We start from the raw sequence: 57,671 nt of genomic DNA on the forward strand, positions 1-57,671 counted from the left end.
GCTTCTCTTTCCAAACACCCCTCCTCAGTCTCTATTTCCCTCCACTTTATGAAACAAGCCCTCGAAGAAGCCAGCGCCACCCACACCGACGTACAGGACCACGACCACCACGATATTCAGCAAATACTGCGCGAGCTGGGCATAAAGGCTGATAATGCCGCCTTCAGCACCGGCCTCATCTGGGGCGGGGCGGCCAACGAAAAGAACCGCGCTATCCACTCGCCCGCCGATGGGAAGCTGATTGCCAGCGTGCGCTTCGCTACCGCCGCCGACTACGAGCAGGTGGTGCAGACGGCCCAGGGGGCATTTCAGTCCTGGCGGCTGGTGCCGGCTCCCAGGCGCGGCGACATCGTGCGGCAGATCGGCAACAAGCTGCGCGAGTTCAAAGAGCCGCTGGGCAAGCTAGTGAGCTACGAGATGGGCAAAATTCTGCAGGAAGGACTGGGCGAGGTGCAGGAGATGATTGACATCTGTGACTTCGCCGTGGGTCTTTCGCGCCAGCTCCACGGCTTCACGATGCACTCGGAGCGGCCGGCCCACCGCATGTACGATCAGTACCACCCGCTGGGGGTAGTCGGAATTATCTCGGCCTTCAACTTCCCGGTAGCGGTCTGGAGCTGGAACGCTATGCTGGCCGCCGTTTGCGGCGATGTTTGCATCTGGAAGCCTTCGGAGAAAACTCCCCTCACAGGCGTGGCCGTGCAGCATATTATCCGGGATGTACTGCGCGATAACGAGCTGCCGGAGGGTATTTTCAACCTCATTATCGGCGACGCCGAAATCGGGCAGCTGCTGGCCGCCGACGGGCGGGTGCCGCTGGTGTCGGCCACGGGCAGTACGCGCATGGGCAGGAAGGTAGGCGAAGTGGTAGGGGCGCGCCTGGGCCGGGCCCTGCTGGAGCTGGGGGGCAATAACGCCATCATCCTCACCGAGCACGCCGACCTGGACATTGCTATGCGGGCCGTGGTATTTGGGGCTGTGGGCACGGCCGGGCAGCGCTGCACCACCACGCGCCGCCTGATCATTCACGAATCTTTGTTTGAGGACGTAAAGCAGCGTCTGCTCAGTATTTATCCCAAGCTGCCCATCGGCAACCCGCTAACGGAAGGTACCTTGGTCGGGCCGCTGATTGATGAGGCTGCCGTGCGCGGATTTACGCAGGCGCTGGAAGCGGTAAAGCAGGAGGGAGGCAACTTGCTCTTCGGGGGACAAATGCTGACCGGTGACCAGTATCCGGGGGGTAATTACGTGCAACCAGCGCTGGTAGAGGCCGAAAATCACTACCACACGGTGCAGGAAGAAACCTTCGCGCCTATCCTGTACCTGATCAAGTACAGCGGCGACGTAGACGCGGCCATTGCCCTGCAAAACGGCGTCCGCCAGGGCTTGTCATCGAGCATCTTTACCCTGAATATGCGTGAGGCCGAAGCCTTCCTGGCGCAGGCCGGCTCCGACTGCGGCATTGCCAACGTGAACATCGGCACTTCCGGCGCAGAAATCGGGGGTGCATTCGGCGGCGAAAAGGAAACCGGCGGAGGCCGTGAGTCCGGCTCCGACGCTTGGAAAATCTACATGCGCCGCCAGACGAATACCATTAACTACTCGCGGGAGCTGCCGCTGGCGCAGGGCATTAAGTTTGATATCTAAGACAGGCGGGCACGGTTATTTAATTTCTCCCAGAAAACAGCCTGCTTAACTTCTTCACAAAAAAGACCCGTGTGTAAATCATACGGGTCTTTTTTGTGCTTTTCCAGATAGGTTAATTAGTATTTAAACCCGTGCAACCCCACCCTGTCATTCTTTGTCTTTTCTCCGCTTACCCATCAGAACGAGCAGTTTAGCGAAGAAATTCTGATATTCACGGGCTACTATTTCTGACCTTGCACAACCCAAAGACCGCACATGGAGGCTTTTGCGTATACTGATATCAACGCTCCATTGGTGGAGCGTTGCCGTTTGGGTGACCGCCGCGCCCAAGCCGAAATCTATAAGCGCTACGCGAAGGCTATGTTTAATGCCTCCCTGCGCATTACCGGCGACTTTGCTGAGGCCGAGGACGTCTTGCAGGAGTCATTTCTGAGCGCGTTTCGCGAGCTGCACAGCTACAAAGGCGACTCGTCGTTCGGGAGCTGGCTCAAGCGCATCGTCATCAACAAAAGCATCAATTGCCTGCGCAATCGGCGCTTGCAGCTGGTGCCACTAGCGGAGCAGCACGACTCGGCGGGCGTGGAGCAGGACGACGATACCGACTTCGCGCAGGTAAGCTGGCGGGCCGACCGATTGCGGCGCTGCATCCAGGAACTACCCGATGGCTACCGCGTAGTGCTCTCACTGTACCTGCTCGAAGGCTACGACCACGCCGAAATAGCGAGCATATTGAACATAACCGAATCAACCTCTAAATCGCAGTATAGCCGAGCCCGAAAAAAATTGCTGGAACTAGGGCACCAGCAAGGATTGTAAAGCACCTGATAAATGTTGGATAAACCGGCCGGACTGACGCTCCACCCACTTAAGCGGGTCACGGTCGAAAGGGGAGAAACGTGCGAATAACCACCTGTATGAACGAGAATAAGAAAACCCTGGAAGCTTTCGTAGAGCAGCACCGCGCCGACATCGACGCGTTCGAGCCGCGCCCCGATTTGTGGGACAGCATCGAAGAGGAGCTGACGACGCCTGGCGTGGCGTTCGACGAAACGGAAGAGGAAGTGCCCTTGCGTGTGATAAAACTAGCTCCCGAACCAGTGGTGTCAGCCAAAAAAGGTTCCTGGAATGGCCGCTTTGGTATTGCCGCCGCTATTGCCGTTACGGTGGTAGCCGGTGGGGGGCTTTTTTGGAAAAACTCCGCTCCGCAAGCTACCTCTGCCTGGACGAGCAAGAGTCCTACGCCTTACGTTACCACGGCTCCTACTGAGGAGGAAACCAACGATTCCTTTTATTTCGGAACCAACCCTGTAGCCACGGCCGCGGCCAATGCGCCCACCCAGCGCCTAAGCATGGCCGTGCGGCAGATGGAAGCTTATTTCGCTTCGCAGATTGAGGAGCGGATTGGCGAGCTGCGCCAGCTGGAAGAAGAGACTGCTACTGCCCCCGCCGCCGATTGGCAACGGGAGTTGGTCGCGCTCGACTCAACGTACGCGCAACTCAAAACCGAGCTGTACCGCAACCCCGAGCCAGACATGGTACTCGATGCCATGAATCGTAACCTGCAAATCAGGGTTGATATCTTAAACCAACAGTTGCGTACCCGCGAACGAATTATGGAGTACCACGCTGATCAGCCAGAAGTGGCCAAAAACAGTCGCAAGCGATGAAAACGGTCCTGATGGGTTGTACCTATTGTCTGTTGTCACTGGCCGCGAGTCTGCTGCCGCTGCAGGGAAAAGCCGCGCAACTCCCTTCTATTGAGCCAGTAGCCGTTGTCGTTGACCACTACCACCAGGCGGCGGGCACTAATCAGCCGAGTATGTGGCAGCAAGGTGATACCGCGCCGGGGCAGCCCGGCAGCCAGGGCCAGCAGGAGATGGGCGCTACGCCAGCCGTGGAAAAAAGTCGTAAGCTAAGCCGCACCTTCGCGGTCCGCGCCGACCAGCCCTATTCCCTGCAAACCCGCTACGGGCGTGTCCAGATCAACACCTGGAACCGGGCCGAGATTCGGACGGATGTCGATATCATCACCCGCGCCGACTCGGACGAAAAAGCGCAGGAGCTGATGAATATGATTCAGGTCAGGATGCTGCAAAACGACCCGGCTACGGGCGGAATAGTAGTTGAGTCGAAATTTGGGGCTATGCCCAGGGGCTGTGCCAGCCGACAGCGGCTCTACGAAGTGAACTACACCGTATGGCTGCCCAAAAACACTTCCTTACGGGTGTATAACACCTTTGGCGACATCAGTATCAATAACGATCTGACGGGCTCCACGGAGCTGGCTGTCGAATATGGCAGTCTGCGCACGGGCCGTTTGGATGGGCCGCAGAACCTGTTGCGCGTAGGTAACGGTCAGGGCAATATTGCCTTCGCCGGCAAAGCCAGCATCGATGCCTCGTACTCCAAGCTCCGCTTGGACGTTGGTGAAATCGTAGACTTGCGCAACAACTACTCCGACATCGACATCGGTACTGTGCGCGATCTGACCGTGCACAGCAAGTACGGCGACGTGGCCTTGGGCACCGTTCGGAACCTGCGCGGCTCGTCGGGCTTCTCCAAATTCAGCATCGATCAGCTGAATGATCAGTTGGATATGAAGGTGCAGTACTGTCCCGTTTTTGAAGTTCGCAACACAGGCAAAAACTTCCGCCAGATCAATCTGGATGGTGGCTATAGTACGTTTTTGCTGAACTTCTCGGAAGGTGCCGGCTTTGACTTTGATGTGACTACCCAGCACGGCAAGCTGCTGGTCGACAAAGACTTAGTTCGCGTTCGGTCGGAAGAAAGTAGCCCCACCGCCAGTGATACGCAAGGAAAATTCGGGAGAGCCAGCGCCAAAAATTCGGGCAACGTGAACATCAAAGTGCGCTACGGCAACGTAAGCTTCAACAAATAGAATGCTGTAACGGCCTCATCACTATCGGTCTGGTGGTGCGAAAGGGTAATGGGGAGAGGAGAAAAATCAGCTGGCGCTGGGTTTTCTCCTCTTTATTTTTCGGCAAACCAAGTACTGGGGGGCAAACTGCTGCCGGCTGCCTGGTAGCTATTACCTTTAGTCTATCAGCTTGCTCCTTATGCGCTTTTTGCTTGTTTTTCTGCTGTTGGGCCTATGCGTTCCGGGGGCATTCGCACAAACAAGAACAACCATGGCCGCGTCTGTTTCACCTGCTCCACCCAACATTCCATCGTCGCCGATGCGCACGTATGTGCTGCGTCTGACGCCCGGCCAGGACGTGCGTCAGCAGCTCCTGGCCTCCGTGCAGGCCCACCAGATACAGGCGGCCACTATGGTTACCGGCGTCGGTAGCCTGACAACTGTTCGCTTGCGCCTCGCCAATCAGGCAGAAGCTACCGAGTACAAAGGCCACTTTGAAGTGGTGTCGCTGGTGGGCACTCTCTCCGTGAATGGCAGCCATCTGCATCTGGCCGTTGCTGATTCCACGGGCCGAACTATTGGGGGGCATTTAGTAGATGGCAACTTGGTGTACACCACGATGGAGCTGGTAATAGGGGTGTTGGAAAAGCTTGACTTCCGGCGCGAGCCCGATCCTGTTTCTACGTACCAAGAGTTGGTGGTGTATCCGACTGAGCGTAAGACGAAAAAAACACGGTCAGCCACGACCCCAAGGCCGTAAAAGTAGAGTGCCGTTCGAGTATCTTACTGGCTATGATGTCTTCTTCACCCGTTTTGCCCCCCGATACGCCCCAGGCTGCTGCTTTCCGGCGTACCATTCAGAATCCGGTGAAGCTGCGCTTGTTTATGCTGCGCAGCTTGCCGATGGCTTACCTGGCGGGGCTGCGCGTGCGCGACGTGACGCCGGAGCAGGCTACCGTGACGGTGCGGTATAAGTACCTGACCAAAAACCCCTTTCGCAGCATCTACTTTGCCTGCCTGAGCATGGCCGCCGAAATGGCTAGTGGGGTGCTGGCGCTGATGCACATTAGTAGCGGGCCGCTGGTATCGATGCTGGTGACGAGCCTGGAAGCGGAGTTCACCAAAAAAGGCGTGGGCCTCATCCGCTTCACCAGCCTCGACGGCGCCCGCATTGGTCAGGCCATTGCCGAGAGCCGGACTACTGGTGAGGGCCGAACCGTCGTATGCACCAGCACTGGCTTGGATGAGGCCGGCGACGTGGTAGCTGTGTTTCGGATTACCTGGTCGTTTCGGGCGAAGAAGCAGAATGCTTCTCCTAATTAACAAGATATTATGAACTTCATAATCGTCAAACGCGAACTTCCGCAACAGGAATTCCTACAACATTTAGTTAAGCAATTTCCGGCCATTGACTCAGAGGTTATGGATGAAGATTATAACGGTCTAATTCATCTACAGGTCGGTTGTTTAGCCAGGTATGCAAACAACTGCTTGTCGACGGTACGGCTAGATGAACTTAGGAGAGTATTTGATTTTTTCCACAAAACGCTAAAGAAGGTAGACAGTAATACTGAAAACGCTTTGTATGTGTCCTTTTTGGAGCGTGTGGAAATGGAAGGAGATTCAATAAACGCGAAACAAGCAAGAATGCTTCTCCAGTCGGAATACCTAAGGCTTTGGTACGAGTTACGCAGCTAAATACTGCATGTGTAAGTGTTTTCGACAGGTGAAACGGAAGGTATTTTAGAATGCCGTTACTCTTCTTCCGCCAGGCTCGCTTTCGTAATCACGTCCACCATCCCGTCTTCGCTCACGACGATAGCCATGCACGTATACGGGCTGCTCTCGACGTAGCGGATAGCGGAGTTGTAGCGGGCACCGCGGGTACTGGTGCCCCGGCCCGAAGCCTTCCCGTCGAGAATGACCCCGATAGAATAGCAATAGGATTCGGGGTCCACTAGCACGGCGCCGTCGATGGACGTAACCAGGCGGGTGATGAGCGGCGTGAGTGGCACGGGCTCGATAAGGGTGCATTGCAGCTTGAGGCGGTCGGCTTCGGCCAGCGCTTCCGTCGTAACGACTACCAACGTACCGTGCTTCTGCTTGCTGGCCTCCAGCACTACGTCCCAAAGCCGCTCCACTTTTTCCGGGGCGGTCAGCTCGAAGGTGCGGCGCAGGTCTTTGCGGAACTGGCTGCGGTTGAGGCGGGCGCGGGGCATACTAGGGTTACCGTAGGTGGTGCGCATCAGCACGTTGCCATCGTGCTGAAACTCCCAGGCATAGTGCGTCACGAAGTTGATAATGAACAGATCTTCCCGGCTAGGATCGTAATGCCCCACGGGCCGGCCCAGGGCATACACGTTTTCACCATCGGCGAGCAGACTTACGTCGGCGGTGGTCATTTCCAGCAGCTTGCGCACGGCCCGGTAGTCGGTGAGCGGGGTAGGGCAGGTGAGGGCAAAAACTTCTTCCAGGTTAGGGTGATGACGCTTGGCCAGATACATCTTGCCCACACCTTCTGCCCCTTCGTAGCGCAGCGAAGAAATGGTATTGTAGGTAGCAAATAGCTTGGCCGTGGCTGGGCTGATGCCCAGGGCTTGCGCCGGCGTATCCATGAGGAGCTTGCCGGCGGCGCGCAGCAGCTCGTCGGTTTCGCGGTGGCGCTGGAGCATGCCTGAGCCAGGTTCGGGCTCCGTCAAGGACTTCACGCACTCCTCATGAAAGCGCAGCACGGCCGCCAGCCCCAGCGAGGACGCCAGCAGCCGGCCGTCGGTGTAATAGCGATTGGGCATCAGGGCTGGGTGGGTTTGCAGGATCTTGCGGTTGAGGCGCAGCACCGTCACCACGTAGAAGTCGCCAATCTGAATGGGTATGCCCGCGAAAGACTGGCGCTTTTTTCCCACCGAGTCTACTTTGTCGAGCACTTCCTGCACAGCCAGGCGCAAGCCAATAGCATGCTGCTTCCGGCGCAGCATTTCTTCGCTCATCACCTGCTCGCGGTCAAAAAAAGCCCCCCAGGGCTCCCGCAGCTGAAACTCTTGGCCCCGAGCCAGCACCTGGTCAAAATGAGCGAAATCAAGCCCACAGTCGGCGGGCTCCAGACAAACGGCTGATAATATATCTTCGCTTTGCTGGTCAGGGTTAGCCACCGGAATGCCGAGCAGGAGCACATTAGGCGCTAAATCATCGTCCAGGGTATCGAAAATGCCGTTGGCTATGGCCTGGGCCGCCTGTTGGAAACGGGATTGATATGCCCATATCACCTGTGAGCCCGGCGCGGGCATGACCATAGTGGGCGCTACAGGAGGCGCCGAAACGAGGGGAAGCGGAGAAAGCATAGAGGCGGTGGTAAGAGATTTGGGGCGGAATAAATAACTATAAAACACTGATTAATAACAATATATATAAAAATAAATAGAGGTGCTGGCCGCGTTGTCAGCGAGCAGCTTCTACAGCTGAAAGACAACCGGCAGCACCATCTTCTGCTTCATCGGCTGGCCTTTATAGCGAGCGGGCGTCCACTTGGGAGCTGTTTTGATGAGGCGCAACGCTTCCTCATCAAGGCCGGAACCGAGGCGCTTGATAATCTTGGGCTCAACGAGTGAGCCATCCTTTTCCACAACAAACTCCATCATCACGCGGCCTTGTATCTTGCGCTGACGGGCCAGCGTCGGGTATTTTTGGTTTTCCTGAATCCAGGTAAAAAAGGCTTCCGTGCCACCTACGGGCCGGGCGGGCTCATCCGGTTTTACCAGTGTTGGGCCCGATGAACTGCCAGGTCCGGCCGGTGCGGTGGCGGCCGAAGTACCGGACTCATCGGCCGGAATGGCAAACGCAATAGGTACCGTGACGCGCTGCCGCACTTTTGCCCCCCGGTGTTGCGCCGGGGTCCACTTAGGTCCGCCTTTGATCAGGCGCACAGCTTCCTGATCCAGCGCCGGGTCGAGGGGCGGCGTGACGGCAACATTGGAAATAACGCCCGATTTCTCCACCACAAACGTAACGGGTGCCGTGCCCTGCACGCGGCGCTGCAAGGCAGCCGTGGGATAGCGCTGATTATCCGCCAGATACTGCGCGTACGCCTCAACGCCGCCCACTGGTACGGCTGGCTGGCCCACAGTGTCGTAAATCTCGTCGGCTTCGGGCTTGGGGATTGTTAGCTTTTGTTGGGCCTGAGCACTGGAAAAACCGGCGGCACTGACCAGCAGGAACAAGCTCAGGCGGCAAACGGTACGCAATAGTGGCATAAAGATGAAGGATAAGAGTGGACTAACACGTCGGTGCCACAACAACCACACCAGTGGCTCATGGGGTTCAGATGGCATCCGATGTGGCATAAGCTGACCAATTTGATGATTTGTCACCTGACAAAATACAGGGGCCTCCGGTAAGAAATCAGGCTTAGACGCGGGCATAGGCACCCGTAGAGGACTAGACGGATAAAGCCGGAAAATGCCTTAGGCTTTGGTACTTTTAGGCTCAACTGTCGCCCGCCCGTGCCCCAATCTGCCGCTTTTCGCCCGCTCACCGTCGCGCCCGCCGACATATTTACCGATAACCTAGCTGCTCACGCCACGCAGGAGCAATACCATGGCCGTCGACACCAGGCGGTGGCCTGGGTCAGGGTACTGATATTTGTAGTGGGGGCGCTGGGAGGCTATCTTCTATTCAGCAATGGCCGCAACGTAGCAGGGCTGGCTTTTGTGCTGACCTTATATGTGGTATTTGTGCTGATCATGCGCTGGCACAGCCGCTTGGGCTACCAATACAACCATTACCGCCTGCTGCGGATTATTAGCCAGGAGGAGCTGGCGCGGCTGGGGGGCAAATTGACGCAGTTTGAAGCCGGCGCGCGCTATCTGGATGCCAGCCACGCCTACGCCGCCGACCTCGATGTATTCGGGCCATATTCGTTGTTTCAACTACTAAGCCGGGCTACCTCGCGCCTAGGCCAGGACCGCCTGGCCGATTGGCTGCGGCAAGCCGCAGCTCCAGCCACGGTGCAGGCTCGGCAGGCCGCCGTGGCCGAGCTGGCACCCGACGCGACCTGGCAGCAGGAGTGGCAGGCCCGCGCCCGCCACTTTCCGCGCCAAACCGACGACCCGCGCCGCTTCGCCGCCTGGCTCCAGCAACCCGATTTTTTCGCTGACAAAGCCTGGCTTAAAGCTGCTCTGTTCGTGCTGCCGCCCCTGGCGCTTACCAGCGCGGGGCTGTGGTTGTCGGGTTATTCATTTGGGGTGGTGGTGCCGTTTTTGGTGCTGCTGGGGGGCATTAATCACCACTACCGCGCGGCTCGCGACGAGTACTTTGAGCACAGCGATAGTATGTACGACGTGCTGCGCGCCTACCGCGACCAGCTGGCCTTACTTGAAGAGCGGGAGGTTAAGTCGCCGCCGCTGGTGGCCCTGCGCAACCTGATAGCCCCGCCCGACGGCGTGCCGGCTTCGCGGCTTATCGGGCAACTGGCTGGTATTGTGGCGTATTTTTCCGTAAGACAAAGTACGCTGGCGGCTTTTTTCGCGAATAATCTGCTGTTCTGGGATTTCTTCTGGATGTGGCGGCTGGAAGGCTGGAAACGGCAGCTAGGGGGCAAATTAGGCCCTATGCTTGACGTAGTGGCCGAGGTGGAAGCCCTGGTAAGTCTGGCCGCGTATCAATTTGCCAACCCAATCTACACCGTGCCCGAGCTAAGCAATGAGGCCCTGGAGTTTACGGCCGAAGGCCTGGGTCACCCGCTTATTTTTGCCACCGCGCGCATTACCAACGATTTCAGCACGGTAGGAGCGGGGCATACGGGCGTCGTGACGGGCTCCAATATGTCGGGCAAAACCACGTTTCTGCGCACCGTGGGCCTGAATATGGTGCTGGCGCTGGCTGGCGGCGCGGTCTGTGCGCGGCATTTGCGCGTGAGTCCGGCCCAGGTGTACACGGCCATGCGCACCCAGGATAATCTGGCCGAAAGTACGTCCTCGTTCTACGCCGAGCTCAAGCGCCTGCGCCTGCTGCTGGAGCTGACGGCCCAGGGCACGCCCGTTTTCTACCTGCTCGACGAAATCCTGAAAGGCACCAACTCCCGCGACCGGCACCGCGGGGCCCGCGCCCTCATTCACCAGCTCCATCAGCGTCCCGCCAGCGGCCTCATCAGCACCCACGATCTGGAGCTGGGTGCGCTGGCCGATGAGCTGCCCGGCGCCGTCACCAACTACAGCTTCAACAGCACCATCGAAGGCGACGAAATCCTGTTCGACTACCACCTCACGCCCGGCCTGTGCCGCAGCTTCAATGCTAGCAAGCTCATGCAGCTCATGGGCATCGCTATTGACAATGAAGAATGAGTAGTTGGCAATGAGCAAGTAATCATTCAATACCGTAAGAGCTTTGCATGGCCGACGCCCGACAACCCGTTTCAACTTCGTTTACTCATTGTTAATTGTTAATTGTTAATTGATTTAGCTCGTGTACGTTCGTAATAATCTTCGCTGGCGCGTTGTCTGGAAGTTCTCCTGGCGCAGCGTATTGATTTTCACCCTGCATTCTATTATCGTCTGCGCGGTGTATGGTCCGCTGAACATCAAAGTAGTATCGATTCCGTGGCAGCCAGTGGCTACACTGGGTATTGCGGTGTCCTTTTATATCGGCTTCAAGAATAACGGCTCCTACGACCGCTTCTGGGAGGGAAGACAGCTGTGGGGCGGCATTGTAAACTACAGTCGCCTGTGGGCCGTGCAGGCGCTCGAATTCGTGACCTCGCGCGTAGATGCGCCCGACGTGGAAGCGCCAGAAGCCTCGGCCCAGGAACTAACCGAGCGCCACCGTCACCTGGTGCACCGCCAGATAGCGTGGTGCAACGCGGTGCGCTTACAGCTGCGCCGCCAGATTGTCGACTATTGGGATACGGATGTAGCCCCGTTTCTGAGCGCGGAGGAAAGCGAGAATCTGCGGTATCTGCAAAATCCGGCCGCTCATATTATTCGCCTGCAGGCCGCCGAGCTGCGCGTACTGCGCGAAGAGCGGGGCCTGCTCAACGACTTCCAGCATATGCGCCTCGTGCAAACCCTGGAAGAGCTTTATAACCTGCAGGGCGGCTGCGAGCGCATCAAAAACACGCCTTTCCCGCGGCAGTATGCCTATTATAGCTTCGTGTTCGTGTGGTTGTTTTCTGCTTTGCTGCCGCTGGGTCTCGTTAGTGAGTTCGACAAAATCGGCCCCAATCACGTCTGGCTGATGGTGCCTTTCTCCGTGCTCGTGTCCTGGGTGTTCAATACGATTGAAGAGGTGGGGCATACCAGCGAAAATCCCTTCGAGAATAAAATGAACGACGTGCCCATGACCAGCATCTGCCGCACCATCGAAATCGACTTGCGCGAAATGCTGGGCGAAACCAACATTCCCAAGAAATTGGAGCCCATTAATGACATCTTATATTGATAGTATTGGCGCTGTTTCTCCGAAGGTCAATTGCATTTAAAAAAGCCCCCCAGCACAACGTCGGGGGCTTTTTTATGCGAGCTTAGCCATAGCTGCGTGTCAGTCTAATTCTGTTGCTAATCGTAGCTTGCGGCCATGCCCGATTTTCGTTTGCGTGTTTTTCAAGCGGTGGCGCGCCATCTGAGCTTTACCAAAGCCGCCCAGGAGCTATTTATAACCCAGCCCGCCGTCACCAAGCACATTCGCGAGCTGGAAGCAAGCTACGGGCAGCGCCTGTTTGAGCGGCGCGGCAACCGGGTGAGCCTTACTACCGCTGGTACGCTTCTGCTCACCCACGCCAATGAAGTAGAGGTATTGCACGAACGCCTGCAAAACCAGCTCCAAGCCCTTCACGACGAAGCCGCTGGCCGCCTGCGCCTGGGGGCCAGCACCACGCTGGCTCAGTACGTGCTGCCACCCATCTTGTACGGTTTCCAGGCCCAATATCCCCGCGTAGAACTGACGCTGCTCAACGGCAACTCCGAGCAAATAGCCGAGGCGCTGCTCAGGGGGCAAATTGACCTGGGCTTTGTGGAAGGTCAGGTCAAAAACCGCGACTTGCATTACGAGCTGCTCCTCAATGATGAGCTGGTGGCCGTACGCCGCGCCAGCCCCACCAAAATGCCCCGCAAGCGCTTGCCGCTGGCTATGGCGCTCCGGCATCCGCTGGTGCTGCGGGAGCGCGGCTCCGGCACGCTGGAAGTGCTGGAATATGCCCTCCGGGCCCACAAAATCAAGCTTACCGAACTTACCGTGGCGCTTTATCTGGACAATACGGAAGGCATAAAGTCTTACCTCGAAGCGGCGCCTGAGTGCTTGGGGTTCGTATCGCGGCGGGCATTGGCGAAGGAGGTAGCGGCTGGTTGGCTGGAAATCGTGCCGATACAGGAGTTGCATTTGTCGCGGCGCTTCGAGGTAGTATGGCTACAAGGCCAACCCTTATCCGCCCAGGCCCAACGCTTCCTGACTTATACGCATCGTCATATCAGCTTTTCTGCATAACTAAAAGTTATTATCCATAAGCAATTTTGATTATGGAATAGGGCCAAGAATTGTTCTTATGGAACAGTGCTTTTTAAGCCTGACCCCATGAAAGTTGCCCACCCTTTACCACCCCGCCCCGAAGCTGCATCCGTATTTCTACGTCAGTCATTTAGCCTGTTTGGTTACAGCCTGGCCCCGCAACAAGCGCTTTTCTGGCTGGCTCTTATCCTCTGCCTGACGCCCTGGGTAGCACCACCTTTAGAGCTGGCTCTCGGGCTGCTGGTGGCGTTGCTAAGCGGCAACCCATTTGCGGCGCAAACGCACAAATACACTAGCAAGCTTTTACAATACTCCGTCATAGGGCTGGGCTTCGGAATCTCAGGCCGGGCGCGAAGGACTCCTGTTCACCATCGTATCCATTTTTGGTACGCTGCTACTAGGCTACGGCATGGGCTGCTGGCTGGGCATTGAGCGCAAAACGGCCCACCTGATTTCCTGCGGCACCGCTATTTGCGGAGGCAGCGCTATTGCGGCGGTAGGGCCAGTAGTACAGGCCGAAAAGTCGCAATTTTCAGTGGCCCTGGGTACCGTATTTGTCCTCAACTCGGTGGCTTTGCTGCTGTTTCCGGCCCTGGGTCACGCGCTGCAAATGACCCAAAACCAGTTCGGGCTATGGTGCGCCATCGCCATCCACGATACCAGCTCGGTGGTGGGTGCCGCCAGTCACTACGGCGATCAGGCCCTGCAAGTAGCCACAACCGTTAAGCTCGCCCGTGCCCTCTGGATAGTACCCGTGGCACTCGGCACCGCCTTTTTATTCAAGACGCCGGGTGCCAAAGTTAAGCTGCCGTACTTCATCCTGGGTTTCATTGGGGCAATGTTGCTTACTACCTACGTGCCGGCGTTGAAAGGAGCAGGACAGGTGGCTGCCCAAATAGCTAAAGTGGGTCTCACATTAACACTATTCCTCATCGGCGCTGGCCTGTCGATGGAGGTGATTCGCAAGGTGGGCATCCGGCCTTTTGGACTGGGCGTTCTGCTGTGGGTAGTTATCTCGGCTACTTCCCTGTGGGTTATTCTGCATACAGTGGCCTGAGCGGACTTCATGCTCTGCCCGCTTATTCGAGCTATAGAAAAGCCCTTCAGAGTTATTCTGGGGGGCTTTTCTATAGCTCGCTTCTACTGCGGTTTAATCTTTAGTGAGTTTCTTGCGGCCCGAGCCGCTTTTCTTGCCACCGCCATCCTGCTTATTCACGGTGGACCAAGCCCGACGCTCGGCCTCGTCTTCCGACAAGCCTTGCTTTTCGTAGCTTTCTTCGATGTGTTCGGCCTGACGTTTCTGCTTGTCAGTGTAGGCCGATTTATCTCCTTGTGGCATGATAAAAAAGGTTAGAGGGGAGAAGAAGGGGTGGCAGAGCGGTATACAAGCACTTGGTGTCCGGTGGTTGCCTGCCAGTGCGGGTCATTGTTGGACGTAGGCTTCTTATCTTCGCCTGTTCGTCAGAAAATGCCCCCAGCCATGCGCCACGTAGCCGATATTCCGCACCCGGAAGCCAAAATCACCCTTTTTTCCTGGAATGGAAAGTACCTCATTAAGCTGGAAAAAGGTCCGCTGGAGCAAACCTATAAAGTGAGCGAAATGGACCTGACCGGCGGCGACGCCGAGGTACGCACCCTCCTCGATGAAGAGTTTCTGCAGGCCGCCGTGCGACGCTTCGACCACATGTACCAGGATCTGCACGCCACCTTCGTGCGCCACGACATTTAACCTGGCATCCTATGAAAAAAATAGTTACCATATGGCTCCTGGGGGGCATTTTGGGGCTGCTGGCCCAGCCTGCTCTGGCCCAGCTCTACGACGTGCGAGCCGGCAACGTCAGTTTCGAGCGCAAAGAGCGGGAAGCGCTGAAAGTACAGGTAGATGGCACCGCCCAATGGACGCGCGACTACTGGCAGGCCTGGCTCAAAGACACATATAACATTCGCCTTAAGGGCGACGGTACTTTTGGCGTGGGCAAAAAAGACCTTTTGGTGGCCAAGCAAGCCCAGGTTTCCAGCGTATCGGGCAAGCTGATTGACTTATACTCCAGCGTAATAGCCCCGGCCGACACCGTAGCCGAGCTGGCCGTGTGGGCAACACTGGGGGGCAATTCTTTCCTGATGGCCGACCAAACGCCCTCCGAGTACGCGGCCTTGCGCACGATGGTGCAAAGCTTCGCGGCGGCGGCCCGCATCAAAGCCTACAAAGACCAGATAACCGAAGCCGAGAAGCAAGTGAAGGAGGCCGAAAAAGAGCGGGAGAAGCTGGAAAAAGACATTTTAAGTCTGCAAGCCAACACCACGAGCAACCTTGCGCGCATGGAGGCGCTGCAAAAGCAAAACGTAGAAAACACCCTCAAAGCCCGCCAGGACTCGGTGAAATTAGTAACTAATGCCCAGCAGCTGGAGTTTCGCAAACTCCGCCTTGCGCGCCGGCGTGATCGTCTGACCACACTTGAACGTAAGTAGGTAGCAAATGCGTTTTACCGTTGCTTTTTGCCGCGGACTATTTGCCGCTTTTGCCCTATGGAAAACGAGCCTTCTGCCCTTGCTACGCTACGCCAGCTGAAAGAATGGCTGGATGCGGGCGCTATCACGCCCACCGAATTTGAGGTGTTGAAACGCAAGCTGCTCTTCAGTGATGAAAAGAGCGAACTAGCATCGGCCGCGCCAGCGCCACCCGTAGCCACGCCGGTTCCACCAACTGTTCCTGCTGCCACCGTTCCGCCGCCCCCCACTGTGGTGCCTGCTCCTGAGCCGCTGCCCCCGCCGCCGCCTTCATGGGACTTCAAGCACGACCCGACCGTCACGATTGGGCCGGTAGAAGACCCGTGGCTGCCCCCGATGACGTCGGCCGGGCCCCGAACAGAGTCCACGCCACCCCCGGCAGCTTCGGTTCCGCCCGTATTGCCACCTGTTACACCTGTGGTGCCTGTGCCACCTAAAGAACCCACGCGCGAGCAAAGACCAGCCCCACCCAAACGGCCGGCACCACCAATCGACACTTTCACCCAACCCGTACAAATGGTGAAAGTGGGCACCTCGTCTTACCGCGACGCTGATTCTCTCACGCCCGCCGAGCAGCCGATGGCCGAGAGTCGTCGCCCGCGCCTAGCAGCCCCGCCAGCCTCCACCCGCAGCCCGCTGACTACCGCCCTCATCGTGGGGGGCATTCTGGCCCTGCTCGCGCTGATTGCTTACCTGATGATGGATAATCGGGAGTCGGAACATCTCACCAGCCTTTCCCGCGCTGGTGCCGATACGGTTAGCGTGGTGCCGGAGGTTGGCCCTCAGGCTCAGGCCGAACAGGCGACCGTGCCACCCGTGGTTGATACCGATACGGCGCGCGTGACACCAGCCCTGCCAGCCACTCGCCCGGCCGCCGCAGTTGATTCCGTGCGCCGTACACCTGCTACACCCGCTGTGAGTTCTCCTCCGCCTATTGCGGAGCCGGAGGTAGTTGCTGCCCCAAATGCTACGCCACCCGCATCCGCTCCTGTTGTTGAGGATGATAGTCAAGCTGCTCCCGTAGAGCCGCCACCAGTCGCCACCCCGGCATCAGGTGCTCGAGTCGGGGAGGTGGAAGCGCGGGTCCGCAGTGCGCTGAGTTCCTACTATGAAGATCTGAAAGCGCCGCCTTTCAACGCGGGGCAGCATTTTGCGCCTACCGTGGAGCGGTTCTACACCTTGCAGAATACTACACCAGCCGCCATCAGTGCAGAGCTAGATCGGTCGCACTTCCCGGAGTTTTTGCAAGGTGAAACGCAAGGGGTACCCGGCAGCCTCTCTATCAGCGAGCCGGTTCGGGATGGCTCACGAGTTGTCACCTATCTGGAAAAAAGTCGGGCGTTCCGCAAATCACGACAACAGCATCAGAACACTACGGCGCAAGTGCGCATCCGCTTTGACCGCGACTATAAAATTGTGTATCTGCGCCAGGAGCGACTACTGGAAAACACGTTTTCGGAGTAAATTTGTGCTTGGTTATATAGCACTTGGAGGCCTGCACCCCTGTGCGGCCCTTTTTCGTTTTTGCTCTTCGTGTAATGCTATTTTTTGTGTTAATGCACCGTTGCCGCCAACTCGGCTGTCTTCTATTATTGAGTGTGCTTTCTTCCTGTTTAGGCGTCATTAAGCCGGTTCGGAACTTCACAGCCTATAAGTCCGCTCCCGCGCCCGATTATGCGCAGCAGGCTAGTTGGGCGGCGCTACCCACCCACCGCGACTCCGCTGATGCAGTACCCAAAAACTCAGGCCTGCGCGACCAACAGGCTACCGCACCCGCCGATGTGTTTTTCATCCACCTCACGACGCTTATTCGTCCGCAAGGTTGGAATGGCGCCTCTACAGATCCTGCGCTAAATCTATTCACTGATCAGTTTAGTATTCGTCGCCAAGCCTCTGTTTTTAATGCTGCCGGTCGGATATATGCTCCCCGTTACCGCCAGGCAGCCTTATACAGCTTCTTCGACGCGGATAGTAGTGCCAATGCCCGTGCTGCCCTGGCCTTAGCGTATCAGGACGTAAAAACCGCTTTTCAGTATTACCTAGATCATTACAACCAAGGCCGCCCCATTATTCTGGCTGGCCACAGTCAGGGATCATTTCACGCCCAGCGCCTCCTCCACGACTTCTTCGACCAGGACCCTAAGCGCCGTGGCCAGCTAGTGGCTGCGTATCTGGTAGGCTTCAAAGTAAATCCGAATGCCTACCAAAACCTCCGTCCCTGCGAAGACTCTACTCAAACCAACTGCTTTATAAGCTGGAATACCGGCGAGTGGGGCTACAGCTACGAACCCTACCGCGACGCCCTGGCCATCAACCCGCTCACCTGGACTCGCGACACCGCCGCCGCGCCTGCGTCCTTGAATAGAGGCAGCGTACCCCAATCTTTTAACCGAATTGATAAAGAAGTGGCCGATGCCAAAGTGCACGATGGCGTGCTCTGGGTGCATCCACCGGCAACTTCGGGCTACCCACGCTTCCTCATCCCCGGCCGCCCTGAGCTACGACATTCTTTCCACATCGCCGATTATGGGCTGTACTATATGAATGTGCGCGAGAATGCCGTAGCGAGAGTACGAGCGTGGCAACAAGTCAATCAGTAATCAATCTTCAATGAAAAGGTATCTTACGCTACTAATGGCAGCAATTGGCGCCTTCACCATCTTAAAGCTTTTTTACGATACTTATCGCCTACAAAAAGATACCAGTGGGTACTTGGCTAACTGTGAAAATGTCAAAGTTGGGATGACTTTAGAGGCTGCGAAGAAGGTAATGGGAGACTACAACTACTATGAGCGTGCCAACCGAAGTGAGATATGGACATTTTATAACAACGAAAAAACAAAGCAGTACTTCTTGACTTATCCTGCTCCATTTGCAGCATCAGAAGGAACTTGGATTCACTTTGATCCACAAACTCAATTAGTAACTGGGGTGACTTGTGGAGAAAAATAAAAAGCCCCCCAGCAATCTGCTGGGGGGCTTTTTTATGGTCGAGGCTAAGAAAAATTAGCCACCAATAACTACACGCTTGAAGTCAGTTACCGTCATGCCTTTCTGCTTTTTGTCGAGCAGTTGAGCGATGGTTACTGAGTTATCTTTCACGAATTCCTGGTTCAGCAAGGTGTTATCCTTATAGAACTTATTCAGCTTGCCTTGCGCAATCTTCTCCAGCATAGCCTCGGGCTTGCCTTCGGCGCGCGCCTGCTCTTTGCCAATCTCGATTTCGCGCTCCACGGTAGCAGAGTCAACACCTTCTTTGTCGACGGCTACGGGCTTCATAGCTACGATCTGCATGGCCACGTCGCGGCCAACTTCCGTTACGTCGGCACCGGCTACATTCTTCAGGCCCACGAGTACACCTTTCTTGCTGTCGGAGTGGATGTAAGAAGCTACTTTCTCGGCCGTCAGCGTGGCGTAAGTTACGTCCAGCTTCTCACCGATTTTACCCATCAGGTCAGTGATGTGGTCTTGCAGGGTTAGGCCGTCGGCTTCTTTGGTTGCCAACAGGTCTTCCTTCGTGCCGGCGTTAGTGCGCACGGCCGCGTCCAGAATCTGCTGCGTCAACTCGCGGAAGTTAGCCACTTTAGCTACTGACTCAGTTTCGCAAGCCAAAGCAACCAGCTTACCAGCGGTGCCATCCTCGCTTACTTGTACCAACACTAAGCCTTCGGAAGTAGCATTGTCAGCACGCTTGTCAGCGATTTTCTGACCTTGCTTGCGCAGAATGTCACGAGCGGCTTCGAAATCGCCATCAGCCTCGGTCAGAGCCTTTTTGCAATCCATCATGCCCGCGCCAGTCATAGCGCGCAGCTTGTTCACGTCTTGGGCGGTAATTGCTGCCATTTCTTTAAAAATTAGGAGCTAGCTAAACGCTAGAAATTAGAATGTTATGTGGGGGTGTTCATACAAGAAGCTAGGAGTTAAGAGGAAGAAACAAAATCCGAGAGTTGGTTCAACCCACCGGATTCTATCTTCTATCTCTTAACTCCTAGCTTCTTCTAAACGCTTATTCGTCGGCGGCTTGCTTTTCCTTGATGCCTTCCTCTTCGGACTGCTTCTTGTCAGCTTCTTCCTTATCAACTTTGCGCTCCGACAGGCCTTCTTCGATAGCCTTGCTCACTGCACTTACGATGAGAGAGATAGACTTTGAGGCGTCGTCGTTGGCTGGAATTGGGAAGTCAACCAGCTCGGGGTTAGAGTTGGTATCGCACATGGCGAATACTGGTATCCCAAGCTTCTTAGCCTCTTTTACAGCAATGTGCTCACGCTTCACGTCGATTACGAACAGAGCAGCGGGCAGACGGCTCAGGTCGGCAACGCCACCTAGTACGCGCTCCAGTTTCTCCCGCTCGCGCGACATCATCAAACGCTCGCGCTTAGCCATTGCGGCATAAGCAGTATTCTCTTTTACCATCTTGTCGATGGTAGTCATCTTCTTCAGCGACTTACGAACCGTAGCGAAGTTGGTGAGCATGCCACCCAACCACCGGTCGGTTACAAAAGGCATCTTGAGGCGCTTGGCCTCTTCGGTTACAATCTCCTGAGCCTGCTTCTTGGTAGCAACAAACATTACCTTCCGACCGCTCTTGGCGATGTTGCGGATAGCGTTGGTAGCCTGATCCAGCGACGCGAGGGTTTTGTTCAGGTCAATGATATGGATGCCGTTCTTCTCCATGAAGATGTACGGCGCCATTTTTGGATCCCACTTGCGCGTAAGGTGACCAAAGTGGGCACCGGCGTCGAGCAGGTCTTTATAAGTGGTGGGCTGAGCCATGATAAATTTCCTCTGGTTTTAGCGTTTCGAGAACTGGAACGAGCGGCGGGCCTTACGCTTACCGAACTTCTTGCGCTCCACCATGCGGGGGTCGCGCGTCATGAAGCCTTCTTTCTTAAGAGCCGGCCGTGATTCGGCGTCCTCGCCTACCAGCGCTTTCGAAATGGCTAAGCGAATGGCTTCAGCTTGGGCCGAAATGCCACCACCACGCACATTTACTTTCACGTCGTACTGCCCGAGTTTCTCAAGCGTAGCGAAGGGCTGGTTCACGATGTTTTCCAGGAGTTCATTGCCGAAATAGGCCTTCATTTCCCGGTCATTGATAGTGATATTCCCTTGCCCGGCCTGCATGTAGATGCGGGCCACCGAGGTTTTTCTTCTACCAGAGGTGTTGGAGATTTCCATTAAAGAAAAGTTAGAAAAAAATACGCAAGCCGTCGTGGCTTACAGTTTGTTCAAAGTGGCCTCCACAGGCTGCTGGGCAGCGTGGGGGTGCTCGGCGCCCTCATATACGAACAGGCTGCGGAATTGCTCGCGGCCCAAACGGTTGTGAGGCAACATGCCGCGTACGGCGTGCTCAATCACACGAGTCGATGACTTTTCCATCACCTCACGCATAGTCTTGCGCTTTTGACCACCGGGATAACCCGAGTGCGAGATGTAGATTTTTTCAGTCATTTTCTTGCCCGTCACTCGCAGCTTGTCAGCATTGATAACGATAACCGAGTCGCCGCAATCGGAGTTGGGCGTGAACGAGGGCTTGTGCTTGCCGCGCAGGATGTTGGCAATCTGGCTGGCAACGCGACCCAGCGGGGCCACGCTGGCGTCAACGACAACCCAGCCCTTGTTGGCGTTGGCTTTGTTGACGGATTGCGTCTTGAAGCTCAGATGATCCATTGGGAAGAAGGTAAGCGGTTGGAAATGAGAATAGAACGAACCAAGGTTCGGGAAAAACGGACACAAAGTTACCGCCTTTCGATTGATATGCAAGGGTACCTGTGATATTTGTGCCTGAGTAGCACGTACTTTCAAGCATTGCTGCCATCGGTAAACGACTAATTGGTCTGCAGTAACACGGTCAGTAGTCGCTAAACGGCTAACCTGATTTATTTGCCTCCACGCCGAGTCTGCTTGCTGTAGGAAGCCATCAGGCTACTGGAGCTGACGCAAATTCTCCACCAGCACCCGAAAATCCTTCGGGTAGGGAGCTTCTACGGTCACACCTTCGCCATCAAGGCGAGCAAACGAAAGTTGAGCAGCATGCAAGGCAAAACGCTTGATAAATGGCTGTTCTTCTTCGCCCGTCTTCATGTTAAACTTCTTTTTTAGCGAGGACAAGAAGAACTCTTCACCCCCGTATAAAATGTCGTTTACGATGGGCGCCTGCAGGTACATCAGGTGCAGGCGTATCTGGTGCATCCGGCCCGTGACAGGTACGCATTGCACCAGCGTATGCTTAGCAAATGTCTCGAGGGTGGTGAAGTATGTTTCGGCGGCCTTGCCCTTGTAGGCCAGCCGGGCCTTGCCTTTGGTGGTCGTCTCGATGCTGCGGTCCACCAACTTATTATCGAAGTGATGCACGCCCCAGGCCAAGGCGTGATAGTTCTTTTTTACCTCCCGGTTCTCAAACTGCATGGACAGGTGGCGGTAGGCTTCCGGGTTTTTGGCCAGGGCCAGAGCGCCGGACGTTTCCTTGTCCAGGCGGTGGCAAGCCTGCATATCGGCGTGGTAGGCGCGGGCCATGCGCAGGATGTTGGGCGCGCCGCCCACGCGCTCGTCGAGCGTGGCCAGAAAAGGCGGCTTATTGATGACGATGTAGTCGTCGTCCTCGAACAGAATAAGGTCTTGGAAATCGGGCTGCTTCATAACGGGCCGCAAAGGTACGGGTTAGGAAGTTTGGAAGGGGGAAAGCGGCCGCCGGATGGTGCAGCCGGACTGGATTCAAATGCTCAGCTTTCCTGCTTTTTCCCTTCCCCCACCGGCTGGCGCGGCCGGGCCAGCTTAAACTCCAGGGCCGTGCCCTGCCCCACCTCGCTACGCACCCGGATGGTGGATTTGTGGGCCTCCACGATGTGCTTGCTGATGGCTAGGCCCAGGCCCGAGCCGCCCGAGTCGCGGGAGCGGCTTTTGTCGATGCGGTAGAAACGCTCAAAAATGCGGCTCTGGTGCTGCTTCGCAATGCCCTCGCCATCGTCGCGGACGGATACCCGGACGGCTTTGGCTGTTTCTGTTAGCGTAACGGTTACGTGGCCGGCCTCGCGACCATATTTCACGGCATTGTCAACCAGATTGACTAATACCTGTCGGATGCGGTTGCGGTCGGCGAGCACCAAAATGCCCCCCGCTGGCTCATTGGACAGTGCCAGCTCCAGCGCAACCTGCCGTTGAGCGGCTTTTGACTCTAACTGCTCAAATATTTCGCGCACTAGTTCGGCCAAGTCGAATGCTTGCCGCCGCATGCGAACCACGCCTTTTTCAATCTGCGAGATGGTCACAAGGTCCTGTACCAGTGCGTCGAGCGTATCGAGGCTGGTCGCGGCTTTCTTGAGGAATTTCTGCCGCAGAAAATCGTCATCCATGTCGCCATCCAACACAGTGTGCAGAAAGCCTTGGGCGGCAAAAATGGGCGTCTTTAACTCGTGCGATACGTCGGCTAGGAATTCCCGACGGAGCGTTTGCAAACGCTTTAGTTCGTCTATTTCCTGCTGTTTGCGCTCGGCCATTTGCAGAATCTCCTCGCGCATGCGTTTCAGCGGCTCGGGCCGAAACAGAAATTTGTTTGACAGCTTCCGGAATTCTTTCCGCTTAACGTTTTCCAGGCCAGCGTATATGTTATTGATTTCGCGAAAAATCAACGCCTCAAACGACAGATACACCAGCAGAAAGCAGGCCGCCACGGTGATGCCCGCGGCCAAAAAAGCCTGCTGAAACGGCAGCGTCGGCACCGTCCAGGCAAACGTGACGAGCACCGCTGCCACGAGCAAGGCAATCAGAATGGCAATCGAGCGGGAAGAGAAATCCATGTCATTTAACAGTTATCAATTAACATTTAACAGTTGTTCTTTCGTCTATCTGTTCACCTAGCCTGCTATCTGACTTACGCCAGCCGGGTCAGCCAAAACGCCTGTTAAATGTTAATTGATAACTGTTGAATGACACTTACTCATCGATATTAAACTTATAGCCCACGCCCTTAATGGTTTGGATGTGGTGGTCGCCGACTTTCTCGCGCACTTTGCGCACATGTACATCTACGGTACGGGCCAGTACGAACACATCATTGCCCCAGATATTCTGGAGCAGCTCTTCGCGGCCGAAAACCTTATGAGGCGAAGCTGCCAGAAAAGAAAGCAACTCAAATTCCTTTTTAGGCAATGATATTTTGCGACCATCCTGATACACGGCAAATCCCGTGCGGTCGATGCGCAAACCATTTATTTCAATAGTGTCCAACACTACCTGTGGGTCTTTGTCGCGGCGGACGAAGGCGGCTAGGCGGCCCATCAGGGCGCGGGGCTTGATGGGCTTGGCGATGAAGTCGTCGGCACCGGCCTCGAAGGCGGCTACTTCCGAAAACTCCTCGGCGCGAGCCGTTAGGAAAATGATATAGGTGTCCTTGAACTTCGGCAAGGTGCGTAGCTGCCGACAGGTGTCAATACCGTCGAGTTGAGGCATCATGACGTCGAGCAGGACGATGTCGGGCTCGAACTGGGGGGCAATTTCCAAGGCTTTGCGGCCGTCGGGGGCGGTAGCTACGTCGTAGCCTTCCTTGCGCAGGTTGTACTCCAGCAGTTCCACGATGTCCGGGTCATCATCGACTACCAGGATTTTGTAAGCAGTAGGGGCGGCAGTTGGTTGCACAGGGCGGAGGGTTGAGTCAGGAGATACTGTCGACTACAAAATTACCGTTTGCCGGGGCCAACCTATGTTACCTTTTTGTGAACTACTTCTGCAAGTGGTCTGCTCAAGGATTGGCCCCAGCGCGAGCCACCACATTCAGGCGATGCTTTAGCCCCTGATACTTATACATATCCACTTTCACGGCTCCCACAAACATCTCAGCCTGAATGAGAACCGGAATCTTGTTGCGGTCGTCGGAAAGGTAAACAGAAATGCCATCCTCCCCGCGGAAAAGCTTATTGGGGGGCATTTTGGGCACCAAGCGGATGGCACGGATAATACCGGCCTTGGTCTCTACGGTCTCGCGGCCCCTGTACACCACGTCCATGTTGTACACTTCATTGCTGAAAAAACCCTGTACCCGGATGACCTCGCCCACGCGGCGCTGATCGTAGTTGAGCGTTCGCAGAAAGTAGAAGCCACTGACTAGATCCTGCACATTCTCAGGTATTTTGTAGGTGCCACGCTTCACGGGGTCCTTTTCCTTCTTGCGCGACTCCACGCTGGCCATATTCTTAAAATGATCGAAATCAACGGTTTCGCGCTTGCGGTAGGTGTTCTCCTCAATGTTGCGGTAAAAGCGCTGAGGCAGGATGCTGGTCGTGTCGATGTGGGTGCGCCAGGTGTCGCGAACGCGCAGAAAGAAGTCGAAGGAGCCCAGGGTGCGGCCCGTTACGGTGGCCTGGTAGCAAGGGCGGTCGTTGATGCGCTGCAAAGAGCTGGATACCTCAATGGTAGCTTCCGCCGCGTTTATTAGTCCGTAATGCACTTTGTAGTGCATTTTCTCGCCCTTCACAAAGCTTGTATTCTTAATAGCGCGCGACCCATCAGCTGGCTGCCAGGCAAGCAACGCCAATAAAGGCAGCAGAAGCGGAAATAGCAGAAACCAGCGGCAAGTCATGAAGGGCAAACCAAAAAGTGATTCAATTGACACTAAGTCAAATGAAATGCCAGCAAATATATCCTTAACCCCACAAAAGACCGGCGGGGCAAGACAACGGGAAACATCAGCACTTAAAAACGAGTTGCACGACGGCGCGGATTGCAGCTAACACTTAACGGCTTGGGAACATAGCTTATTGCTAAACAAAAAAGCCCCCCAGATGAGTTCTGGGGGGCTTTTTAAGTTTGCAAAAAGTCAGAAAGCCTAGTCGTCGTCGTCGTCAGTCGATTCGTCGGTAGGAATGGCAGCCAGCGCGGCGGCCGGCTCACCTTTCACCATTGCCCGAATCTTGGCCTCGATTTCGTCGGCCAGCTCAGGGTTGTCGTGCAGAATGGTTTTCACGCCCTCACGGCCCTGGCCCAAACGGTCGCCGTTGTAGCTAAACCAAGAGCCCGACTTCGCGATGATGTTCATATCAACGCCCAGGTCGAGAATCTCGCCGACTTTGGAAATACCCTCGCCGTAGATGATGTCAAACTCCACCACTTTAAAGGGCGGCGCCACTTTGTTTTTGACCACCTTCACCTTGGTGCGGTTGCCGGTCACGTTGTCTTTGTCTTCCTTGATCTGGCCGATACGGCGGATATCCAAGCGCACGGAGGCGTAAAACTTCAGGGCATTACCGCCGGTCGTGGTTTCGGGCGTACCGAACATCACGCCGATTTTCTCGCGGAGCTGGTTGATGAAGATGCAGCAGCAGCCGGTCTTGTTGATGGTGCCGGTGAGCTTGCGCAGAGCCTGGCTCATCAGGCGGGCGTGCAAGCCTACTTTCGAGTCGCCCATGTCGCCCTCCAGCTCGCTTTTGGGCACCAGGGCGGCCACCGAGTCAATCACGATAATGTCGATAGCGCCGCTGGAAATAAGCTGATCGGCGATTTCGAGGGCTTGCTCGCCGTTGTCGGGCTGCGAAATGAGCAGGTTTTCGGTGTTGATGCCCAGCTTCTCGGCGTAGGCGCGGTCGAAGGCGTGCTCGGCGTCGATGAATGCAGCCATGCCGCCTTTCTTCTGGGCTTCGGCAATGCAGTGCAGGGTAAGCGTGGTTTTACCGCTCGACTCCGGACCATAGATCTCTACAACCCGGCCGCGGGGCAAACCACCGATGCCAAGGGCAATGTCCAGCCCGAGCGAGCCGGTGCTGATAGCAGGAATATCAACGACTTTGTTGTCGCTCAACTTCATGACGGTGCCTTTGCCGTAGCTTTTGTCCAGCTTATCCAGCGTGAGCTGGAGGGCTTTCATTTTTTCGGCGTTGGCGTTGACAACTTTGTCAGTGGATGCAGCCATTAGAATGGGGTTGGGGTATAAATGCTTAGGTTTGGTGAAATTAGGCTTTTTAGGCCGTTTTTACAACTGTAAGAGCCGCTTTGTAAGGGGTGCTAACAGCTACTTTGGGTTGGCTTTAGGTAACATGAGGAGGCTATATTTTGTGCCCGCAATGCTAAAAAAATTTGCTGATTCTGGGAAAAATAAATAATGCTAAAATTTTTGTCAAAGGTAGTCATTGATACCCAGATCAAACCGAATTTTTGGCGAGTATCCGGCCTGCTTTTTAGTCTGTTGCTAAACAGTTTTTCGGTTGTTGCCCAGCTCGATAATCACGCTTTTCAGTACTCACTGCCTGTTAAGCCCGAATACGAAGGCCAGCTTCGCGTGGCCGTGCAGGCATTCCTTTTTTCCAAGGATAACGAGTATTTCAACAAAATAGACGAGGGCCGAACCTATTACGGTACCCAGCTGGCGCCGCGCCTCGTGTATTTTCCTAACGCCAACATTCGGCTGGAGGCCGGCATTTTTTTATATAAAGACTACGGCACGTCGCGCCTGCGGCAGGTGCGGCCCGTGTTTACGGCCAAGTACCAAAATGGTCCCCACAGCCTGCTATTCGGTAATATCGAGGGGCACTTGCAGCACGGCTACATTGAGCCGCTGTTTGATTTTGAGCGCGTGATGACTAACCGGTTGGAAGAAGGCATGCAGTACAAGCTGCAAACCGACCGCGTGAAGCTGGATGCGTGGGTTGACTGGCAGCGGCAACAGTACCGGTTCAGCAACTTCCAGGAGCAGGTAGCGGGTGGCCTCACCTCCGAAATCACGGCTTACCAGGATTCGGCGGGCTGGCGGCTGGGCGTGGTGCCGTTGCAATTTCTGGCCATTCATCGTGGGGGGCAAATTGATACGATTGCCACCCCGCTCCAAACCATTTTCAACTTCGCTACCGGCCTGCGAGTGCGGCGCAAACTGCCACTAGGCTTTGTGCAGGCCCTGCATTTTGATGGGTACGTTACGCGCTTCACCGACTACTCATTTACCGAAGTCCTTCCCTATGACAAAGGCAACGGCCTGTACCTGAACGCGGGCGTGAATACGCGCCTCTCCAATATTATGCTCAGCTATTGGTCGGGCAATGGCTTTTTCGCGCCCCAGGGCGGACGGCTGTACCAATCCATTTCCAGCACCGTCAACAATTCCGATTTCACCCAGCGCCGCCGCGAGCTGCTTATTCTGCGCATGTTCAGCGACTTCCATTTGCCCGGCAACGTCATTCTGACGACGCGCTTCGAGCCATTCTATGACTTCAGACGCCGGCAGATAGAGTTTTCCTTCGGCGCTTATCTGAATTTCAACCAGGAGTTTATCCTGACTACCCTGCGTCGGGCCGACTGAAGGCCCCGAGCGAGTAGAGTGCTAAGAACGATCTAGCGCGAAGTATAGAATTTCAGACTTCTTCTCCGATGCGCGCGCAGGCCACAGGCGCGGTCGTGGGGGCAGAAGCCGGAAGCCGCCCGCTATGGCCACCGCGTAGCTGCGCGGATTATTCGCGCGGCATCGAATGATGAGACGGTCAGCGTTGATGATAGGACTAAAGCCCAGCTTCACGGCCGCCATTAGCGCCTCACGAGCGTAGCCCTGCCCTTGGGCTTCGAGGGCCAGATAATAGCCGATTTCGGCCGTTACCGTTTTCGCCCAGGTAGGCTTCAAACTAATGTCGCCCAGGTATTGCCCCCCAGCCGTGTGCCAGATGCCCAGCACGAACATCCGCTTGGTGTGCCAGTCCTGCTCGAATGATTCCAGAATGCGGCCCGCGTCGGCGAGAGTGTGAACCGCAGCTAGCCGGGCTGGGAAAGCTTCCTCCAAGCGGTTCCGGTCCTTTGCAAGCACGGCAAAAAACAGGGCTTCATCGGACGGTACATAGGGCCGCAACATGAGGCGAGGCGTGAGCAGGGGCAGGTCGGCGGCGGACATAAGTCGTCGGAAGCGAGGCAGGCTTACCTACGCGCAAACAAGGCTGATGGATGATAGAGGTAGGGCATTAGTAACTCTGGGGGGCAAATCCCGTTTGTTTTAAACGATCAACAAATAAGTCGGAGGGGCCTTACCCTTCATTAGCTACCTATTACTCAACCTTACTCCTACATGCTATGAAAAGAAGACTGGAAGGCAAAGTAGCCATCGTAACCGGCGGCGGTGCCGGCATTGGCGAAGCTATCTGTAAGCGCTTTGCTCAGGAAGGCGCGGCCGTGGTAGTCGTGGGCCTCGACACGGACCCCGTGCGCGAGGTAGTGGATGATATTCAGGCCCGTGGCGGGCGGGCTATTGGTTTTTTGGGTGATATTTCCCGGCAGGAAGCCGCAGAAGAGTGCGTAAAGCTGGCCCTGCACGACTTTGGCAAGCTGGATATTCTGATTAACAATGCCGGCGTGTTTCCGGCCACCGCCGAGCTGGATAAGTACCCCGTGGAGGCCTTTGAATACATGATCAAACACAACATCTACTCTGTGTTCATGATGAGCCGCGCCGCGCTGCCTCACCTGCAAAAGAGTCGGGGCAATATCGTGTCGGCCGGCTCGGAGGCCGGGCAGATGGGCTCGCCCATGATTACGCCCTATGGTGGCACCAAGGCCTGGGTGATGACCTTCTCGCGCGGTTTGGCCGTGGAGCAGGCCAAGCACGGCGTCCGGGTAAACTGCGTCGGCCCCGGCCCGATCGACACGGCTTGGACGCATAAGGAAACGGGCCCAATGGACTCGAAAATGGAGAAAAATACCGTGAATGGCGTTCCGATGGGGCGGCGCGGCACCCCGGAAGAAGTAGCTAACGTGTATCTGTTTCTGGCTTCCGACGAGGCTAGCTACGTGACGGGTGCCACCTACTTCGTGGATGGCGGCGTAACGCTTTCTAAAAGCCTGTCAGGTGAGGAAGTGCCCGCCCACCTGAAGAAAGAGCCCACCGACGGCCTCCACCTCCAGCACGAAAAGGACGGCCACACCAAAGTAAAGTCGGAATACCAAGCGAAGATGCAGTAAGCTGAGCTACAGTCTTCCCGGATAGTTTACAACAAAAAAAGCCCCCTAGAACAGTCTGGGGGGTTTTTTTGTTGTAGAGAAGATAAAAAAGCAATTGCCTACTTCTTGGGGCCGACCTGAAGGCTGGTACTGGCAGCAGCCGGGTGCTGGTACTGCAAGGGGCTGCCCAGGGCCTGCTGAATACGCATCACATTGACCTGCCGGGCAGCTTCGTTGAAAAACTCCAGCCGGCGAATAAGCATTTCCTTCACCAGCATACGCCCCTCAGGCGTGCGCATGATGGATTTCTTGTCTTCCAACAGGCGGCGCATAATGCCTTCCGTCTCCGACTCGTGGCGCATGTACTGGTCGCGGAACTCAGCCAGACGAGCCAAACCCTCGGTGGTGAGGCGGTACTGCGCGCCACCCTGGTTTAGCACCTCACTGAGCACGTATACTTCCAGCGGCAGGGAGGTGGCCAGCGTAGTAGTGCGCAAATCGAGGCCCGCCTGCAACGCATCCAGAATAATAGCAATGTTGCGCTCGAATTGCTGGTAATAACCGGAAGCTTCCATTATTTCAATTAACGGTTAATATTTATCATTTAACAGCCTTGCTGGCGTTTCATTTAACATTTAAAGGAATCTTGGCTGGTTGATAGCCACCTGTTAAATGTTACTTGTTAAATGACTTAAAGGAGTTCTTTTACAATCTGCTCCACCGAAATGCCTTCGGCTTCCGCTTTGAAATTACGAACCAGGCGGTGCCGTAGAATAGGCAGCGCTACGGCCCGCACGTCCTCGATATCGGGCGAGTATTTGCCGTTGAGCAAGGCGTTGCATTTAGCCCCCACAATGAGGTGCTGCGAGGCCCGCGGCCCGGCGCCCCACTCCAGCAGTTGCGTAGCCCGCGCCGCGCCCCGATCCGTATTCGGGCGGGTTTTGTGCACCAGGCTCACGGCGTATTCTACCACATTGTCGGCCACGGGTACGCGGCGCACCAAATGCTGAAACGCTTGAATGTCATCGCCGTGCAATATTTTGCTCACCGTGGGGCGATGGTCAGACGTCGTGTTTTTCACGATTTGCAGCTCGGCCTCATAGCTGGGATAGCCCAGCTGAATATTGAACATGAAGCGGTCGAGTTGGGCTTCGGGCAGGGGATAGGTGCCTTCCTGCTCAATCGGGTTCTGGGTGGCCAGCACGAAGAAAGGCCGCTCCAGCGGGTAGCGCTGCCCGGCCACCGTTACCGAATATTCCTGCATGCTTTCCAGCAACGCCGCCTGCGTTTTGGGTGGTGTCCGGTTAATCTCATCGGCCAGCACTATGTTGGCAAATACAGGTCCTTTCACAAAATGAAAATCCCGCTGCTGGTTCATGGTTTCCGAGCCCACGATGTCGGAAGGCATCAGGTCAGGAGTGAACTGAATGCGGTTGAACGAGAGGTCTAGTGAGTCGGCAATGGTCTGGATGAGCAGGGTTTTGGCCAGGCCCGGTACACCTACCAGCAAGCAATGACCCTGCGAAAACACGGCCGTAAGCACCAGGCGTACTACCTCATCCTGACCAATAATAATTTTGCCGATTTCCTGCCGCAGGGCTTGGTAAGACTGGGCCAGCGCGTCGGCAGCTTCTTTATCGGAAGAGAAATTTCGCATGTAAGGGTAGGGGAGACATGAGTACAAAGAAGTGAGAGGCGAGACTTTGTTTTGATAGCACGTCAGAACAAAGTCTCGCCTCTCACTTCTCTGCACTCGCTTCTAACTTAATTAACCGTATTGAGCAGCTTGCAGCCAGCGTACTGCGGGTCTACCTCAATATAGACGTCGCCACGGTTCTTCTTGAACCACTCATCCAGTGCCTTGTTTTTCTTCTCATTGAGAGCAGCAGCGGCGATTTTTTGGTAGTCGTCCTGCAGGTTGGCCTGGTGGGGTGGGTTGTTCGATTTCAGCCACAGAATACGCATGGCGTCCTTGCCGTCGTCTGTGCGGTAGGGCATGGGCGGCGTAATACTGCCCACTTTCATGGTATCAATAATGAAGAAAATGGCTGGGTCAATCTTGTCTAGGGGCAGATAGTTGCTCCGGTCCTGGGGATTCTGAATCAGGCCGCCGTTGCCGCTGGTATTTTTGTCGTCCGATACGTCTTTGGCCGCTTTGGCAAACGTGACACTATCGGCGAGAATGCGTTTGCGAACTTTGCTGAGCTGAACAGCTGCCTCGCTTACGTCGGAGGTGCCAGTAGCGGGCTTTAGCAGGATGTGGCGGGTGCTGAACGTCTCGCCTTTGCGCTCGATGAGCTGGATAAGGTGAAAGCCAAACTGCGACTCCACGATAGGCGACAGTTGACCCGGTTCCAGCCGCAAAGCCGCCGCCTCGTACTCCGGCACCAGCTCGCGGCGCTTAAAAAAGCCTAAGTAGCCACCTTGGGCCGCCGAGCCAGGATCTTGGGAAAACTCCTTAGCCAGCTTCTCAAAGTCTTCCCCTGCCTGAATACGGGCGCGGATATCGTTGAGCTTGGCCTGCGCTTCCTGCTTGACCTTCTGATTAACCTGGGCAAATTTAATAATCTGACCTACCTCAACTTCGGTAGAATAGTAAGGCAAGCTATCCTTCGGGATACGGCTGAAAAACTGCCGTACCTCGCGGGGCGTCACGGTTACTTTGCCGGAAATCTCTTCCTGCATTTTCTGCTGAATAAGCTGCTCTTTCACCTGGGGCCGCAAGTCGTCCTTCAACTGCTTAATGGGCTTTTTGTAGTACTCTTCCAGCTTTTGCTCTGAGCCAATTTGCTGCACGAAGTACGCCATGCGCCGGTCGAGCTCACCTTTTACCTGGTCGTCTTCGACTACCACGGAGTCAACCTCCGCTTTGGCCAGCATGAGCTTATTGAGCACGATGCTTTCCAGAATCTGGCACTTCACGTCCGGGGGCAACGGTTTGCCCTCGGCCCGCGCTACTTCCTGCTGATAGATATTTTCGAGGTCGGAGCGCAGCACAATCTGGTTGTCCAACTTCACAATGATGGCGTCTACGGTTTGGCGACCTACCGGCCGAGCCACGCCCAACTGAGCGAAACCAACGCTAACCGCACCCACTAGCAAGCTGCCGCTTAACAGCGCCACCCGAGCCGCCGTACGAAATAATTGAGTCATGTAATTCAGAAAATAAGAGACCAGGCAGCAAAGAAGGCCTAGCCCAACGGCTATCGAAACGCGAAAAGCCGCCGGTAAATTTCAACATAAATCCCTTCTCCGGCAAAAAGCTGGTTTCAGGGCCAGAAAAGAGCGTTTCGAGATAAAGAGACCTTGTTGACGGCTAACGTTGCGTGCCTGCCTAACTTTTAGCGGGCAATAGTAAAGACCGTGCTTAGTCTATAGCCTCAATGAAAAATGCCCCCCAGAAATCAACATCCATTGTTGAGCGCTCCGGGAGGCATTTTCAGTCAGATCTACCCACTTATTTGGTGACCAGCTTATCTACTTCTGTCTGATTGACCTGCACAGGGTACTGGGTGCGCAGCTGCTTCAGCCATTCCTTTTCCAGATAGTTCTGATAGTCGGAAGTAGCCTGACCGCGGGTTTCAGATAGAATCTTGGGCCCGGCTGGCAATGCTTTCTCAATGGTAACCGCGTAATAGCGGCCATCTTTCTGCACCGGATAGGTGCCTGCGCCGCGGCCCATTACCTCATCTACAACCTTGCTGTCGCCCTTCTGGAAGCTCTGCTTCGTGATCTGCACGGCCAGTGGATTCTTCGCATTCAGGTTTTCTTCCAATACAGCGGTGTTCGTACTGGTCAGGGTAAGCAGAGTCGAAGCATCGGTGGCCGGCGAAGTCGATGTCCTAGTGCTGATGCGGCTGGCTGACACGCCCTTGCCCGTTAGGTAAGTGGCTACGGCGGCAGCCCGGCGCTGGGCCAAAGCGGCTGATTCGCCGCGCTTTACCCGGCCAGCCACGGTCAAACTCAGGGTTGTATCTGTCGCCAGGTTTGTAGCCAAACGGTCGAGGCTGGCTTGGCTGGGGGGCAAAATAGTGGCCTGACTCGCGCGGAAGGCTACTGGAGCCGGCGTATTGCGGGTCAACTCAAAGCGGCCCGTCGCCAGTTGCTTTTGAGCCTGGGCCAGCAAAGCCGGCGAGGCCGCGCTGATCATTGTGGCCTGCACGCGCGGGCCCCACTGGTAGTTGGCCTGGTTGGCGGTAAAAAACCGCTGCAGGCCCACAGTGTCCGTCAGCGCCTTCAACCACACCTTCTCATCCATCAGCTGGAAAAGCAGAATACCATCGCGGTACTCTTTTACCAACATGCGGTAGTCTTCGTACTTCGTGTCGAGGTTAGTTTTTTCGAATTCCGTCAGGCTTTGGTCCACGTACTGATCGTAGAGCTGCTGCATCACGAAGCGCGGATCGGCACCGGCGCGCGGGCGCTGGCTTTGCTGCACGTAAGCCAGAAAATCCTTGGTCAGATATGGCTTGCCTTTAATGGTAAGCAGCGGCGCGTCGCCGCTCACTGTCGTCTCGCCTTTCTTCCGCTTCCCGCTTGGAAATTTGGCTAGAAAGGCGTCTGACTTAAAGCGACCATTTACCAGCGCCGTATCAGCCTGCGCCAATAAGGCATCACGCACGACGGGCATTTCTACGAGTTGATTCTCCTGCCGGATGCGCTTGAGAAAAGCCGCACGGTTTAGCTCCGAGCGGGAGTCTTTGGCTACTTTGCTCTTGAGCGTGGGTGCCATCGTCTCAAAGGAGGGTACCGGCTGTTTTTCAATTAGCTTAATGATGTGCCAGCCGTACGGCGTCTGGACCGGAGCCGCGATATCGCCGGGCTTCTGGAGCTTAAAAGCTACCTCCTCGAAGCTCGGAATCATGCGCCCTGTGCCGAAAGCGGGTAGCTCGCCACCATTGGCGGCTGAGCCAGCATCTTCCGAAAACTGCGTTACCAGCTTGTCCCAGTCTTCGCGCCGACGCAAGCGGGAGTACAGCTCGTCTACTTTCTTTTTAGCGGTTACGGAGTCGGCCTTGGGCATGCCGGGTGTGGCCCGAATCATAAGGTGCGCTACCTTAATCTCACCCTGGGCCGTCCGCACGTCATTTACTTTAATGATGTGGTAGCCAAAGCGCGTCCGAACCGGTGCCGATACTTCGCCGGCTTTTGTCTTATACGCTACGTTCTCAAATGGATAAACCATCTGCATAGCCGTAAAGTAGCCGAGCTGCCCGCCATTGTCGCGCGCCGAAGGGTCTTCGGACGCCTGGCGGGCTACCTGGTTGAAATCTTCCCCGCTGGTGACGCGCTGGCGCAAAGCCACCGCCCTCTGGTAGGCTGCCAAGGTATCCCGCGGGTCAGCATCGGGGGCCACGCGCACCAGAATATGGGAGGCGCTAATTTCCTTGCTCAACCGGTCGTAAGCCTCGCGCACGAGCTGATCCGTCACGCTTTTCTCGGTGAGGTAAGGTTGGGCCAGCTGCTGCCTGTAGCCATCCAGCTCCCGTTGAAAAGCCTGCGTAGTGTCTATGCCTCGCTGCTCGGCTTCCAGTACTTTGAGCTTAAAGTTGGTATAGAGGTCGAGGTATTCCGTCACGTTGGCGCGGGTCCCGAAATCGGGAGCCGTCGCGTTGTTTTTTCGGTATACGTAGGCAAATTCCGAGGCTGGTACTACTTGCTTCCCCAGCGTAACTACCGCCGGCTGCCTGGCGGCAGAAGTGGTTGATTTGGTAGACTGGCATCCGACGGCCAGTAGCGCGCCGGCCGCGAGGCTGGCGTACAAAATGCGTTTGGGCATAAAGAAAATAAGATGCGACACGAACAATGACTTCACGGTAACCCTCAGGGCCGGGTCGTTGCCAGATGCAATTTTACGGATTTTTTTTGCCTAACTCACCGCGCTATCAAACTGAGCGTGTACAAAAAAGCCCCCCAGGGCTGGGGGGCTTTTTGAAAATCAGAACGCTGAACTAAATAACTTTCTTGTAGAGCCGGCAAACGTTGTGGTTGCCTGAGGAAGAAAACTCCACGCGGTCCATAATGCGGTTAACCAGCGCCATCCCTACGCCACCTTTCTTACCCAAGCGAATATGCTCCAGCAAATCGGGCTCCCGAAAGCTGGAAGGCTGGTAAGATTCTTTGCTGTCATCCTCTATCTCAATGCCGAACATATGGTCTTCCATAGCCAGCTTGAGTTGCAGGAACTGCGTTTCATTCTCGGCATTGGCATGGATAATCAGATTGGCTACGACCTCATCAACCGCCAGTACAATCTGATTGACGTGCAATTCGGATAAGTGGTAAACAGCCAGATAGTCGCTCACGAAGTCGCGCACTGTCTTCAGGTTGGCTCGGCTACAACTAATGCGAATCGCGTTCTTCATCCCCTCGTTGCGCTGAAAGACTTATATGGCAGTGGCTTCCGATTCGGAAGGTACGATGGTCATCAGCGTATCTAACCCCAAAATCTCAAATACGTTATGCACTTTCTCTTGCATATTAAAAAATACCAATTTTACATTGGCATCCTGGAAGCGCTGTAAGTGTGAGATGAATACGCCCAGGCCCGCCGAGGAAATGTAGTTAAGGCGCTGGCAATCAATTAATACTTTCTGATGATTCAGGACTTCAGACTTGGTCAGTTCCGTGTCAAGAATCACAGAAGAGCTGGCATCCAACTCGCCATCGAGGCTGAGCGTGAGCGTGTGCGCGGTGGTTTGTTGCGTGATTTTCATAGGACCCATCTACGTCAGACGGTTGGTTCTGGTTGGGACGCACGGAACTTGATAACCAGTAAGGTCTGGTCGTCGTGCATTGGTTGGCCACGGCTGAATTCGGCCAGGTCTTCCAGAATCATATTTTTGATTTCATCGGCCTCGAGGTAATACGTGCGCTCCAGCATCTGTTGCAAGCGCTCCTCACCGTATTCTTCCTTATTTGTCCCCCGCGCCTCCACAATGCCATCCGTGTAGATTACCATTACGTCGCCGGGGTTGTAGTCGTAGAACTGGTTTTTAATATGTTTCTCGTACGAGTCGTGGCGAATGATGCCTAACCCTAGCCCCGCCGTGTGGAAGTAAGACACTTCCTCCTTGATGGAGTGATAGTACAAGGTGTGACAATGGCCGGCGCGTGCAAAAACGAAGCCACGGTTCTCATAATCTATTATATATAGAGATGCTGTAATAAACGACGACTTTTCGAGGCAATGGATAAGTGCTTTATTAGCCATTGCCATGAACTTGCTGGGCACCGGAAACTTTTCGCGCTCATTGCGGGCTAGCGGGTTCTCTTGCATCAACGCATGGAAAATGCCTTTCATCTGCGCCATATGGAAGGCCGCCGTAATACCCTTGCCCGATACATCACCGATAAGAATAGCCAAGCGCTGACCCGGCAAGTGCAGAAAGTCGTAAAAATCGCCTCCCACCTCCTTGGCAGCCAGCGCATGCGAGCTGATTTCGAACCAATTGTCAATCGGTAGGTCTTTGGGAATCAAGCTTTCCTGTACCGTAGACGCGATTTTTAACTCCTCTTGGACGCGCTCATTCTGAATAGAAGCAGCTACCAGCTGTAGGTTTTCGATGCTGAGGATAGTCTGGCTGGTAAAGGTTTGCAGAATGCCCAGGTTCTCGCGGTCAAAGCCTTGAGGCTGGTTTTTTAGCATATATAATGCCCCGTACTGGCGCTTCGCGGAGCGCAAAGGCATCACGATAAGCGAACCGAAGGGCAATTCTAAGCCGCGGAAGCCGCTGCTGTGCGGCAGGTCATTATTCAGGTACTCAATGTGCCCCAAGTTATAATCGGCCAGCAGCCCCCGAATGGCAGTGCATTGCTCCTCCGTAATATGGTAGCGCTGGCCCTTATATGCTTCGTCTCTTGCTTCTACATCGAGCCAGGCGGCGTCAGCTTCCACGGTTTGCACTGTTGCGTCGAAGAGCATACTGTACACGTCTTCCTCTGTTTGCCCGCGCTGAATAAGCTGTGTAAGACGTTGCAGGCTCAAAATTTCCTCCCGCTTCTGCTCAAAGACGCCTGCCGTTGGCAAATTGGAGAATGTGACAAACAGCCCCATTACAGCATAAAATGCCGCGAAAAACACCGTGAGCAGCAAGAAAGCATGCTGAGGTTCGGGCGCTATCAGTTTGGGGTCGTACTGAACCCGTACGAAGTAGGCCACAAAAATGGTCATGCACAGCAGGATAGCCAGCTGCATGAATACCACTTCCCACTTCTGCCGCCGGTTCAGATATGCTACCCACTTTTGGTTGCCGCTCAGATATACGCCAAAAATGGCTAACCCACCAATAACCAGCAGCGATAAGGGGGTAGGCAACTCCCAACCCGAAAGCTGAAATAGCAGCGTACCACCTAATAGGATTTCAAAAAGCTCCCACTCGCGGCGCAGCCTGCCCGAAGATCTGAACAGCACCAAGGACCGCCATGTGTAGGCGGTGCTGGCCAAGAATAGAATAAACAGCCCTAAGTTAATAGTGTAAATCACCGCGAAAAAAGTGCGGTCACTGCTTGGCAGTTGGTATTGAACAAAGCGCTCCAGCAAGTGCAGGGCTACGCAAATGCTGGCCAGTATGCCTGGTCCGAGCACCAACCGACGAAACAACCCGACAAAGTCAGTGCCCCGTAAGGGATCAGGCTGGAGGCGGTAGTACATGAATACACCTGCCGCGAAAACGGCTTGGGCAACCAGCGTTACCCAATCGGGTGGAACTGGTAGGGAAGCTGTTGTCGGCGAGCCAGCGCGAAGAAGCGTACTAACCAGCAGCACGACCCAGCTTAGCAGTGTAAGGGGTAATAGCGTGGCTGTTAGCCTCTGGCTAGAGGGCATAGAGAGTAATTAAGTACAAATTGCGCGCAAAAAGAAAAGACAAGGGCAAACGGAAATATTGAGCAAGATAAAGCCTTAATAGATAAATATAGAGCGGCGCATCTTTTTCCCTGTTCAACGCTGACATTCAGAGCAGAATAGTTTTGAGTCAGCGCCACCTAAAGTAACCTAAATATGGATTAGATCATTACATATGATAAGGAGGGCCCTTTGTAAAATCTATTCTATGTATTTACCCGCTGTTTTTTGAGTGCAAATACGAGGTAGGAGCTCCGGGCTTGTCTCAGAAATCTTACGTTAAATGCTTGTATGCATAAGCCAAAAAGGCCATCCGCTTTGCAGCGAATGGCCTAGTATAATTCAATAAAGCCCTCCGCTTCTAGCGGCTGCTGTAGTTAGGCGACTCACTGGTAATCTGTACGTCGTGGGGGTGGCTTTCGCGCAGACCCGCACCTGTGATGCGCACCATACGCGCCTGCTGTAATACGGAGATGGTGGCAGCGCCGCAGTAGCCCATACCGGCCCGCAGGCCACCCGCCAGTTGATAAAGGACCTCACCTACACCGCCCTTAAACGGCACCCGACCTACGATGCCCTCCGGTACCAGCTTCTTGACATCATCTTCCGAAGACTGGAAGTAACGGTCCTTTGAGCCGTCTTCCATGGCTTCCACCGAGCCCATGCCCCGGTAGGTCTTGAACTTGCGGCCTTCATAAATAATAACCTCGCCCGGAGCCTCCTCGGTACCCGCCAGCATAGAGCCAATCATGACGGAGGACGCGCCGCCGGCAAAAGCTTTTACCGCGTCGCCCGAAAACTTCACGCCGCCATCGGCAATAAGCGGCACGCCGGTACCTTCTAAGCCGCGCGCGGCCTCAATCACAGCCGTAAGCTGTGGTACTCCGATACCGGCAATAATGCGGGTGGTGCAGATAGAGCCAGGCCCTACGCCTACTTTTACGGCATCGGCACCGGCGTCGGCCAGGGCGCGAGCCCCTTCGGCGGTAGCTACGTTGCCGGCAATTACTTCCAGGTCAGGATACTGCTGTTTGATGCTGCGCACGGCGTCGAGTACGCCTTTGGAATGGCCGTGGGCTGTATCCACGCTTACTACATCCACTCCAGCTTGCACTAAAGCAGCCACTCGCTCGAGCAGATCGGGGGTGACACCTACAGCGGCACCTACGCGCAGGCGGCCAAATACGTCTTTGCAGGCGCGGGGCGTGCGCCGACGCTTGCGGATGTCCTTGTAGGTAATCAGGCCAGTAAGGCGGCCTTGCTCATCCACGACGGGGAGCTTTTCTACTTTAAACTCCTGGAGCAAGTCTTCGGCCTGCGCCATATCGGTGCCGGTGGCCGCGGTTATTAAATTCTCGCGGGTCATTACTTCGGCTACTGAGCGCTCCATGTCCTTTTCGAAGCGCAAATCGCGGTTGGTCAGAATACCTTTGAGGTGGCGCTGCTCGTCAATAATCGGAATGCCGCCAATCTTGTGTTGGCGCATGAGCTGCTTGGCGTCGCCGAGAGTGGCCGTTTCGGCTAGCGTAAACGGGTCCAGAATCATCCCGCTTTCCGAGCGCTTCACCCGGCGCACCTGCTCGGCCTGCGCCTTGATGCTCATGTTCTTGTGAATGATGCCGATGCCGCCCTCCTGCGCCATCGTAATGGCCAGCTCATACTCAGTAACAGTATCCATGGCTGCCGACACGAAGGGCAGGTTCAAACGGATATTACGGGTGAGCTGGGAGCTGGTGTCGGCGTCGCGGGGCAATACCTCCGAATAGGCAGGCAGCAGCAGAACGTCGTCGTAGGTAAGGGCCTCGAAGGCAATTTTGGCAGATTGGTCAGCCATAGCAACAAGAAGATTAGGTGACTCTTATTGCCGGGTAAAGCTACGACGAAAAGTTGGGGTACATGGTCAGGAGGGGGAATCTTCTGATCAATAAACAGTGAAGAAAGAAATTAAAGGGGCTGAATAGGTTAGTGCCGCAGGAATTTGCCCCCCAGAGCAACCGCGTTACCCAGGTTTGAAACCAAGGATAAGGAACAGAACTAACAAGGGATAACATACCTATTTTAAACCGTTTTGCCGCCGCGTCCCCCGCATAGGCTCTGCCTCCAGGGGGTTGTCGGGCCAATAATGCTTTGGATAACGTCCACGCATATCCTTGCGCACTTCAAAGTAGCCCGTGGCCCAGAAGCTGCGCAAATCCCGGGTGACCTGTACTGGCCGATGGCCGGGCGAGAGCAGGTGCATGGTAAGCGGAATTTGCCCCCCAGCCACCCGAGGCGTGTCCAGCAGCCCAAATACTTCCTGCAAGCGCACCGCCAGCACCGGCGTTGTGGGGTCCGAATAATCGACGCGAATGCGCGAGCCGGTGGGCACTTCCAGGTGGGCGGGTGCCAAGCGGTCCAGCTCCTGACGCTGCGCCCAACCGCCGGGCAGCCAATTTAATAGAGCCTCGCTTAAATCTAAACGATTTACCTCGGCAAGGGAGCGTAAGTTCGTGAGGTATGGCCCCAGCCACTCTGGTAATTGCTGTAATAAGGCGGTGTCTGATACCGCAGGCCACTCAGTAGGCGTCGCCTGATGAAGAAAAGCTAGTCGTTCACGCAGGTGTTGGGCCGATTCGCTCCACGGCAAGCGCCCGATGCCTAAGCTGCGCAGGCCCCTAAGTAGCGCCGTTGCCATGGCCACTGGATCGGGCTGGGGAAGGGGCTGGTCGGCGAGAACTAACGCTCCAAGGCGACGCAGGCGGCGGGCAACTACGCGCCCAGCCGGATCATCCCAGCGCACCTCTTCCTGCGTGGTGATAAGGTCGGCAAAATGCTGTTCTAGCTCGGCTCGTTCGAGCGGCGCGGCCAGCACCGCACGCGGCGCGGCGGCATTGCCATCTAAGTGAGCTACGGCAAAAAACATGGTCTCCTGCCCAAAGTGCTCGGCGGGCAATATGGCCCGCTGCCCGGTCACGAGGCGCACGCGTTCAGGTGTTTCGCGTTGGGCAAGGCGGTCGGGGTAGGCAAGGGCAGTAAGTAATCCAGCCGCGTCGGGCTCCAGCGGAGAGTTGGGCACAGCGGCGCGGTTGCGGAGCACAGCCGCTGCTTCGCGTACCCGATACAGGGCACCGTTATCCGGTATTAATCCGGGCAAGGGGGGGCGGCCCGTCATCAGGGCTTCGAGGCGGAGGCGCAAATCGGGCGGGGCAGGGGCACTATCGGCAGGGCGCAGCAAGTCGCGCTCGGTAAGCAAGGCCGCCAAGGCACAGGCCGTAGGACCGTGGCCAGCTTCTTTGCCCCGCAATACCAGATGCCCTAAGCGTGGCACCAACCCCAAACCTGCCAGCGCCCGACCGTGTGGTGTAGGTGGGCCAGATGACAAAATGGCCCCCAGCCGCACTAGCAGGTCGCGCGCCTGAGCCAGGGCTGCGGTGGGTGGCGCATCGAGCCAGCGTAGGGCGGCCGGGTCGTAGGTACCCCAGAGGGCCAGCTCCAGAGCCAGGCTGCTCAGGTCGGCAGTGAGTATTTCGGGGGGCAAATGTGCGGGGCGCTCTGCTTGTTCGGCTTCCGTCCAAAGCCGCATGCAGGTACCCGGTCCCAATCGGCCGGCGCGGCCCCGGCGCTGGTCGGCGGCGGCCTGACTCACGGGCACGGTTTGCAAAGTGCTCAGGCCGGTCCGGGGCTCGAAGTGTGGCACGCGGGCGTAGCCGCCATCTATCACCACCCGCACGCCTTCAATAGTTAAGCTGGTTTCGGCAATGCTGGTAGCCAGCACGATTTTGCGCCGCCCGGCCGGGGCTGGTCGCAAAGCCGCATCCTGCTGCACGGCGGGCAGCTCGCCGTGCAGCACGTGTATATCAATAGTAGCTGCCAGCGTGCCAGACAGGCGCTCAGCCACCCGGCGCTGATCGGCCAGGCCGGGCAGAAACACCAGCACATCGCCGCTGGGGTGTTGGGTCAATGCTTCGCGAATAGCTGTTGGCACCAGCGCAGTCAGCCGCTCCGTAGGCCGGTTGCCAGCCGCTGCTACCCGACTGGGAGGCAAATAATGGGTGCTGACGGGGTGCTGAAGACCCGCGCTACGCACCACTGGTGCGCCGAGCCAGGTGCCCAAACGCTCAGCTTCCAGCGTAGCACTCATGATGAGAATGCGTAAGTCGGGCCGTAGTACTGCCTGAGCATCAAGGGCTAAGGCTAAGCCTAAGTCGGCCTGCACGCTGCGCTCATGAAACTCATCAAACAACACGGCAGCTACACCCTCCAGGGCCGGATCATCCTGCAACATGCGGGTCAGAATGACCTCGGTAGCCACCTCAATGCGGGTTTTGGCCGAAATCCGGCTTTCCAATCGCACCCGATACCCAACCGTGTGGCCCACTGGCTCACCCAGGAGTTGGGCCATGCGGGCCGCTGCCGCCCGCGCCGCCAGCCGCCGCGGCTCCAGCACAATAATACGCCCATTGGGCGGCATCCAAGAGGCATTTAGCAAAGCCAGTGGTACCAGCGTGGTTTTGCCCGCCCCCGGTGGCGCTTGCAACACGGCGCAATTGGTCGAGCCGAGCGTTGCAAGTAGCTCCGGCAAGGCTGCGCGAATGGGCAGATCAGGTAGCTGCAAAACGTTATTTACTTGAAAGTCTTATTTAAAAAGTAGCTGCAAAACAATTAGGCGGTCGTGCAGAGCAAAGCATCTCGCTCGCTGACACTGGATTAGCAATCAACCATAACTAGGCGAGATGCCTCACTTCGTTCTGCATGACCACCTAATTATGGCGCTTCTTTGATATACACTTGCTTAATAAACTGCTACCGAAGGGTCTACCTGCACGCTCCAGGCGTGAATGCCGCCGCGTAGGTTCAGTAGATTAGTCAGGCCGTGGCGGTGCTGCAGATAAGTCAGGGCCTGAGCCGAGCGCACGCCATGGTGGCAGATCAAGACCACGGGCCGGTCGGTGGCCAACTCCTCTACGTGCTGCGGTATATCGCCCAAAGGCACAAGCAAGCTGTCCTCAATGTGGCAGTACTCGTATTCTTCCGGCTCGCGTACGTCCACGAGTTGCAGCGGCTCGCCGCGCTGGAGGCGTGCGTGCAGGTCTTGGGGCGTGAGTTCGGGGAGCATAAAGGTTGGATGGGCTGGGGGCAAAAATGCGGTCTGACGGCAAAAATACGGGAAGCCTTGCTACCTTCGGCCACCCCAGAATATTTCCTATTGCCTAACCAACAGCGCGTGGCCTTATCTGATTTATGGTCTGGCTTACTGGCCAGCAGCCCCGTAGAATTTGTGGGCGTAATCACGGGCGTTGCCTGCGTGTGGCTGGCGGCCCGAAATTCCATCTGGAATTTCCCGACCGCCCTAGTGAGTTGCGCGTTATACGTTATCGTATTTTGGGACGCACGGCTGTACTCCGATATGGCCTTGCAAGGTGTCTTTATTGCCCTGGCTTTTTATGGCTGGTACCAATGGCTTTATGGTGGACCGCAGGCCCAGGAGCTGCCCGTGACGCGGGCCAAGGCGCGGCAATGGATATGGCTGAGTGCCGTAGGAGTGGTGTACGCAGCGGGTGTGGGTTACGCCTTAAGCCAATATACCGACGCTGCCATTCCCTACTGGGATAGCTCCACCACGGCCATCAGCCTGGTGGCCCAGGTGCTGCTTACGCGCAAAAAAATCGAAAACTGGCTACTCTGGCTGGTAGTAGATGTGGCCTACGTTGGCCTCTACTGGCACCGGGAGCTTTACCTCACAGCCGGGTTATATGCAGCCTACCTCGTATTAGCCGCCTATGGTTACTTCGAGTGGCGCCGTTTGTTGCGCTCCACGCTTCAGCCCCAAACCGCCTAAATGTTGCGCGTTGCTATTACCGGCCCCGAATCGACAGGCAAGTCTACGCTAAGCCGATTACTGGCCGAATATTATAAGACGACTTGGGCTCCTGAGTATGCCCGCCAATATCTGGAAGAATACGGTCCGGGCTACACGCTTCAAGATTTGGAAGCAATAGCCCACGGCCAACTTGCGGCTGAAGCGGCCGCAGCGGCTACGGCGCACGAAGTCGTGTTCTTCGATACCGATCTGTTGGTGATTAAAATATGGGCGGAAGACGCATTCGGGCAGTGCCCGGCCTGGATTCTGCGCCAGTTGGAGCAACAGCGCTACGACCTGGTTTTGCTGCCCAATATCGACCTGCCCTGGGAGTTTGATCCCCTGCGCGAACATCCGCACCGTCGGCAGTATTTTTATGATCTGTATCTGAATGAGCTGCGAAATATGGGCGCTACATATGTCGAAATTAACGGCCCGCCCGCCCAGCGGTTTGAGCAGGCGCGCAAAGCCGTGGACGCCCTGTAACCTCAAGCGGGAGCTTGGGGTTATATTTAGCCTATGACCCATTTACTCGAAAACGATCAGTGCCGCGCGGCCATACACAGCCACGGAGCCGAGCTAAGCAGCTTTATCCGCAAAGACCTAGATGGGCTGGAATATATCTGGCAAGCTAACCCGGACGTATGGGCGCGCCATGCGCCAGTGCTGTTTCCCATCGTAGGCCGCTTGCCCAACGATAGTTATGTGTATAAAGGCAAGGAATTTAACCTGCCGCAGCACGGTTTTGCCCGCGACCAGGAGTTCAACCTTACCAGTCAGACGAGCGACGAGCTGACCTTCAGTCTAAACGCCAATGAAGCCACCCGCGCTCACTATCCGTTTGACTTTCAGCTAACTATAATATACCGGCTGCGCGGCACCACCCTCACGGTAGGGTGGCAGGTGCATAATCCGGCCGCTGAGCAGGAGCTGCTATTTAGTATCGGGGCGCACCCGGCGTTTCGGTGCCCGCTACTGCCAAATGAGCAGTTCGAGGATTATTACTTTCAGTTTGATCATGCCGTCAGCTTCGAGCGGCACTTACTGACCGGTGGCCTGCTCACGGGGCAAACGGAACCTGTGGTGATCAACCACACGGAACTGCCTCTTACCTACGCGCTGTTTGCGGATGATGCGCTGGCACTCAAGAAGTTTGACTTCACTCACCTCACCTTGCGGAGCCGCCGCTCGGAGCGCGCCGTGCGCCTGCGCTTCGATGGGTTTCCTTATCTGGGTCTCTGGACCAAAGGCCCCGGCGCTCCTTTTGTATGCGTGGAGCCCTGGCAGGGCATTGCCAGCACGGTAGGCAATCCGCAGGAGTTAGCTGACAAAGAAGGGGTGCTGAATTTGCCCCCCAGCCAGACCTTTAACACCCAGTACAGCATTACGGTGGAATAATTGGCGACGCGTTTCAGCCTAAACGAAAAAGCCCCCACGGCCTGCTCCAGGTTGCTGCGTCAGCCACGATAACAGCATGGAAGTGGGCCACGGGGGCTTTTTGCTTAAATACCGCTACGATAGGAGCGGCGCGGTAGGGCGACTTGGGGAAGCAGGCCGACGATTATAGTCGGGTTCCCAGTCGTTGATGGGGCGGGTAATGCCGGGGGGCAAATCCAGATCGGGTAAGCCGTCGTCGAGGGGCTCGCCGCCCTCATCGTCATTGTCGGGAGAGGGTGGCCGCTGGAAACGACGCCGGGGCACGACCATGAAATAGGCGAGAATGGCAAGAACCACGAGCGTATACACAAGGCTGATCATGGCGGGTAGTGACTGGAGTTCAACGCAGTAAGAAGACCATAGGCTCCGATGATAACTAACGAGGCCGGGGGTGGAGTTGTTTTCGGACGCCACAATTTTCCCAGGCCGGGTAGTGCCTTCTCTAAGATACATAGTTTTTAACGGAAAGTAAAGGCCAGGCTGCATCGGTAGGAAGTATAAGTCGCCAGTTGTAGCTTTGCGACGAAGTTTAGGGGTGCCCCACCAACTCAACCGGTCATTTTGCCGGCAGCGGGGCTGAGATCATACCCATTGAACCTGATCCGGGTAATGCCGGCGAAGGGAACAAACGGTCCGCGAACGTAAAAACCGATCCCCCGACCCCTGGAGGGCGGTTCGTTCCACTTTTCTATTTTTTACTCTTGAAAAAGTATGTATTGACCGGCGCGGCGCTTGTGGCGCTAACCGGCGCGGCATGGGCGCAAGGCCCCGTGTCCGGAAGTCTGCTGGCGGCCAGCGAAGCCACTGGCAATCAGCCTCTACCAGGTGCCACTATTTACCTCGATGGTCAGGCCGTTAGCGCCACCGCGGCCGACGGCTCTTTTCTGCTACCGGCCGTGCCGGCCGGCTCCCACACGCTGCGGTTCACCGCTATTGGCTTCGGCCCGGCTACGGTAAGAATTACAGGGCAGGCGGAGCCCCAGCAGGTGCCGTCCGTAGCCCTGCAAATGGCCAGCAGCGTCACCTCGGAAGTACTCGTAACGGCTTCTCGCGCCAACGACCGCACGGCCACGGCCTACTCCGACCTTAGCCGTGAAGACCTAGACAAGCGCAACTTCGCTCAGGATCTGCCTTACCTGCTCGACCAGACGCCCTCCGTCGTCGTCACTTCCGACGCCGGGGCGGGCGTGGGCTACACCGACATCCGCATCCGGGGCACGGGTACCACGGGCATCAACATGACCATCAACGGGGTGCCGCTGAACGACCCGGAGTCGCGGGGGGCTTTTCTGGTGAATCTGCCCGATCTGGCTTCGTCGGTGAGCAGCCTGCAGGTGCAGCGCGGGGTGGGAACCAGTCAGAACGGCGGCGCGGCTTTTGGAGCTAGCATCAATATCTCAACTCTCGACGTGCGCCGCGAGGCATACGCCGAAACCCAGAACACCTACGGCTCCTTCAACACCTGGAAAAACAACGTGCAGTTCGGTACGGGGCTGCTTGGGGGGCATTTTACTGTAGATGGCCGCCTCTCGCGCATGGCCACCGACGGCTACATGAACCGGGCCGAATCGGATCTGAAATCGTACTACCTGGCGGTGGGCTACCAGGCAAGGAATACGCTGGTGAAGTTCATTACTTTCTCGGGCCGCGAGAAAACCTACCAGGCCTGGAACGGCGTGCCCGAGCCGGCCATAACCGGCAACCGCGACCTGCTGCAAACCTACGTGGACAACGGGGAGCTCTCGACCACCAACGCCGAGCGGGTGCTGCGGGAAGGACGGCGCTACAGCTACTACACCTACGACAACCAGACCGACAACTACCAGCAAAACCACTACCAGCTCCACCTTTCCCAGGGCCTGGGCCCGGACTGGAACATCGGGGCGGCCCTGCACCTCACGCGCGGCTTCGGCTACTACGAAAGCTACCGCGCCAACCGCCGCTTTTCGGCTTACAACCTGCCCAACGTGGTAATCGGTAATCAAACCATTACCCGCACCAACCTCATCGACCGCAAGTGGCTGGATAACTATTTCTACGGTGGCACCTTCGCCCTGAATTATCAGCCCAAGAATAACGACCGGTTTCAGGCAACGCTGGGCGGAGCAGCCAACCGCTTCGACAACGACCACTACGGCGAAATTATCTGGGCCCAATACGCTTCTACCAGCAACATTCGCCAGCGCTACTATTTCAACGAGGCCACCAAATCGGACTACAACGCCTACGCCCGCGCCACCTGGCAGGTGCTGCCCCGGCTCGGCGTGTACGGCGACTTGCAGCTGCGCCGCATCGACTACGCTATTAATGGGGTGGAAGACGACCAGAATGATGTAACCACTCGCGCACGCTACACTTTCTTCAACCCCAAAGCCGGGGCCACTTTCGCCGTGGCTGAGGGTCAGCAGCTTTACGCCAGCTTCGCCGTGGGCCAGCGCGAGCCCGTACGCGCCGACTTCACTGACCGCCCCGCCGGCGACCAGAGCGCCCGGCCTGAGCGCCTCGAAGACTTTGAAGCCGGCTACCGGCTGAACAAGACCCGTGGCCCGCGGACTCTACAGCTAGAGGCCAATTACTTCTACATGAATTACCGCGACCAACTAGTTGCTACCGGCCAGCTAAATGACGTGGGCACCCCGTTACGAACCAACGTAGCGCGCAGCTACCGCACTGGCCTGGAGCTAACTGGAGCCTACGCCCCCCTGCGCTGGCTGAATTTGAGCAGCACACTTACGCTAAGCCGCAACCGCATCTTGGACTACCGCGACGTTTCTTACGACGAGGAGTTCAACCCCGTGGTAGCCACCGAAGGCCGCACGACGACTATTTCCTACTCGCCGTCGGTGGTGTCGGCCCACACCCTAGAGGGCCAGCCCATAAAGGGTTTGCGTTTGGCGTTGCTCTACAAAACCGTAAGCCGCCAGTACCTCGACAACTCCGCCAATGAGGCCCGCAGCATTCAACCGTATCAGGTGCTTGATTTTCGGGTGCGCTATGCACTTCGCCCGGCGTTTATGAAGGAAATTGAGCTGGCTTTGCTCATTAACAATGTGCTCAACCGTGAGTACGTGGCCAATGGTTATACCTACGGCTACCTTGGCGCCAGCGGGCAGCAGGAAACCTTCAACTGGTACTACCCGCAGGCTACCCGCAACTTTCTGGTATCGGTAGGCTTGAAGCTTTAGAAGCTGTTCGACGATTGGCATAACCCCTAGCTCCCTCTCCTTAGGAGAGGGGGCTAGGGGTTAGTTTTTCTACTTCTAGTTCTAACGTAGTGAGCTATTCTGCCACTTCTGATCTAGACCTGGATTTAAAAGCTAGTTCCCCCTCTCCCTGGGAGAGGGGGCTAGGGGGTGAGGCCAATCATTGGGTTCTTCTAAATAATCAGCCGCACACCGCCCAACTCAGAAATATGGTAAGGAAACTGGTCGCCGGGCGAGCCGATGAACATGAAATTCTTAGGGATTTGCCATTCCCGTGACAGCTTATCAATGAGCTCGGGACCAAATTTGCCCTCCAGCGTTACAAAATCCACTTCAATCTGCTCATAGGCCCGATCCAGTACGTGGATGTCGGTGAGTAAGTCCTGCGGATACGTCTCGCCGGGCCGGAGCAAGGTTACAATTTTCAATTTGGTCGTAAACTCGTTTTCTACCACGTAAGCCATCACCTTATTGAGGTTGGAAACATTATCGCCCTTTGTAAAAAAAACGAATTCCTGCTGGTGCAATTCCCGCAGCATATGTCGCAGCTTGAGGCGGAGGAGCCGCGAAATGCGAGGCGATTGCTCAGCAAACGAGTTGGCGGCGGCCAGTATCAGATTCAGGATGCCGATGCGGTTCAGCATCACATAAATCAGCACCATAGCCGTCAGGAAGTACTGCAGGAACACAATCAGGTAGTCGGGGTGAATCTTGATGTTGCCGTACAGGGCCAGCAGAATGCTGACGAGCGCCAGCGTTACGGTAAAGATGCCCGCGTATACCGGCCGCGGTAGCTTAGGCCGCTTGCGCTTGAGCAAAAAATTACCCAGCGCGAAGAATGCCATTACCGCCAAAAACGAAATGGTATACACGCCCGACAACGGGCCCAGCTGCCCGTTGGTAATCAGCAGCACCGACACGCACAGCAGGAAGAAGGTGATGAGAATGATGTAGTTGCTCTCGCGCTTGTTTTCCTTTAAGAAGAATTGGGGCAGAATACGGTCCAGGGTCATACGCTTCATCAGGCCGCTTACCCCCACAAACGACGTGAGTACCGCCCCGCTGAGTACGGCCACCGCATCCACCGAAATCAGCGTGCCCAGCCAGGCGCCACCGGTAGTATTGCCCAAATGCGACAGCAGGGTTTCGGTATGCTCCCCAACCTCGCCCATGGGCAGGGCCGCTACGGCCAGAAAGGCAATAGCGGGGTTGAAGAAGCTCACCACTATCCACATATTGCGCAGGGTTTTGGCGAATACGCCCCTGGCCTGCTCCTCCACGAAGTTGGCGGAGCTTTCAAACCCCGAAATACCCAGCATAGCCGCGCTAAAGCCAAAAAACAACGCATTTGCGATGCTGCCGCCTTTCACGGGGAGGCTGAAATTGGCGGTGAGCGCATCAGTACCGTGAGTAGTTAAATACCAAATGGCACTGCCTACCAGCAAGGTAAGCGAGACAAGGTGAACCAGGAAGATGGCCACCGCCACCTTCGCCGACTCTGAGATGCCTAGAATAGTGAGCACCAGAAATAACCCCAGCAGCCCCAGCGTAGCCCAGATAATCGGCAGGCCATGCCACAATGTATGCAGATAATGCATGGCTTCACTGGCCGAAATAACCGCCGTAGCCATGTAGGAAAGAATGGTCAGACAGGCTGCTAAGGCCGCGTTGCGCTTACTGGTAGTGTTCAGCAGCACATTATACGCGCCACCATTCAGCGGTAGCGCGCCTACCACTTCGCCGTATATCTTCCGAAATAAGAACAGGACGGCGCCCACCATAAGTAGTGCAATCCAGGCGTATTGGCCGGCGTAGGCAATGGCCAAAGCCGATACATACAGGCACGAAGAAGAAATATCATTGCCGCAAATGGCAGTGGCTTCCAATTCGTTGAGCTTCTTCTCGTGACTCATAGGGGAGTAATGACGGGCTACAGAAACGACGAGCCGCAGTTGGTTAAGCTAATAACGGCTAAGCCGCCGCTGGGGGCATTTGGGCTAAGGTAGGCGAATAGGAGGCATTTATCCAATAGGCTTGGATTGGTGTCGATACGTTGGGGGGCTTTTTAGGGTAATTATTCCGAAGAAAAACCTTTGGGATGCAGCCTAAGCTCTGCCGCGAACCAAGCACATGATGAACCGGTTCTGCTAGTCGAAACCCTTATCTTTGAGCACCTACCCACCCCATTTATCTTCCTGTTATGTCTTCCCAAGCCGACGTCCTCTCGCCCGAATCCAAAGCCCATACCGCCCAGAAGGGCAGCACCAACGCCGCCGGCTTCACCGACTACTTCGACCTCGACGGCCTGCTCACCGAGGAGCACAAGCTTATCCGCCAGAGCATCCGTGACTTCGTGAAGCGCGAGATTTCACCCAGCATCGAAAAGTGGGCCCAGCAGGCGCATTTTCCGTCCGAAATCGTGCGCAAGTTTGGCGAGGTGGGCGCTTTTGGGCCTACCATCCCGGCTGAGTACGGCGGCGGCGGCCTCGATTATATCAGCTACGGCCTGATTATGCAGGAAATTGAGCGCGGCGACTCGGGCATGCGCTCTACGGCGTCGGTGCAGGGCTCCCTGGTGATGTTCCCCATTTATCAGTACGGCTCGGAGGAGCAGCGGCGCAAGTTTCTGCCCAAGCTGGCCTCGGGCGAGTGGCTGGGCTGCTTCGGCCTTACCGAGCCCGACCACGGCTCCAACCCCGCCGGCATGATGACCCGCCTGGAAGACAAGGGCGACTATTATGTATTAAATGGGGCCAAACTCTGGATTTCTAACTCCCCCGAGTGCCAGGTGGCCGTAGTTTGGGCCAAAAACGAAGAGGGCCGCATCAAAGGTGTCATCGTGGAGCGCGGCATGGAAGGCTTCACCACCCCCGAAATTCACAACAAATGGAGCCTGCGGGCCAGCACTACTGGCGAGCTGGTCTTCGACAACGTGCGCATCCCGAAGGAAAACGTACTGCCCAACGTGGAAGGACTAAAAGGCCCCCTGAGCTGCCTTGACTCGGCCCGCTTCGGGATTGCCTGGGGGGCAATTGGCGCCGCCATCGACTGCTACGAGTCGGCCCTGAAATATTCTTTGGAGCGCGAGCAGTTTGGCAAGCCCATTGCTGCTTTCCAATTGCAGCAGCGCAAGCTGGCCGAAATGATTACCGAAATCACCAAAGCCCAGCTTATGGCCTGGCGCTTAGGCGTGCTCAAAAATGAGGGTAAAGCCACCAGCGCCCAAATCAGTATGGCCAAGCGCAACTCCGTGAACATGGCCCTGCACATCGCCCGCGAAGCCCGCCAGATTCACGGCGGCATGGGCATCACCGGCGAATACCCCATCATGCGCCACATGATGAACCTGGAATCGGTGATTACCTATGAGGGTACGCATGATATTCATTTGCTCATTACGGGCGCGGATATCACGGGTATTCAGGCGTTTAAGTAAAAAGCGTGTTATATGAAAAGAGCAGTCATTCCTTAATTGGAGTGACTGCTCTTTTGATTGTAATGCACAATGAAGTTTTTATATGCGTGGCTAGCGTTCTGCGGCATAACACTTCTTTGGTATTTGGGTAGCGCTACAGGTATTGGCTGTGACGGCGGGTTATGTTTGCTTGGGCTTTTTAGTGTTTCTAGCAGTAAACCTATATTAGCCCATCTTTTACAAGTTATTCTCCTCGCCTGCTGCTATGGCTGCTGCCTCCTCTTCGCCCTTAGTGTTACTTGAATGTCTTATTGCGGGCACTTCACACCGTGAGGGCCTGAAGGCCTACGAGCCGAACCTGCAACTGAGCCAGGACCTAACCTTAGCCCGCGAAGCTGACAGCGCCTATGATGATTGGGCCGTGCGCGTATATACAGCCGGTTCTGAGCCAGTATGGCTAGGGTATTTGCCCGAAGGCCGTAACGAAACCGTTGCTCGCTTGCTCGACGCTGGGTTTGGGTTGGCTGGCCGTCTCACCCATAAAGCCTGGGAAGATGACTGGCTGTACCTGGAAATAGAAGTGCTGCTTTTAAGAGAGTAGGGAGATATAAATCTTTACTTCAGAAGCAAAAAAAGCCCCCCAGCATGCTTGGGGGGGGGTGGCCTGCTACCGCAACTCCTCAAACGCGTATTGTGCATCGCTCCAAAACGCATCCAGTGCAATCAGCCGGGGCTTGAAAAAGGAAATTAGCTGGGGCCAATCGTCGCGGCTATACAGGTTTACGGGCTGCAGCTCCTGATAAATGCGGCTAATGGGCTGGCCGTTGGCATCATGAGTTTCCAACTCCCATGTCCAGGCCTCGCCCACGGTTTCTTCCAGCATGGCTTTCAACTGCTGAAACTGCTCGAAGAACAGCTGCCGAATCTCCGCGTCCGCGTGGGTTAGCTCGATGGCGATGGAGGCGCGGCGGTTGTCGGCGTGCAGGCGGAAATACAAGTTTTTGAAGCCGGTTTTATAGTTGATCCAGTTGGTGGGCACGCCTTCGGCCGAGGGTACCGGAGCCATATACTGCCCAAATGTTGTCCAGAAGGCTTGGCGCAGCTGTGCTACTTCCGCTTTACTATACATTGCTGATATGTGTCACTTTTTGCGTCTTCAACAACTCCTGGTACGCAAATAGGTCATCAGCGGCTTATCAGCGTGTGGCCAATAAACATACGAAGTAGCGGTGCATCATATAGTGAGGCTAAAGCAGTATATGCTATGAAGAAAACAATAGGCCTAATATAACCTGATATCAGGCTTTTCTTACGGAAATAATTAGTTTTTGCCGGCCTCGCGGTAGTGCCAGATAAGGAAGCGTTACTCCCTATATTCAGCCGGTCCTTCCTGATGGGTTTATCGTTAACTAGGGTATTGGGGGGCAAAATTCAGGGAGCTTTATGCTAAAATTGCCCCCAGAGCCGGTTTCATCGTTGCCAGAAGCCTATGCACGTTCCCATATTTTCAGATGTAATCATTATCCTGCTGCTTTCAGTGGGGGTTATCCTGGTAGTGAATAAGCTGCGGCTGCCTTCCATTGTAGGATTTCTGGTCACGGGTATCGTGGCCGGCCCGTCGGCGCTCCGGCTGGTGAAGGCCCAGGACGATGTAGACATGCTGCCGAACTGGGCGTGATTCTACTCATGTTTACTATTGGTCTGGAGTTCTCGCTTTCCAGCCTCTCCCGGCTCAAGCGGGCCGTGTTTCTGGGGGGCAGTTTGCAGGTCGGCCTGACCATTGGTGCCACCTATCTGCTGGCCGTTGCCTTTAACTTTTCTGCCGCTGAGGCCGTTTTTCTGGGGTTTTTGCTTTCGTTGAGCAGCACAGCCATTGTCTTAAAGCTTCTCCAGGACCGGCTCGAGATGGAGTCTCCGCACGGACAAGTGACGCTGGCCATCCTCATTTTTCAGGATTTGATTGTGGTGCCTATGATGCTGCTCACGCCGATGCTGGCCGGCAAGGGCGCCGGTAATCCGTGGGCGGATCTGGCCTTGCTGGCGGGTAAAATTATCGGTGTGTTGGCGCTGGTTTGGTTTGGCGCGCGCTACATTATGCCGCGCCTGCTGTTCGTGGTAGCCCAGACGCGCAGCCGCGAGCTGTTCCTGCTCACTACTATTGGCACCTGTCTGAGCGTAGCCTGGCTGACCTCCACGGTGGGCCTGTCGTTGGCGCTGGGGGCCTTTTTGGCGGGCCTTATCATCTCTGAGTCGGAGTACAGCTACGAGGCGGTGAGCAATATTCTGCCCTTCCGCGAGATTTTCGCCAGCTTCTTTTTCGTTTCCATCGGTATGCTGCTGGATGTCCGGTTCTTCCTGGAAAATTCAGTCACTATCGTGCTCATTACGCTGGGCGTCATGCTAATCAAGCTGCTGCTTACCGTGGGCGCTGCCCTGGCGCTACGCCTGCCCATGCGCTCCGTACTGCTCGTGGGTCTGGCCTTGTGCCAGGTTGGGGAGTTTGCTTTTATTCTCTCCAAAGTTGGCCTGGAAGCCGGCCTCATGCAGGAGCAGCATTACCAGTATTTCCTGGCCGTTTCTATCCTCACCATGAGCCTGACGCCGCTGATCATGCTCGGTGCCGAGCCATTTACTACCTTCCTGCTACGCCTTCGCCTTTTCAAAACCTTGGATCAGGGCCTGCGCATACCAACCGAACAATTGCCCCCCGAGCAGGAACAGACCCTGAATGACCACTTAGTGGTAATGGGCTACGGGTTCAATGGTCGTAACCTCGTGAAAGCAGCCAAATACGCCAAAGTGCCTTACGTTATCATCGAAACGAACCCCATCACAGTGCGCCAGGAGCGGGAGCGGGGCGAGCCTATCTTGTACGGCGACGCCTCCCAGGAGCATGTGCTGGAGCAAGCCCACGTAGAGCACGCCCGCGTGATGGTAGTCGCCATTTCGGACCCGGCCAGCAGCCGGCGCATTGTGGTGGCGCTCCGCAAGATGAATCCGAATTCGTGTATTTTCGTGCGTACCCGCTATATCCACGAGATGGAGGAGCTGTACCGCCTGGGCGCCACCGAAGTAATTCCGGAAGAGCTGGAAGCCTCCATCGAAATCTTCTCGCGGGTGCTGGCCAAATACCTGGTGCCCATGCCCGAAATCGACAAGCTCATCGGCGAGCTACGCGCCGGCCGCTATGATATGCTACGCCGCCGCTCCCTCACCGAAGGCGAGTGGTCATCGATGCACGTATCACTGGCCGATGCCGAAATGTCGACTTTCAAGGTGTCACCCGAAGGGGAGCTGGTGGGCAAAACCTTATCCGAAACGGAGGTGCGCCAACGGTTCGGTATTAGTCTGCTCGCTATCCGGCGTGGGGGGCAAGTGTTGTATGAAATGACCGGGGATACGGTTATTGAACCCAATGACACGCTCTATATCTTCGGCCAGCCGGAGCGCGTGCAGGAGTTTGCCCGCAACGCGGATTAAGAATTTTTGGTCCTTTGCCCTTGCCCCAATTAAATCGTCATGCAGAGCGGAGCGAAGCATCTCGTGTGCTGATGAGAGGTTAGTAGTCCTGCTAAACACGCGAGATGCTTCGCTCCGCTCTGCATGACAGCTATTATGTAATTACTAACTATTTTAGCTATTATCTCCTGTGCTAAATATTTTTTACTAAAACGGGAAGCATTTCGCCCCCCAAAGCGTTACCTTTATTCAACGCCAAACCTAGTAGCCCGCTATGCGCGAAGCATTTCTCACCGGTGGCAACGACCACATGGACCCCTCCGAGAAGGAGATTGACAAGGCCCTGCGGCCCCTCAGTTTCTCCGACTTTACGGGTCAGCATAAAATTGTCGATAACCTGAAAATATTCGTGGCAGCTGCTCGTCGGCGCGGCGAAGCTCTTGACCACGTACTCTTGCACGGGCCTCCCGGTCTGGGCAAAACCACGTTGTCGCACATCATCGCGGCCGAGCTGGAAGCAGGTATCAAAATGACCAGCGGTCCGGTGCTCGACAAGCCTTCTGACTTGGCCGGCCTGCTCACCAATCTGGAGCCCAACGACGTGCTTTTCATCGACGAGATTCACCGCCTTAATCCCGTGGTGGAAGAGTACTTGTACTCGGCTATGGAGGATTACCGCATCGATATCATGCTCGATTCGGGGCCGAATGCGCGCTCGGTGCAGATATCCTTGTCGCCGTTTACGCTCATTGGGGCTACTACGCGCTCCGGCTTGCTGACCTCGCCGCTCCGTGCCCGTTTTGGTATCAATGCCCGCCTGGAGTACTACGATTCAGCCTTGCTGACCAGTATTGTGAAGCGCTCGGCCGAGATTTTACAAACGCCCATCCACGAGGATGCGGCCTTCGAAATTGCCCGCCGCTCGCGTGGTACGCCGCGTATCGCCAACAACCTGCTGCGCCGTACCCGCGACTTCGCCCAGATAAAAGGCACCGGCACCATCACCGTTGATATCGCCCAGTTTGCCTTGAACGCCCTCGACGTTGACCAGAATGGCCTCGACGAAATGGACGTGCGCATCCTGACGACTATCATCGACAAGTTCAAAGGTGGTCCGGTGGGCTTGAGTACTATTGCTACGGCTTGCTCCGAGGAGTCCGAAACCATTGAGGAAGTGTACGAGCCGTTCCTTATTCAGGAAGGCTACCTCAAGCGCACTTCGCGGGGCCGTGAGGCGACGGAAGCCGCCTACCGCCACTTGGGCAAGCTTATGCCTCAGCACCTGCGCGGCAACTCGCCCGGCGACTTATTTGGGGAGCAACCCGTTTAGTAAGTTGCTGCTAACGCAAATCAAAAGACCATTTGGAACGCACCGCCCACAGCGGTGCGTTTCTTTTTTCACCCGTACTTTACCTCAGCAAGGCACAAGCTTTACTTTGTCTCGGTAAGAGTTGTAGTTGGTTGCCGCCTTATCTTATCATCTGACCGTTAGCAGCGGCATTTTAGCGAATTCTGTGACCGTCGACGAATCCATCCAAAGCCGTAATGCTGCCTTTATCAAGTGTCGGGCGGCGGAATTGGGCTTTATGTATTGCGGCATCTCGAAGGCAGAGTTTCTGGAAGAAGAAGCCTACCGCCTCGAAAATTGGCTTAATCGCCAGATGCACGGGCAGATGGGCTATATGGCCAACCACTTCGATAAGCGCCTTGACCCGCGCCTGCTGGTAGAGGGCGCTAAGTCAGTGATTTCGCTACTGCTTAACTATTTCCCCGCCGAAGAAGACCAGCAGCCCGCCGACACGCTGCACATCAGCAAGTATGCCTACGGCCGCGACTACCATTTCGTCATCAAAGACAAGCTCAAAACCCTGCTGGCGGATATTCAGCAGGAAATAGGCGAGGTAGGCGGGCGGGTGTTCGTCGATTCGGCCCCGGTGATGGATAAGGTGTGGGCTAAGAAAAGCGGTCTGGGCTGGGTCGGCAAAAACTCCAACCTTATTACGCCAGGGGTGGGCAGCTTCTACTTCATAGCTGAGCTAATCGTGGACCT

53 protein-coding genes, 1 pseudogene and 1 riboswitch (1 of these 55 running past the window's edge) are annotated in these 57,671 nt (G+C 55.9%); of the genes and pseudogenes, 28 read left to right on the plus strand and 26 right to left on the minus strand.

Translation table 11 applies throughout. The features are described 5' to 3' along the window. Positions 1-48 precede the first annotated feature (48 nt). The 7 genes from amaB to B9A24_RS11935 all read left to right on the plus strand — a co-directional run bounded on the left by amaB (position 49) and on the right by B9A24_RS11935 (position 6,223). Positions 49-1,647 carry an L-piperidine-6-carboxylate dehydrogenase gene (gene amaB / locus B9A24_RS11905; protein ID WP_084446134.1) on the plus strand — a complete coding sequence of 533 codons (1,599 nt, stop codon included), beginning with the start codon at positions 49-51 and terminating at the stop codon, positions 1,645-1,647. A gap of 255 nt (positions 1,648-1,902) precedes the next feature. Further along, positions 1,903-2,463, plus strand: coding sequence for an RNA polymerase sigma factor (locus B9A24_RS11910; RefSeq protein ID WP_084446136.1), 561 nt, complete (start codon positions 1,903-1,905; stop codon positions 2,461-2,463). A 98-nt stretch (positions 2,464-2,561) separates the two neighbouring features. Then, positions 2,562-3,314 carry a hypothetical protein gene (locus B9A24_RS11915; protein ID WP_084446138.1) on the plus strand — a complete coding sequence of 251 codons (753 nt, stop codon included), beginning with the start codon at positions 2,562-2,564 and terminating at the stop codon, positions 3,312-3,314. Beyond that, positions 3,311-4,546 (plus strand): hypothetical protein, encoded by a 1,236-nt coding sequence (locus B9A24_RS11920; protein ID WP_143434916.1) that lies wholly within the window; start codon positions 3,311-3,313, stop codon positions 4,544-4,546. The genes B9A24_RS11915 and B9A24_RS11920 overlap by 4 nt, the downstream gene beginning before the upstream one ends. A gap of 250 nt (positions 4,547-4,796) precedes the next feature. Further along, a complete protein-coding gene (locus B9A24_RS11925; protein WP_234997225.1) occupies positions 4,797-5,285 on the plus strand; it encodes a PPC domain-containing DNA-binding protein in 489 nt (162 codons plus the stop codon). Positions 5,286-5,317: 32 nt separating this feature from the next. Then, entirely contained in the window at positions 5,318-5,848 is a 531-nt protein-coding gene (locus B9A24_RS11930) for a PaaI family thioesterase (RefSeq protein WP_234997227.1), read from the plus strand. Between the two features lie 9 nt (positions 5,849-5,857). After that, positions 5,858-6,223: a DUF7674 family protein gene (locus B9A24_RS11935; RefSeq protein WP_084446144.1), complete on the plus strand. Its 366-nt coding sequence runs from the start codon at positions 5,858-5,860 to the stop codon at positions 6,221-6,223. Between the two features lie 56 nt (positions 6,224-6,279). Here the strand turns inward: B9A24_RS11935 and B9A24_RS11940 are convergent, their stop codons facing one another. Together B9A24_RS11940 and B9A24_RS11945 are read right to left on the minus strand one after the other, a co-directional pair. Then, positions 6,280-7,863, minus strand: coding sequence for a DNA integrity scanning protein DisA nucleotide-binding domain protein (locus B9A24_RS11940; RefSeq protein ID WP_084446146.1), 1,584 nt, complete (start codon positions 7,861-7,863; stop codon positions 6,280-6,282). Positions 7,864-7,974: 111 nt separating this feature from the next. Beyond that, entirely contained in the window at positions 7,975-8,772 is a 798-nt protein-coding gene (locus B9A24_RS11945; protein ID WP_159452035.1) for an energy transducer TonB, read from the minus strand. Between the two features lie 249 nt (positions 8,773-9,021). Between B9A24_RS11945 and B9A24_RS11950 the strand changes: the two genes are divergently transcribed. The 4 genes from B9A24_RS11950 (at position 9,022) to B9A24_RS11965 (ending at position 14,072) form a co-directional block, all read left to right on the plus strand. After that, complete coding sequence (locus tag B9A24_RS11950) at positions 9,022-10,860, plus strand: MutS-related protein (RefSeq protein WP_234997230.1); 1,839 nt, start codon at positions 9,022-9,024, stop codon at positions 10,858-10,860. A 121-nt stretch (positions 10,861-10,981) separates the two neighbouring features. Next, positions 10,982-11,953, plus strand: a complete 972-nt coding sequence (locus B9A24_RS11955; RefSeq protein ID WP_084446150.1) for a bestrophin family protein — start codon at positions 10,982-10,984, stop codon at positions 11,951-11,953. A 135-nt stretch (positions 11,954-12,088) separates the two neighbouring features. After that, positions 12,089-12,994 carry a LysR substrate-binding domain-containing protein gene (locus B9A24_RS11960; protein WP_084446152.1) on the plus strand — a complete coding sequence of 302 codons (906 nt, stop codon included), beginning with the start codon at positions 12,089-12,091 and terminating at the stop codon, positions 12,992-12,994. A gap of 412 nt (positions 12,995-13,406) precedes the next feature. After that, complete coding sequence (locus B9A24_RS11965) at positions 13,407-14,072, plus strand: YeiH family protein (protein WP_317044243.1); 666 nt, start codon at positions 13,407-13,409, stop codon at positions 14,070-14,072. A 93-nt stretch (positions 14,073-14,165) separates the two neighbouring features. Here the strand turns inward: B9A24_RS11965 and B9A24_RS11970 are convergent, their stop codons facing one another. Continuing rightward, entirely contained in the window at positions 14,166-14,354 is a 189-nt protein-coding gene (locus B9A24_RS11970) for a hypothetical protein (RefSeq protein WP_084446154.1), read from the minus strand. A gap of 129 nt (positions 14,355-14,483) precedes the next feature. Between B9A24_RS11970 and B9A24_RS11975 the strand changes: the two genes are divergently transcribed. The 5 genes from B9A24_RS11975 to B9A24_RS11995 all read left to right on the plus strand — a co-directional run bounded on the left by B9A24_RS11975 (position 14,484) and on the right by B9A24_RS11995 (position 18,475). Next, entirely contained in the window at positions 14,484-14,744 is a 261-nt protein-coding gene (locus B9A24_RS11975; protein ID WP_317044242.1) for a hypothetical protein, read from the plus strand. An 11-nt stretch (positions 14,745-14,755) separates the two neighbouring features. Then, entirely contained in the window at positions 14,756-15,484 is a 729-nt protein-coding gene (locus tag B9A24_RS11980) for a hypothetical protein (RefSeq protein WP_084446157.1), read from the plus strand. A gap of 57 nt (positions 15,485-15,541) precedes the next feature. Further along, entirely contained in the window at positions 15,542-16,987 is a 1,446-nt protein-coding gene (locus tag B9A24_RS11985) for an SHOCT domain-containing protein (RefSeq protein ID WP_084446158.1), read from the plus strand. A gap of 134 nt (positions 16,988-17,121) precedes the next feature. Continuing rightward, a complete protein-coding gene (locus tag B9A24_RS11990; RefSeq protein WP_159452036.1) occupies positions 17,122-18,123 on the plus strand; it encodes a DUF3089 domain-containing protein in 1,002 nt (333 codons plus the stop codon). Positions 18,124-18,157: 34 nt separating this feature from the next. Next, a complete protein-coding gene (locus B9A24_RS11995; RefSeq protein ID WP_084446162.1) occupies positions 18,158-18,475 on the plus strand; it encodes a hypothetical protein in 318 nt (105 codons plus the stop codon). Between the two features lie 54 nt (positions 18,476-18,529). Here the strand turns inward: B9A24_RS11995 and tsf are convergent, their stop codons facing one another. From tsf to recA, 9 genes are all read right to left on the minus strand, one after another. Next, positions 18,530-19,366, minus strand: a complete 837-nt coding sequence (gene tsf / locus B9A24_RS12000; RefSeq protein ID WP_084446164.1) for a translation elongation factor Ts — start codon at positions 19,364-19,366, stop codon at positions 18,530-18,532. Positions 19,367-19,529: 163 nt separating this feature from the next. Next, positions 19,530-20,297: a 30S ribosomal protein S2 gene (gene rpsB, locus B9A24_RS12005; RefSeq protein WP_084446166.1), complete on the minus strand. Its 768-nt coding sequence runs from the start codon at positions 20,295-20,297 to the stop codon at positions 19,530-19,532. 18 nt (positions 20,298-20,315) lie between these two features. Continuing rightward, complete coding sequence (gene rpsI, locus B9A24_RS12010) at positions 20,316-20,702, minus strand: 30S ribosomal protein S9 (RefSeq protein ID WP_084446168.1); 387 nt, start codon at positions 20,700-20,702, stop codon at positions 20,316-20,318. A 39-nt stretch (positions 20,703-20,741) separates the two neighbouring features. Then, positions 20,742-21,194, minus strand: a complete 453-nt coding sequence (gene rplM / locus B9A24_RS12015; protein WP_084446170.1) for a 50S ribosomal protein L13 — start codon at positions 21,192-21,194, stop codon at positions 20,742-20,744. Between the two features lie 255 nt (positions 21,195-21,449). Further along, entirely contained in the window at positions 21,450-22,163 is a 714-nt protein-coding gene (locus tag B9A24_RS12020; RefSeq protein ID WP_084446172.1) for an RluA family pseudouridine synthase, read from the minus strand. An 83-nt stretch (positions 22,164-22,246) separates the two neighbouring features. Next, positions 22,247-23,320, minus strand: a complete 1,074-nt coding sequence (locus B9A24_RS12025) for a sensor histidine kinase (protein WP_084446174.1) — start codon at positions 23,318-23,320, stop codon at positions 22,247-22,249. A 136-nt stretch (positions 23,321-23,456) separates the two neighbouring features. Beyond that, the gene (locus tag B9A24_RS12030) at positions 23,457-24,158 is read right to left on the minus strand and encodes a response regulator (RefSeq protein ID WP_084446176.1); all 702 of its coding nucleotides are present in this window, start codon (positions 24,156-24,158) and stop codon (positions 23,457-23,459) included. Positions 24,159-24,261: 103 nt separating this feature from the next. Beyond that, on the minus strand, positions 24,262-25,098 hold the full coding sequence (locus tag B9A24_RS12035) for a DUF3108 domain-containing protein (protein WP_084446178.1): 837 nt from the start codon (positions 25,096-25,098) through the stop codon (positions 24,262-24,264). Positions 25,099-25,344: 246 nt separating this feature from the next. Continuing rightward, complete coding sequence (gene recA, locus B9A24_RS12040; protein ID WP_084446179.1) at positions 25,345-26,424, minus strand: recombinase RecA; 1,080 nt, start codon at positions 26,422-26,424, stop codon at positions 25,345-25,347. Positions 26,425-26,625: 201 nt separating this feature from the next. On the opposite strand from recA, the gene B9A24_RS12045 reads away from it, so the two are divergent. Beyond that, complete coding sequence (locus B9A24_RS12045) at positions 26,626-27,804, plus strand: hypothetical protein (protein ID WP_143434917.1); 1,179 nt, start codon at positions 26,626-26,628, stop codon at positions 27,802-27,804. A 21-nt stretch (positions 27,805-27,825) separates the two neighbouring features. Here the strand turns inward: B9A24_RS12045 and B9A24_RS12050 are convergent, their stop codons facing one another. Continuing rightward, entirely contained in the window at positions 27,826-28,383 is a 558-nt protein-coding gene (locus tag B9A24_RS12050) for a GNAT family N-acetyltransferase (protein ID WP_084446184.1), read from the minus strand. 176 nt (positions 28,384-28,559) lie between these two features. On the opposite strand from B9A24_RS12050, the gene B9A24_RS12055 reads away from it, so the two are divergent. Further along, the gene (locus B9A24_RS12055) at positions 28,560-29,444 is read left to right on the plus strand and encodes an SDR family NAD(P)-dependent oxidoreductase (protein WP_084446186.1); all 885 of its coding nucleotides are present in this window, start codon (positions 28,560-28,562) and stop codon (positions 29,442-29,444) included. A 98-nt stretch (positions 29,445-29,542) separates the two neighbouring features. Here B9A24_RS12055 and B9A24_RS12060 read toward each other — a convergent pair whose 3' ends face one another. From B9A24_RS12060 to B9A24_RS12105, 10 genes are all read right to left on the minus strand, one after another. Then, complete coding sequence (locus tag B9A24_RS12060; RefSeq protein ID WP_084446187.1) at positions 29,543-29,998, minus strand: hypothetical protein; 456 nt, start codon at positions 29,996-29,998, stop codon at positions 29,543-29,545. A gap of 116 nt (positions 29,999-30,114) precedes the next feature. Beyond that, on the minus strand, positions 30,115-31,080 hold the full coding sequence (locus B9A24_RS12065; RefSeq protein WP_084446189.1) for an AAA family ATPase: 966 nt from the start codon (positions 31,078-31,080) through the stop codon (positions 30,115-30,117). 107 nt (positions 31,081-31,187) lie between these two features. Beyond that, entirely contained in the window at positions 31,188-32,576 is a 1,389-nt protein-coding gene (locus tag B9A24_RS12070) for a peptidylprolyl isomerase (RefSeq protein ID WP_084446191.1), read from the minus strand. A gap of 304 nt (positions 32,577-32,880) precedes the next feature. After that, entirely contained in the window at positions 32,881-35,202 is a 2,322-nt protein-coding gene (locus B9A24_RS12075) for a peptidylprolyl isomerase (protein ID WP_084446193.1), read from the minus strand. Between the two features lie 172 nt (positions 35,203-35,374). Then, positions 35,375-35,788: an ATP-binding protein gene (locus B9A24_RS12080; protein ID WP_084446195.1), complete on the minus strand. Its 414-nt coding sequence runs from the start codon at positions 35,786-35,788 to the stop codon at positions 35,375-35,377. A 21-nt stretch (positions 35,789-35,809) separates the two neighbouring features. Beyond that, entirely contained in the window at positions 35,810-36,139 is a 330-nt protein-coding gene (locus B9A24_RS12085) for an STAS domain-containing protein (RefSeq protein WP_084446197.1), read from the minus strand. Between the two features lie 14 nt (positions 36,140-36,153). Then, on the minus strand, positions 36,154-38,250 hold the full coding sequence (locus tag B9A24_RS12090; RefSeq protein ID WP_084446199.1) for a PP2C family protein-serine/threonine phosphatase: 2,097 nt from the start codon (positions 38,248-38,250) through the stop codon (positions 36,154-36,156). Between the two features lie 379 nt (positions 38,251-38,629). Beyond that, entirely contained in the window at positions 38,630-40,102 is a 1,473-nt protein-coding gene (gene guaB / locus B9A24_RS12095; RefSeq protein ID WP_084446201.1) for an IMP dehydrogenase, read from the minus strand. 219 nt (positions 40,103-40,321) lie between these two features. Next, the gene (hrpB, locus tag B9A24_RS12100; protein WP_084446203.1) at positions 40,322-42,862 is read right to left on the minus strand and encodes an ATP-dependent helicase HrpB; all 2,541 of its coding nucleotides are present in this window, start codon (positions 42,860-42,862) and stop codon (positions 40,322-40,324) included. Positions 42,863-43,039: 177 nt separating this feature from the next. Further along, positions 43,040-43,363: a rhodanese-like domain-containing protein gene (locus tag B9A24_RS12105; protein WP_084446205.1), complete on the minus strand. Its 324-nt coding sequence runs from the start codon at positions 43,361-43,363 to the stop codon at positions 43,040-43,042. Positions 43,364-43,453: 90 nt separating this feature from the next. Here B9A24_RS12105 and pnuC point away from each other — a divergent pair, with 90 nt between their 5' ends. The 3 genes from pnuC to B9A24_RS12120 are packed head-to-tail and all read left to right on the plus strand — an operon-like array spanning position 43,454 to position 45,505. Continuing rightward, positions 43,454-44,086: a nicotinamide riboside transporter PnuC gene (pnuC, locus tag B9A24_RS12110; protein WP_234997232.1), complete on the plus strand. Its 633-nt coding sequence runs from the start codon at positions 43,454-43,456 to the stop codon at positions 44,084-44,086. Continuing rightward, entirely contained in the window at positions 44,087-44,593 is a 507-nt protein-coding gene (locus B9A24_RS12115) for an AAA family ATPase (RefSeq protein WP_084446208.1), read from the plus strand. A 33-nt stretch (positions 44,594-44,626) separates the two neighbouring features. Then, entirely contained in the window at positions 44,627-45,505 is an 879-nt protein-coding gene (locus B9A24_RS12120) for an aldose 1-epimerase family protein (protein WP_084446210.1), read from the plus strand. Between the two features lie 114 nt (positions 45,506-45,619). Here B9A24_RS12120 and B9A24_RS12125 read toward each other — a convergent pair whose 3' ends face one another. Next, positions 45,620-45,865 carry a hypothetical protein gene (locus B9A24_RS12125; protein WP_084446212.1) on the minus strand — a complete coding sequence of 82 codons (246 nt, stop codon included), beginning with the start codon at positions 45,863-45,865 and terminating at the stop codon, positions 45,620-45,622. A 200-nt stretch (positions 45,866-46,065) separates the two neighbouring features. Then, positions 46,066-46,187: riboswitch (TPP riboswitch) on the plus strand. Positions 46,188-46,245: 58 nt separating this feature from the next. Between B9A24_RS12125 and B9A24_RS12130 the strand changes: the two genes are divergently transcribed. After that, the gene (locus B9A24_RS12130; RefSeq protein ID WP_084446214.1) at positions 46,246-48,729 is read left to right on the plus strand and encodes a TonB-dependent receptor; all 2,484 of its coding nucleotides are present in this window, start codon (positions 46,246-46,248) and stop codon (positions 48,727-48,729) included. A gap of 191 nt (positions 48,730-48,920) precedes the next feature. On the opposite strand, the gene B9A24_RS12135 is transcribed toward B9A24_RS12130, so the two are convergent. After that, positions 48,921-50,660, minus strand: a complete 1,740-nt coding sequence (locus B9A24_RS12135; RefSeq protein WP_084446216.1) for an APC family permease — start codon at positions 50,658-50,660, stop codon at positions 48,921-48,923. 287 nt (positions 50,661-50,947) lie between these two features. Between B9A24_RS12135 and B9A24_RS12140 the strand changes: the two genes are divergently transcribed. Continuing rightward, on the plus strand, positions 50,948-52,183 hold the full coding sequence (locus B9A24_RS12140) for an acyl-CoA dehydrogenase family protein (RefSeq protein ID WP_084446217.1): 1,236 nt from the start codon (positions 50,948-50,950) through the stop codon (positions 52,181-52,183). A gap of 244 nt (positions 52,184-52,427) precedes the next feature. Beyond that, positions 52,428-52,763, plus strand: a complete 336-nt coding sequence (locus tag B9A24_RS12145) for an HIRAN domain-containing protein (RefSeq protein WP_084446219.1) — start codon at positions 52,428-52,430, stop codon at positions 52,761-52,763. Positions 52,764-52,829: 66 nt separating this feature from the next. On the opposite strand, the gene B9A24_RS12150 is transcribed toward B9A24_RS12145, so the two are convergent. After that, positions 52,830-53,291: a DUF4268 domain-containing protein gene (locus tag B9A24_RS12150; protein WP_084446221.1), complete on the minus strand. Its 462-nt coding sequence runs from the start codon at positions 53,289-53,291 to the stop codon at positions 52,830-52,832. 360 nt (positions 53,292-53,651) lie between these two features. On the opposite strand from B9A24_RS12150, the pseudogene B9A24_RS12155 reads away from it, so the two are divergent. From B9A24_RS12155 to queG, 4 genes and pseudogenes are all read left to right on the plus strand, one after another. After that, positions 53,652-55,180: pseudogene (locus tag B9A24_RS12155) on the plus strand (cation:proton antiporter); the annotation flags it as partial. A 243-nt stretch (positions 55,181-55,423) separates the two neighbouring features. Beyond that, the gene (locus B9A24_RS22685; RefSeq protein WP_234997234.1) at positions 55,424-55,642 is read left to right on the plus strand and encodes a cation:proton antiporter regulatory subunit; all 219 of its coding nucleotides are present in this window, start codon (positions 55,424-55,426) and stop codon (positions 55,640-55,642) included. A gap of 253 nt (positions 55,643-55,895) precedes the next feature. Further along, positions 55,896-56,951, plus strand: a complete 1,056-nt coding sequence (gene ruvB / locus B9A24_RS12160) for a Holliday junction branch migration DNA helicase RuvB (RefSeq protein WP_084446223.1) — start codon at positions 55,896-55,898, stop codon at positions 56,949-56,951. A 184-nt stretch (positions 56,952-57,135) separates the two neighbouring features. Beyond that, on the plus strand, positions 57,136-57,671 hold the 5' portion of the coding sequence (gene queG, locus B9A24_RS12165) for a tRNA epoxyqueuosine(34) reductase QueG (RefSeq protein ID WP_084446245.1). 454 nt of this gene lie beyond the right edge of the window; 536 of the gene's 990 nt are visible here — the first part of the coding sequence; its start codon is at positions 57,136-57,138; the stop codon falls past the right edge of the window.

Source organism: Hymenobacter roseosalivarius DSM 11622 (assembly GCF_900176135.1).
GTDB lineage: Bacteria > Bacteroidota > Bacteroidia > Cytophagales > Hymenobacteraceae > Hymenobacter > Hymenobacter roseosalivarius.

Bases quoted from the DNA above. Each gene is read 5' to 3' on its own strand.
- amaB (WP_084446134.1), top strand. From the start codon at position 49: ATGAAACAAGCCCTCGAAGAAGCCAGCGCCACCCACACCGACGTACAG.
- B9A24_RS11910 (WP_084446136.1), top strand. From the start codon at position 1,903: ATGGAGGCTTTTGCGTATACTGATATCAACGCTCCATTGGTGGAGCGT.
- B9A24_RS11915 (WP_084446138.1), top strand. From the start codon at position 2,562: ATGAACGAGAATAAGAAAACCCTGGAAGCTTTCGTAGAGCAGCACCGC.
- B9A24_RS11920 (WP_143434916.1), top strand. From the start codon at position 3,311: ATGAAAACGGTCCTGATGGGTTGTACCTATTGTCTGTTGTCACTGGCC.
- B9A24_RS11925 (WP_234997225.1), top strand. From the start codon at position 4,797: ATGGCCGCGTCTGTTTCACCTGCTCCACCCAACATTCCATCGTCGCCG.
- B9A24_RS11930 (WP_234997227.1), top strand. From the start codon at position 5,318: ATGATGTCTTCTTCACCCGTTTTGCCCCCCGATACGCCCCAGGCTGCT.
- B9A24_RS11935 (WP_084446144.1), top strand. From the start codon at position 5,858: ATGAACTTCATAATCGTCAAACGCGAACTTCCGCAACAGGAATTCCTA.
- B9A24_RS11940 (WP_084446146.1), bottom strand. From the start codon at position 7,863: ATGCTTTCTCCGCTTCCCCTCGTTTCGGCGCCTCCTGTAGCGCCCACT.
- B9A24_RS11945 (WP_159452035.1), bottom strand. From the start codon at position 8,772: ATGCCACTATTGCGTACCGTTTGCCGCCTGAGCTTGTTCCTGCTGGTC.
- B9A24_RS11960 (WP_084446152.1), top strand. From the start codon at position 12,089: ATGCCCGATTTTCGTTTGCGTGTTTTTCAAGCGGTGGCGCGCCATCTG.
- B9A24_RS11970 (WP_084446154.1), bottom strand. From the start codon at position 14,354: ATGCCACAAGGAGATAAATCGGCCTACACTGACAAGCAGAAACGTCAG.
- B9A24_RS11975 (WP_317044242.1), top strand. From the start codon at position 14,484: ATGCCCCCAGCCATGCGCCACGTAGCCGATATTCCGCACCCGGAAGCC.
- B9A24_RS11980 (WP_084446157.1), top strand. From the start codon at position 14,756: ATGAAAAAAATAGTTACCATATGGCTCCTGGGGGGCATTTTGGGGCTG.
- B9A24_RS11985 (WP_084446158.1), top strand. From the start codon at position 15,542: ATGGAAAACGAGCCTTCTGCCCTTGCTACGCTACGCCAGCTGAAAGAA.
- B9A24_RS11995 (WP_084446162.1), top strand. From the start codon at position 18,158: ATGGCAGCAATTGGCGCCTTCACCATCTTAAAGCTTTTTTACGATACT.
- tsf (WP_084446164.1), bottom strand. From the start codon at position 19,366: ATGGCAGCAATTACCGCCCAAGACGTGAACAAGCTGCGCGCTATGACT.
- rpsB (WP_084446166.1), bottom strand. From the start codon at position 20,297: ATGGCTCAGCCCACCACTTATAAAGACCTGCTCGACGCCGGTGCCCAC.
- rpsI (WP_084446168.1), bottom strand. From the start codon at position 20,702: ATGGAAATCTCCAACACCTCTGGTAGAAGAAAAACCTCGGTGGCCCGC.
- rplM (WP_084446170.1), bottom strand. From the start codon at position 21,194: ATGGATCATCTGAGCTTCAAGACGCAATCCGTCAACAAAGCCAACGCC.
- B9A24_RS12020 (WP_084446172.1), bottom strand. From the start codon at position 22,163: ATGAAGCAGCCCGATTTCCAAGACCTTATTCTGTTCGAGGACGACGAC.
- B9A24_RS12025 (WP_084446174.1), bottom strand. From the start codon at position 23,320: ATGGATTTCTCTTCCCGCTCGATTGCCATTCTGATTGCCTTGCTCGTG.
- B9A24_RS12035 (WP_084446178.1), bottom strand. From the start codon at position 25,098: ATGACTTGCCGCTGGTTTCTGCTATTTCCGCTTCTGCTGCCTTTATTG.
- recA (WP_084446179.1), bottom strand. From the start codon at position 26,424: ATGGCTGCATCCACTGACAAAGTTGTCAACGCCAACGCCGAAAAAATG.
- B9A24_RS12050 (WP_084446184.1), bottom strand. From the start codon at position 28,383: ATGTCCGCCGCCGACCTGCCCCTGCTCACGCCTCGCCTCATGTTGCGG.
- B9A24_RS12055 (WP_084446186.1), top strand. From the start codon at position 28,560: ATGAAAAGAAGACTGGAAGGCAAAGTAGCCATCGTAACCGGCGGCGGT.
- B9A24_RS12060 (WP_084446187.1), bottom strand. From the start codon at position 29,998: ATGGAAGCTTCCGGTTATTACCAGCAATTCGAGCGCAACATTGCTATT.
- B9A24_RS12065 (WP_084446189.1), bottom strand. From the start codon at position 31,080: ATGCGAAATTTCTCTTCCGATAAAGAAGCTGCCGACGCGCTGGCCCAG.
- B9A24_RS12070 (WP_084446191.1), bottom strand. From the start codon at position 32,576: ATGACTCAATTATTTCGTACGGCGGCTCGGGTGGCGCTGTTAAGCGGC.
- B9A24_RS12075 (WP_084446193.1), bottom strand. From the start codon at position 35,202: ATGCCCAAACGCATTTTGTACGCCAGCCTCGCGGCCGGCGCGCTACTG.
- B9A24_RS12080 (WP_084446195.1), bottom strand. From the start codon at position 35,788: ATGAAGAACGCGATTCGCATTAGTTGTAGCCGAGCCAACCTGAAGACA.
- B9A24_RS12085 (WP_084446197.1), bottom strand. From the start codon at position 36,139: ATGAAAATCACGCAACAAACCACCGCGCACACGCTCACGCTCAGCCTC.
- B9A24_RS12090 (WP_084446199.1), bottom strand. From the start codon at position 38,250: ATGCCCTCTAGCCAGAGGCTAACAGCCACGCTATTACCCCTTACACTG.
- guaB (WP_084446201.1), bottom strand. From the start codon at position 40,102: ATGGCTGACCAATCTGCCAAAATTGCCTTCGAGGCCCTTACCTACGAC.
- B9A24_RS12105 (WP_084446205.1), bottom strand. From the start codon at position 43,363: ATGCTCCCCGAACTCACGCCCCAAGACCTGCACGCACGCCTCCAGCGC.
- B9A24_RS12115 (WP_084446208.1), top strand. From the start codon at position 44,087: ATGTTGCGCGTTGCTATTACCGGCCCCGAATCGACAGGCAAGTCTACG.
- B9A24_RS12120 (WP_084446210.1), top strand. From the start codon at position 44,627: ATGACCCATTTACTCGAAAACGATCAGTGCCGCGCGGCCATACACAGC.
- B9A24_RS12125 (WP_084446212.1), bottom strand. From the start codon at position 45,865: ATGATCAGCCTTGTGTATACGCTCGTGGTTCTTGCCATTCTCGCCTAT.
- B9A24_RS12135 (WP_084446216.1), bottom strand. From the start codon at position 50,660: ATGAGTCACGAGAAGAAGCTCAACGAATTGGAAGCCACTGCCATTTGC.
- B9A24_RS12140 (WP_084446217.1), top strand. From the start codon at position 50,948: ATGTCTTCCCAAGCCGACGTCCTCTCGCCCGAATCCAAAGCCCATACC.
- B9A24_RS12145 (WP_084446219.1), top strand. From the start codon at position 52,428: ATGGCTGCTGCCTCCTCTTCGCCCTTAGTGTTACTTGAATGTCTTATT.
- B9A24_RS12150 (WP_084446221.1), bottom strand. From the start codon at position 53,291: ATGTATAGTAAAGCGGAAGTAGCACAGCTGCGCCAAGCCTTCTGGACA.
- B9A24_RS22685 (WP_234997234.1), top strand. From the start codon at position 55,424: ATGTCGACTTTCAAGGTGTCACCCGAAGGGGAGCTGGTGGGCAAAACC.
- ruvB (WP_084446223.1), top strand. From the start codon at position 55,896: ATGCGCGAAGCATTTCTCACCGGTGGCAACGACCACATGGACCCCTCC.